53 protein-coding genes, 1 tRNA gene and 1 pseudogene (2 of these 55 running past the window's edge) are annotated in these 55,562 nt (G+C 65.8%); 34 read left to right on the forward strand and 21 right to left on the reverse strand.

Annotated elements, in window-relative coordinates; genetic code table 11:
* The 6 genes from ureE to IEJ03_RS06065 form a co-directional block, all read left to right on the forward strand.
* On the forward strand, positions 1-489 hold the 3' portion of the coding sequence (gene ureE, locus IEJ03_RS06040) for an urease accessory protein UreE (RefSeq protein WP_192036767.1). The gene continues 96 nt to the left of window position 1, outside the view; 489 of the gene's 585 nt are visible here — the last part of the coding sequence; its start codon lies beyond the left edge, outside the window; it ends in the stop codon at positions 487-489.
* On the forward strand, positions 479-1,192 hold the full coding sequence (locus tag IEJ03_RS06045) for an urease accessory UreF family protein (protein WP_192036768.1): 714 nt from the start codon (positions 479-481) through the stop codon (positions 1,190-1,192). Before ureE ends, IEJ03_RS06045 begins: the two co-directional genes overlap by 11 nt.
* A gap of 16 nt (positions 1,193-1,208) precedes the next feature.
* The gene (gene ureG / locus IEJ03_RS06050) at positions 1,209-1,874 is read left to right on the forward strand and encodes an urease accessory protein UreG (RefSeq protein WP_192036769.1); all 666 of its coding nucleotides are present in this window, start codon (positions 1,209-1,211) and stop codon (positions 1,872-1,874) included.
* Between the two features lie 47 nt (positions 1,875-1,921).
* Positions 1,922-2,512: a HupE/UreJ family protein gene (locus tag IEJ03_RS06055; protein WP_192036770.1), complete on the forward strand. Its 591-nt coding sequence runs from the start codon at positions 1,922-1,924 to the stop codon at positions 2,510-2,512.
* 311 nt (positions 2,513-2,823) lie between these two features.
* Positions 2,824-5,436, forward strand: coding sequence for an EAL domain-containing protein (locus IEJ03_RS06060; protein ID WP_192036771.1), 2,613 nt, complete (start codon positions 2,824-2,826; stop codon positions 5,434-5,436).
* Positions 5,437-5,691: 255 nt separating this feature from the next.
* Positions 5,692-6,009 carry a hypothetical protein gene (locus IEJ03_RS06065; protein WP_192036772.1) on the forward strand — a complete coding sequence of 106 codons (318 nt, stop codon included), beginning with the start codon at positions 5,692-5,694 and terminating at the stop codon, positions 6,007-6,009.
* A gap of 260 nt (positions 6,010-6,269) precedes the next feature.
* On the opposite strand, the gene IEJ03_RS06070 is transcribed toward IEJ03_RS06065, so the two are convergent.
* The 6 genes from IEJ03_RS06070 to bioB all read right to left on the reverse strand — a co-directional run bounded on the left by IEJ03_RS06070 (position 6,270) and on the right by bioB (position 10,931).
* Positions 6,270-6,354 (reverse strand) — tRNA-Leu (locus IEJ03_RS06070).
* 35 nt (positions 6,355-6,389) lie between these two features.
* Positions 6,390-7,079, reverse strand: coding sequence for a dethiobiotin synthase (gene bioD / locus IEJ03_RS06075; protein WP_192036773.1), 690 nt, complete (start codon positions 7,077-7,079; stop codon positions 6,390-6,392).
* Positions 7,080-7,104: 25 nt separating this feature from the next.
* On the reverse strand, positions 7,105-7,929 hold the full coding sequence (locus tag IEJ03_RS06080; protein ID WP_192036774.1) for a methyltransferase domain-containing protein: 825 nt from the start codon (positions 7,927-7,929) through the stop codon (positions 7,105-7,107).
* A complete protein-coding gene (locus tag IEJ03_RS06085) occupies positions 7,926-8,687 on the reverse strand; it encodes an alpha/beta fold hydrolase (RefSeq protein ID WP_192036775.1) in 762 nt (253 codons plus the stop codon). The genes IEJ03_RS06080 and IEJ03_RS06085 overlap by 4 nt, the downstream gene beginning before the upstream one ends.
* Entirely contained in the window at positions 8,684-9,874 is a 1,191-nt protein-coding gene (gene bioF / locus IEJ03_RS06090; RefSeq protein WP_242458062.1) for an 8-amino-7-oxononanoate synthase, read from the reverse strand. The genes IEJ03_RS06085 and bioF overlap by 4 nt, the downstream gene beginning before the upstream one ends.
* Positions 9,840-10,931 carry a biotin synthase BioB gene (bioB, locus tag IEJ03_RS06095; protein ID WP_192036776.1) on the reverse strand — a complete coding sequence of 364 codons (1,092 nt, stop codon included), beginning with the start codon at positions 10,929-10,931 and terminating at the stop codon, positions 9,840-9,842. Before bioB ends, bioF begins: the two co-directional genes overlap by 35 nt.
* Before the next feature lie 99 nt (positions 10,932-11,030).
* On the opposite strand from bioB, the gene IEJ03_RS06100 reads away from it, so the two are divergent.
* Positions 11,031-11,747 (forward strand): ComF family protein, encoded by a 717-nt coding sequence (locus IEJ03_RS06100; RefSeq protein WP_242458063.1) that lies wholly within the window; start codon positions 11,031-11,033, stop codon positions 11,745-11,747.
* 51 nt (positions 11,748-11,798) lie between these two features.
* A complete protein-coding gene (locus IEJ03_RS06105) occupies positions 11,799-12,818 on the forward strand; it encodes a serine/threonine protein kinase (protein WP_242458064.1) in 1,020 nt (339 codons plus the stop codon).
* Positions 12,819-13,047: 229 nt separating this feature from the next.
* Here the strand turns inward: IEJ03_RS06105 and IEJ03_RS06110 are convergent, their stop codons facing one another.
* Positions 13,048-13,590, reverse strand: a complete 543-nt coding sequence (locus tag IEJ03_RS06110) for a hypothetical protein (protein WP_192036777.1) — start codon at positions 13,588-13,590, stop codon at positions 13,048-13,050.
* Between the two features lie 250 nt (positions 13,591-13,840).
* On the opposite strand from IEJ03_RS06110, the gene folE reads away from it, so the two are divergent.
* The 4 genes from folE (at position 13,841) to IEJ03_RS06130 (ending at position 16,921) form a co-directional block, all read left to right on the forward strand.
* Positions 13,841-14,398 carry a GTP cyclohydrolase I FolE gene (gene folE, locus IEJ03_RS06115; protein ID WP_192036778.1) on the forward strand — a complete coding sequence of 186 codons (558 nt, stop codon included), beginning with the start codon at positions 13,841-13,843 and terminating at the stop codon, positions 14,396-14,398.
* A gap of 33 nt (positions 14,399-14,431) precedes the next feature.
* Entirely contained in the window at positions 14,432-14,842 is a 411-nt protein-coding gene (gene folX, locus IEJ03_RS06120; protein WP_192036779.1) for a dihydroneopterin triphosphate 2'-epimerase, read from the forward strand.
* A gap of 66 nt (positions 14,843-14,908) precedes the next feature.
* Positions 14,909-15,400, forward strand: coding sequence for a DUF4190 domain-containing protein (locus IEJ03_RS06125; protein ID WP_192036780.1), 492 nt, complete (start codon positions 14,909-14,911; stop codon positions 15,398-15,400).
* 60 nt (positions 15,401-15,460) lie between these two features.
* Positions 15,461-16,921 carry an NAD-dependent succinate-semialdehyde dehydrogenase gene (locus tag IEJ03_RS06130; RefSeq protein ID WP_192036781.1) on the forward strand — a complete coding sequence of 487 codons (1,461 nt, stop codon included), beginning with the start codon at positions 15,461-15,463 and terminating at the stop codon, positions 16,919-16,921.
* 137 nt (positions 16,922-17,058) lie between these two features.
* On the opposite strand, the gene purH is transcribed toward IEJ03_RS06130, so the two are convergent.
* The 7 genes from purH to dsbD all read right to left on the reverse strand — a co-directional run bounded on the left by purH (position 17,059) and on the right by dsbD (position 25,152).
* Complete coding sequence (gene purH / locus IEJ03_RS06135; protein WP_192036782.1) at positions 17,059-18,645, reverse strand: bifunctional phosphoribosylaminoimidazolecarboxamide formyltransferase/IMP cyclohydrolase; 1,587 nt, start codon at positions 18,643-18,645, stop codon at positions 17,059-17,061.
* Between the two features lie 74 nt (positions 18,646-18,719).
* Entirely contained in the window at positions 18,720-19,061 is a 342-nt protein-coding gene (gene fis / locus IEJ03_RS06140) for a DNA-binding transcriptional regulator Fis (RefSeq protein ID WP_242458065.1), read from the reverse strand.
* On the reverse strand, positions 19,058-20,092 hold the full coding sequence (gene dusB / locus IEJ03_RS06145) for a tRNA dihydrouridine synthase DusB (protein WP_192037211.1): 1,035 nt from the start codon (positions 20,090-20,092) through the stop codon (positions 19,058-19,060). The genes fis and dusB overlap by 4 nt, the downstream gene beginning before the upstream one ends.
* A gap of 97 nt (positions 20,093-20,189) precedes the next feature.
* The gene (gene prmA, locus IEJ03_RS06150) at positions 20,190-21,104 is read right to left on the reverse strand and encodes a 50S ribosomal protein L11 methyltransferase (RefSeq protein WP_192036783.1); all 915 of its coding nucleotides are present in this window, start codon (positions 21,102-21,104) and stop codon (positions 20,190-20,192) included.
* 121 nt (positions 21,105-21,225) lie between these two features.
* Positions 21,226-22,566, reverse strand: coding sequence for an acetyl-CoA carboxylase biotin carboxylase subunit (gene accC, locus IEJ03_RS06155; protein WP_192036784.1), 1,341 nt, complete (start codon positions 22,564-22,566; stop codon positions 21,226-21,228).
* Between the two features lie 46 nt (positions 22,567-22,612).
* Entirely contained in the window at positions 22,613-23,056 is a 444-nt protein-coding gene (gene accB / locus IEJ03_RS06160; protein ID WP_192036785.1) for an acetyl-CoA carboxylase biotin carboxyl carrier protein, read from the reverse strand.
* A 194-nt stretch (positions 23,057-23,250) separates the two neighbouring features.
* Positions 23,251-25,152 (reverse strand): protein-disulfide reductase DsbD, encoded by a 1,902-nt coding sequence (dsbD, locus tag IEJ03_RS06165; RefSeq protein ID WP_192036786.1) that lies wholly within the window; start codon positions 25,150-25,152, stop codon positions 23,251-23,253.
* A 220-nt stretch (positions 25,153-25,372) separates the two neighbouring features.
* Here dsbD and IEJ03_RS06170 point away from each other — a divergent pair, with 220 nt between their 5' ends.
* Positions 25,373-27,016: a DUF2333 family protein gene (locus IEJ03_RS06170; RefSeq protein WP_192036787.1), complete on the forward strand. Its 1,644-nt coding sequence runs from the start codon at positions 25,373-25,375 to the stop codon at positions 27,014-27,016.
* Positions 27,017-27,157: 141 nt separating this feature from the next.
* Here IEJ03_RS06170 and ppa read toward each other — a convergent pair whose 3' ends face one another.
* Entirely contained in the window at positions 27,158-27,688 is a 531-nt protein-coding gene (gene ppa, locus IEJ03_RS06175) for an inorganic diphosphatase (RefSeq protein ID WP_192036788.1), read from the reverse strand.
* A gap of 251 nt (positions 27,689-27,939) precedes the next feature.
* Here ppa and IEJ03_RS06180 point away from each other — a divergent pair, with 251 nt between their 5' ends.
* The 3 genes and pseudogenes from IEJ03_RS06180 to IEJ03_RS06190 all read left to right on the forward strand — a co-directional run bounded on the left by IEJ03_RS06180 (position 27,940) and on the right by IEJ03_RS06190 (position 31,773).
* Entirely contained in the window at positions 27,940-29,580 is a 1,641-nt protein-coding gene (locus tag IEJ03_RS06180) for a bifunctional protein-serine/threonine kinase/phosphatase (protein WP_192037212.1), read from the forward strand.
* Positions 29,581-29,640: 60 nt separating this feature from the next.
* Positions 29,641-30,391 (forward strand): annotated as a pseudogene (locus IEJ03_RS06185) (IS5 family transposase).
* A gap of 728 nt (positions 30,392-31,119) precedes the next feature.
* Positions 31,120-31,773: a hypothetical protein gene (locus IEJ03_RS06190; RefSeq protein WP_192036789.1), complete on the forward strand. Its 654-nt coding sequence runs from the start codon at positions 31,120-31,122 to the stop codon at positions 31,771-31,773.
* 499 nt (positions 31,774-32,272) lie between these two features.
* On the opposite strand, the gene IEJ03_RS06195 is transcribed toward IEJ03_RS06190, so the two are convergent.
* Positions 32,273-33,532, reverse strand: a complete 1,260-nt coding sequence (locus tag IEJ03_RS06195; protein ID WP_192036790.1) for a 6-phosphofructokinase — start codon at positions 33,530-33,532, stop codon at positions 32,273-32,275.
* A 169-nt stretch (positions 33,533-33,701) separates the two neighbouring features.
* Here IEJ03_RS06195 and mpl point away from each other — a divergent pair, with 169 nt between their 5' ends.
* The 3 genes from mpl to IEJ03_RS06210 are packed head-to-tail and all read left to right on the forward strand — an operon-like array spanning position 33,702 to position 36,356.
* Positions 33,702-35,078, forward strand: coding sequence for a UDP-N-acetylmuramate:L-alanyl-gamma-D-glutamyl-meso-diaminopimelate ligase (gene mpl, locus IEJ03_RS06200; RefSeq protein ID WP_192036791.1), 1,377 nt, complete (start codon positions 33,702-33,704; stop codon positions 35,076-35,078).
* Positions 35,079-35,085: 7 nt separating this feature from the next.
* Positions 35,086-35,736, forward strand: coding sequence for a flavin prenyltransferase UbiX (locus tag IEJ03_RS06205; RefSeq protein WP_192036792.1), 651 nt, complete (start codon positions 35,086-35,088; stop codon positions 35,734-35,736).
* Positions 35,733-36,356, forward strand: a complete 624-nt coding sequence (locus tag IEJ03_RS06210) for a LysE family translocator (RefSeq protein WP_192036793.1) — start codon at positions 35,733-35,735, stop codon at positions 36,354-36,356. Before IEJ03_RS06205 ends, IEJ03_RS06210 begins: the two co-directional genes overlap by 4 nt.
* A 194-nt stretch (positions 36,357-36,550) precedes the next feature.
* Here IEJ03_RS06210 and IEJ03_RS06215 read toward each other — a convergent pair whose 3' ends face one another.
* From IEJ03_RS06215 to IEJ03_RS06225, 3 genes are read right to left on the reverse strand one after another with little or no spacing between them, the layout of a single operon-like run.
* Positions 36,551-37,954 (reverse strand): bifunctional DedA family/phosphatase PAP2 family protein, encoded by a 1,404-nt coding sequence (locus IEJ03_RS06215; RefSeq protein ID WP_192036794.1) that lies wholly within the window; start codon positions 37,952-37,954, stop codon positions 36,551-36,553.
* A complete protein-coding gene (locus tag IEJ03_RS06220; protein WP_192036795.1) occupies positions 37,951-38,895 on the reverse strand; it encodes a diguanylate cyclase in 945 nt (314 codons plus the stop codon). The genes IEJ03_RS06215 and IEJ03_RS06220 overlap by 4 nt, the downstream gene beginning before the upstream one ends.
* Before the next feature lie 4 nt (positions 38,896-38,899).
* Entirely contained in the window at positions 38,900-39,760 is an 861-nt protein-coding gene (locus IEJ03_RS06225; RefSeq protein WP_192036796.1) for a hypothetical protein, read from the reverse strand.
* An 80-nt stretch (positions 39,761-39,840) separates the two neighbouring features.
* Here IEJ03_RS06225 and IEJ03_RS06230 point away from each other — a divergent pair, with 80 nt between their 5' ends.
* The 12 genes from IEJ03_RS06230 (at position 39,841) to lipA (ending at position 51,226) form a co-directional block, all read left to right on the forward strand.
* On the forward strand, positions 39,841-41,151 hold the full coding sequence (locus IEJ03_RS06230) for a glutamate-5-semialdehyde dehydrogenase (RefSeq protein WP_192036797.1): 1,311 nt from the start codon (positions 39,841-39,843) through the stop codon (positions 41,149-41,151).
* A complete protein-coding gene (gene nadD, locus IEJ03_RS06235; protein WP_192036798.1) occupies positions 41,138-41,827 on the forward strand; it encodes a nicotinate-nucleotide adenylyltransferase in 690 nt (229 codons plus the stop codon). Before IEJ03_RS06230 ends, nadD begins: the two co-directional genes overlap by 14 nt.
* Before the next feature lie 67 nt (positions 41,828-41,894).
* The gene (gene rsfS / locus IEJ03_RS06240; RefSeq protein WP_192036799.1) at positions 41,895-42,260 is read left to right on the forward strand and encodes a ribosome silencing factor; all 366 of its coding nucleotides are present in this window, start codon (positions 41,895-41,897) and stop codon (positions 42,258-42,260) included.
* Entirely contained in the window at positions 42,257-42,724 is a 468-nt protein-coding gene (gene rlmH, locus IEJ03_RS06245; protein WP_192036800.1) for a 23S rRNA (pseudouridine(1915)-N(3))-methyltransferase RlmH, read from the forward strand. Before rsfS ends, rlmH begins: the two co-directional genes overlap by 4 nt.
* Positions 42,725-42,801: 77 nt before the next feature.
* On the forward strand, positions 42,802-44,688 hold the full coding sequence (gene mrdA / locus IEJ03_RS06250) for a penicillin-binding protein 2 (RefSeq protein WP_192036801.1): 1,887 nt from the start codon (positions 42,802-42,804) through the stop codon (positions 44,686-44,688).
* A complete protein-coding gene (gene rodA / locus IEJ03_RS06255) occupies positions 44,688-45,848 on the forward strand; it encodes a rod shape-determining protein RodA (RefSeq protein WP_192036802.1) in 1,161 nt (386 codons plus the stop codon). Before mrdA ends, rodA begins: the two co-directional genes overlap by 1 nt.
* A gap of 29 nt (positions 45,849-45,877) precedes the next feature.
* On the forward strand, positions 45,878-46,909 hold the full coding sequence (mltB, locus tag IEJ03_RS06260) for a lytic murein transglycosylase B (RefSeq protein ID WP_242458066.1): 1,032 nt from the start codon (positions 45,878-45,880) through the stop codon (positions 46,907-46,909).
* A complete protein-coding gene (locus IEJ03_RS06265) occupies positions 46,906-47,829 on the forward strand; it encodes a septal ring lytic transglycosylase RlpA family protein (protein ID WP_192036804.1) in 924 nt (307 codons plus the stop codon). Before mltB ends, IEJ03_RS06265 begins: the two co-directional genes overlap by 4 nt.
* Positions 47,830-47,953: 124 nt before the next feature.
* On the forward strand, positions 47,954-49,090 hold the full coding sequence (locus IEJ03_RS06270) for a D-alanyl-D-alanine carboxypeptidase family protein (RefSeq protein ID WP_242458107.1): 1,137 nt from the start codon (positions 47,954-47,956) through the stop codon (positions 49,088-49,090).
* A gap of 109 nt (positions 49,091-49,199) precedes the next feature.
* Positions 49,200-49,511 carry a DUF493 domain-containing protein gene (locus tag IEJ03_RS06275; protein WP_192036806.1) on the forward strand — a complete coding sequence of 104 codons (312 nt, stop codon included), beginning with the start codon at positions 49,200-49,202 and terminating at the stop codon, positions 49,509-49,511.
* Positions 49,511-50,188, forward strand: coding sequence for a lipoyl(octanoyl) transferase LipB (gene lipB, locus IEJ03_RS06280; RefSeq protein ID WP_192036807.1), 678 nt, complete (start codon positions 49,511-49,513; stop codon positions 50,186-50,188). Before IEJ03_RS06275 ends, lipB begins: the two co-directional genes overlap by 1 nt.
* Before the next feature lie 27 nt (positions 50,189-50,215).
* Positions 50,216-51,226: a lipoyl synthase gene (gene lipA, locus IEJ03_RS06285; RefSeq protein ID WP_192036808.1), complete on the forward strand. Its 1,011-nt coding sequence runs from the start codon at positions 50,216-50,218 to the stop codon at positions 51,224-51,226.
* Between the two features lie 154 nt (positions 51,227-51,380).
* On the opposite strand, the gene purN is transcribed toward lipA, so the two are convergent.
* Positions 51,381-52,145, reverse strand: coding sequence for a phosphoribosylglycinamide formyltransferase (gene purN, locus IEJ03_RS06290; protein ID WP_192036809.1), 765 nt, complete (start codon positions 52,143-52,145; stop codon positions 51,381-51,383).
* Entirely contained in the window at positions 52,142-53,233 is a 1,092-nt protein-coding gene (purM, locus tag IEJ03_RS06295) for a phosphoribosylformylglycinamidine cyclo-ligase (RefSeq protein WP_192036810.1), read from the reverse strand. Before purM ends, purN begins: the two co-directional genes overlap by 4 nt.
* 111 nt (positions 53,234-53,344) lie before the next feature.
* On the opposite strand from purM, the gene IEJ03_RS06300 reads away from it, so the two are divergent.
* The 3 genes from IEJ03_RS06300 to IEJ03_RS06310 form a co-directional block, all read left to right on the forward strand.
* Positions 53,345-54,421: an AI-2E family transporter gene (locus tag IEJ03_RS06300; protein ID WP_192036811.1), complete on the forward strand. Its 1,077-nt coding sequence runs from the start codon at positions 53,345-53,347 to the stop codon at positions 54,419-54,421.
* Entirely contained in the window at positions 54,418-55,119 is a 702-nt protein-coding gene (gene hda, locus IEJ03_RS06305) for a DnaA regulatory inactivator Hda (RefSeq protein ID WP_192036812.1), read from the forward strand. The genes IEJ03_RS06300 and hda overlap by 4 nt, the downstream gene beginning before the upstream one ends.
* A 107-nt stretch (positions 55,120-55,226) precedes the next feature.
* Positions 55,227-55,562 carry the 5' portion of a YchJ family protein gene (locus tag IEJ03_RS06310; protein ID WP_192036813.1) on the forward strand. It continues 135 nt past the right edge of the window, so the window shows 336 of its 471 coding nt (coding positions 1-336); its start codon is at positions 55,227-55,229; its stop codon lies off the right edge, out of view.

The following is a 55,562-nucleotide window of genomic DNA, read 5'->3' on the forward strand; positions in this document are numbered from 1 at the left end:
AAGGCGCAGACCGATGGCGGCCAGGAGGTAGGCCTGTTTCTCGACCGCGGCCCGGTGTTACGCGAGGGAGAAGGCCTTGAGGCCGACAGCGGCGAGATCGTGCTTATCCGGGCCGCCGCCGAACCGGTGGTCACGGCACGGATCGATGCCGGCCTGGCCCTGGCGAGACTCTGCTATCACCTGGGCAATCGCCATGTGGCGCTGGCCATCGGCGCCGACGAGGCGGGTGGCTGGGTGCGCTTCCCGCCGGACCATGTCCTCGAGGAGCTGGCCGAGCGGCTGGGCGCTCGCCTGACGCATCACGACGCCCCCTTCGACCCCGAGCCCGGCGCCTATGCTCAGGCGGGCCATGCACATGGGCACTCGAATGGCCACTCACATGCTCACTCGCATGGCCACGGCCATTCCCATGATCATTCTCACAACCATTCCCATGGCAGTGAAGACGGCCATTGCCACGCGGCGGATCAGCATGACCATGTCCACTGATCCGCAGGCACCTGCCGCGGCCGTCGCGGGCCAGGGGGGGGACCTGGCCCTGCTGGGGCTTTTGCAGCTGGTCAGCCCGGCGCTGCCGATCGGCGCCTTCGCCTGGTCCCAGGGGCTGGAAAGCGCCTTCGAGCTCGACTGGGTGCGGGACGAGGAGAGCCTTCATGCCTGGCTCTCCGGCGTGCTGGAAGACGGGCTGTCACGCTGCGAACTGCCGGTGCTGGCTCGCCAGCATGCGGCCTTCCTGGCACAGGATGGCGAGGCGGTGGCGGGCTGGGATGCCTGGCTGGCGGCCAGCCGCGAAACCCGCGAGCTCGCCGAGGAGGATCGGCGGCTGGGCGCGGCCCTGAGGCGGTTGCTCGATAGCCTCGAGCTGCTGCCGGCCTCGTCCGTCCTGCCGGCCAGCGCCGGCTATGTGACCCTCTTCGCCTGGCTGGCCCAGGCACGAGGCGTGAGCCCCCGCCAGGCGCTGCTGGGTTTCGCCTGGGCCTGGCTCGAGAACCAGCTGGCGGTCGCCTGCAAGGCCCTGCCCCTCGGCCATACCGCCGCCCAGCGCCTCGTCGAGCGGCTGCGGCCCGAGCTGGTGGTGGCCGTGGATCGGGCGCTTGCTTTCACTGATGACGAGCTCGGCCCGCTGCTGCCGGGGCTGGCGCTCGCCAGCGCCCAGCACGAAACCCAATACTCACGATTGTTCAGAAGCTGAAGGAAAGGAGCACCTCATGAAGCATTGTTTGCGTGTCGGAGTCGGTGGTCCGGTCGGCTCCGGCAAGACCGCGCTCTTGAAGCAGTTGTGTCGTGCCCTGCGGGATCACTACGACATCGCCGTGGTCACCAACGATATCTACACCCGCGAGGACGCCGACTTCCTGCTGCGTCACGAGGCACTGCCTGCCGATCGCATCCTTGGCGTCGAGACCGGGGGCTGCCCGCATACCGCGATCCGCGAAGATGCCTCGATGAATCTCGCCGCCATCGACGATCTGCAGGCGCGCCACGAGGGCCTAGAGCTGGTGCTGGTGGAGTCCGGCGGCGACAACCTGTCGGCGACCTTCAGTCCGGAGCTCTCGGATCTGACCCTCTACGTGATCGACGTCTCCGCCGGGGACAAGATTCCCCGCAAGGGCGGGCCGGGCATCACCAAGTCCGATCTGTTGATCATCAACAAGATCGATATCGCCGATCAGGTGCATGCCTCCCTCGAAGTGATGGAGCGGGACTCGAAGATGATGCGCGGCGAGCGTCCCTTCGTGTTCGCCAATCTCTATGACGGCGTGGGCGTCGAGGAAATCATCCGCTTCATCCTCGATCGCGGCATGTTGCCGGAGCGTCGCCCCGGTACCGAAAAGCCCGTCGCCGACGCGCCGGCAGCGCGCCCGGCGCTCTGATCCCGACCGGTTCAATACCCCTTACCAGATAACGAAAGGACGTCATCATGATCCGTGATTCACGACGCATCGCTCTTGCCCTGGCGCCGCTGGCGCTGCTGTCTGCCGGTGCGGCCAGTGCCCATGCGGGCCACGAGCCCGGCGCGGGTGGCCTGCTGGCCGGCCTGCTGCATCCGCTGAGCGGAATGGATCATCTGCTGGCCCTGGTCGCCATCGGCCTGTGGAGTGTGCGCCAGTCACGCTCGCTTGGATGGGTCGTGCCCGGCCTGGCGGCGGGAGGCATGTTGCTGGGCGCCGGGCTTGCCTGGGGCGGGCTATTCCTGCCCGGGGTCGAGACCGGCATCGCCCTGTCGGTACTGCTCTCCGGCTTGCTGCTCGCCACCCTGGTGCGGTTGCCCGCACAGATCGGCGCGATGCTGGTGGTGACCTTCCTGGTCTTTCACGGTCAGGCCCATGCCGTCGAGATGCCGGTCGGCGCCTCGCTGCTGGCCTACCTGGCGGGCTTCCTGCTGGCGACGCTGGGCCTTGGTCAGCTGGGGCGCGCCTTCGGCCAGGCACTGGCGACGCGGGTGCCATATCTCGAGCGGATGGTCGGAGCCCTGGTGGCGCTGGCCGGCGGGATGCAGATCATGGGTTGACGAGCGGTGCTGCACATTCGTGCATCTCCCAAGCGCCCGGCCTCTCGCCGGGCGCTTGTTTTTTTGGCTTGGAATATCAAGAAAAACATGGCGTTGCCGATAGGTTCTGTAGAAGGAAGATTTTCGTCACCCGAAGGAAGGTGTCAGAGTAGAGGGATTTACGAGGCGCTCCGTGTCTGGAGTATGATATTTCTCAAGCTTTGGGACGAAAGCTTGAGTTGTATGCTTGAGGTTGAACCTAGTCGGGAGGACATCCGTCAATGGCGCCATCCTTAGCGTCGGAACAGGTATTTCGAGAATTGGCTGATGGATTGGCCCTAGACATCCCAACGGAGCACTTCTTCCCCGAGCTTGCCAACCGACTGGCCCGGGTTCTTCACGTCGATCATGTGATCGTCGCTGGCCTGGTGTCCGAGGATGCCGCTCTGGCGCGCACCCTGGGCCTGTGGTCGCATGGGCGCCTGCGGGACAACATCACCTACCCGCTGGCGGGTAGTCCCTGCGAGCGAGTGATTGGTCAGGAACCATGCCACATCCCCGAAGGGGTCTGTGGGGCCTTCCCCGATGATACGCTGCTGGCCGAGCTGGATGCCGAGTCTTATCTGGGCATGCCGGTTATCGGCCGCGAGGGGGAGGCACTGGGGCTGGTCGCGATTCTGCATTCACAGCCCCTGCACGTTCCCCAACTTGCCAGAGAGGTGCTGCGCATCGCTGCGATGCGCGCCGGGGCGGAACTGAATCGTCAACGCATCATAGCCACCGTCCAGGAGAGCGAGCGTCGCCTCGATACCTTGATGAGTCACCTGCCGGGGATGGCCTATCAGCGTCTGCACGACGAGGCGGGCCGTCTCAAGTTCGTGAGCCGTGGCGCCAAGGACCTGATTGGCCTCGAGGCGGCGCAGTTGACCGCCGGAGCGGGGTGCTCCTTCATGGAGCTGGTGCATCAGGACGATCGCCAGCGCATCCAGCGCCAGATCCTGAAAGACATCGAGGCATGTCGGCCCTATCAGCTGAGCTATCGACTGCATACGGCTAGCGGTCAGGTGTGCTGGGTCTCAGAACAGGGGCAGGCGGTGCTGGATGCCGATGGCAAGCTCGCCTGGCTGGAGGGGTTCATCTTCGATAACACGCGACATCACGAGTCCAGGCGGATTCAGCAGGCGGTCACCCAGATCGCTTCGTCGGTCACGGCGCGGGGCGGCGAGCCCTTCTTCGACCAATTGGTTGATCACCTGACCCGGGCCCTGGATGCCGATGCCGGCGTCATCTCGACCCTCGAGGGTGGGCCGGCGGCTGGCCGAGTGGCGACGCTGGCGGCGGTGATCGATGGGCGTAAGGTCGATAACTTCTGTTATGCGCTCGAGGCGACACCCTGCGCCGAGGTGATGAGGCGGGGGACATCCGTCATCCCCGACAATGTCGCCAGCATGCTGCCGCCCGAAACCGACAACCAGCTCGCCTGGGCGCGAGGCCATGTCGGTCTGCGCCTGGACCATAGCAATGGGGATGCGCTGGGGGTGCTGGTGGTCCTGTTCCGTGAGCCCATCGAGGATCCGGATTTCATCACCACGGTAATGAGGATCTTCGCCGCCAATGCAGCAGCCGAGCTAGAGCGCCAGCATAGTGACGACCACATCAATCGCCTGGCCTTCTCCGACGCCGAGACCGGCTTGCCCAACCGTGCCTACTTCATGTCACGAGTCGGCGATGCTCTGATGGCCGCCAAGGCGACCCGGTCATCCTTGGGGCTCTTGTTGATGGACCTCCGGCGCTTCAAGGAGATCAATGACACCTTCGGTCACAGTGTCGGCGACCGGGTGCTGGCGGCTGCAGGGCACCGTTTTCAGGGGGTGCAGGTCAAGGGCATCGAGCTGCTGGCGCGACTAGGGGGCGACGAGTTCGCGGTGCTGATCGAGGCGCCCAGTCCGGCAAGCCTGGCCGAGCGCATGCAGTGTTATCAGCAGAGTCTCGAGGCACCGTTGGAGGTCGATGAGCGCTGGTTCGCTCTGGATGTGAGCATCGGTGGCGCGCTGTATCCCGAGCATGGCGATTCTCCCGGCGAGCTCTTCCAGCATGCCAGCCTGGCGGCTCACCATGCCAAGCGACAGGGGCAGGGACGCTGGCTTTATGACGAGCAGCTGGGCACCGCCATCGTGCGCCGTCAGCAGCTCCTCGACGAGTTCATCGCCGCGCTGCGCGGCGAGGGTCTCCAGCTCTATTATCAGCCGCAGGTGGATCTTGCCACGGGGCGTCTGTCTGGCGCCGAGGTGCTATGCCGCTGGTGCGATCCCGTGCGTGGCTGGGTCAGCCCGGGAGAATTCATCCCCCTCGCCGAAGAGCGGGGGCTGATGAAGGAGCTCGGTGCCTGGGTGCTCAAGACCGCCAGCGCACAGCTGCGGGACTGGCTCCAGGACGGGCGGACGGGCCTGCCTCGCTTGTCGGTGAATGTCTCCGCCCAGCAGTTGGAGGATGCGCACTTCTGTGAGGAGGTTGGGCGCCATACCGCCGGGGTCAGCCCCATGCAGATCGGTCTGGAGCTCACCGAGAGCGGTTTCATGCGCGACCCGGAACAGGCCCTGCGCCTGATGCAGGTTCTGAAGGCGCAGGGCTTTGGCCTCGCCATCGACGACTTCGGCACCGGCTACTCCTCCCTGGCATACCTCAAGCGCTTCTCCTCGGATACCCTCAAGATCGATATATCCTTCGTGCGTGACATGCTCTCGTCGAGTCATGACTACACCATCGTCACGACCATCATCGCCATGGCGCGCAGCATGGGGATGAAGACCGTCGCCGAAGGTGTGGAAACGTCGGCACAGGCGCGGGCCTTGGCCGAGCTTGGCTGCGATCAGGGGCAGGGCTTCTATTTTGCTCGACCGATGAGCGCCGAGGACTTCGACAACCAGTGGCTGGGTCGACAATAGCGTCGAACGAATCACGCATCGGCGCAGTGAGCCGGGGTGGCGATTTTGTCGGTCGGGAGAGGGTCCATGTATCCGACCGAGTCGCCCGAGGGCTGCCGGCATAGCGAAAGGACTAGACCAAACGGGAGCCGCTTTCCCCGATCTTGACGAGCCGTCGGCCCGGTCTAGCCTGAAGACATGCTAGGAGCTGGCATGGCTGTATTGGACCGACCGGCATGAGGCTCGTCGGCATGCACCAGCTCATGAGGAGTGGGCATGAAACGGATGTGTGTGTCCTGGCTTGTCTTGATCGGGCTGATGGCATCAATGTTGGCCTATGGACAGGATGTTTCACCGCTGGAGGGTGGCCAGGGTAGCGATACCACGCCGCTGGCTCAGGCATCGGGCGGGCAGGGCCAGGGGGGTGCCGGCGGTCTTGCCCCGGGCGGAGCGGCGGGAGGGGCCGCCGCCGGCATGTCCTCGGCTTCCATCGCTGGCATCGTGCTTGGCTCGGCGATTGCCATCGGGGTGGTGGCCGCCTCCGTCGGGGGAGGCGGTGGTGGTTCCTCCGGCGCGACGGGCACCACTGAGTAGTGCTTACGCACAAGACCTCGTGTCGGACTGTATCACCAGGTCGCCTTCTGGCGATTAGGATGTGTGCTGGTTGCGAGCATGAGACCACCTAGCCTTGCTACGCCATAATGGCAAGTCATGGCCCCAGTAGTCGCGGCTTGCCGTGACAGTGTCACGTTAGTTGTCTCGCCACGAATCCCGCACAAGTCAGAATGAGTCCTTAAGACGGCAGAAAGCCCCGCAGAGCGCATCATACGGGGCTTTCAGCGATGTCATGTTCTTGGTGCGGATGGGGAGACTCGAACTCCCACGCGCTGAGGCACTAGAACCTAAATCTAGCGTGTCTACCAATTCCACCACATCCGCAACGCTGCAGTATTTTAGAGATGACAGCCTCTAAGTCAAGGTATATCAGGAAGTTTCAGGTACCTGGCGGCCTGCTCTGGCAGCGTGTCGGTCGAACGTTGTGTCAGGTGAGGGACGCGGCCCAAGCAGGGCGCCGGCAGGTGATGGGTCAGGGTCGCTAGGTTGTCATCCGCCTCTTCGAAGTCGGTCGTGACGCCATTGGCGACCCAGCCCGCAAGCCGCAGCCCCTGTGCCCGGATCGCCTCGGCGGTGAGCCGGGCATGGTTGATGCATCCAAGGCGCAGGCCGACGACGAGAATCACCGGCAGCTGCAATGCGCCGGCCAGGTCGCTCAGGTCCTCGTCCTCATTGAGCGGTACCCGCCAACCACCGGCGCCCTCGATCAGGGTCAGGTCGCGCTCCGCGGCGAGCGGGGATGCCATGGCTTGAGTCAGGTCGGCCAGGCGCAGGGTATCGCCCACCTGACGGGCCGCCAGATGAGGCGCGATGGCCGGGGCATAGGCGAAGGGGTTGATGGTCGCGTAGTCGACCTCGGGATGGCTGTGAGCCTTCAGGGCGAGGGCATCCTCGTTGCGGAGCCCCTCGGGATACCGTTGACACCCCGAGGCCACCGGTTTGAGGCCGAGGGTCGTCAGCCCATGATGTCGCGCCAAGGCCAGCAGGCCTGCGGTGATGAGCGTCTTGCCGGCGTCGGTGTCGGTTCCGGTGATGAAATAGGCAGCCATGCTGTATCCGGTAGTGTTCCAGGGGTCAGGTCTTGAGGAGATCAAGCGTCAGGCGTTGATAGGTGACAGGCAGTCCCTCGCTGTCGCGCAGCTGCTCGTAGCGTTCCCGGGCACCCGCGACATCACGTCGGGTCAGGGTGCTCGCGGGCCGGGAGAGTTGCGCGCCTACGCCCTTGATCGAGGCCATCACGGCCGGGAGGTCCGGGTAATGAAAGCGCTCTCCGACCTGCTCGAGATCCACGGCATCGAAGCCCGCTTGGTGCGCGGACTGCTCGAGTACCTGGGGAGGAAGGAAAGTGAGCAGGGCACCGGGCCGCGACCAGGCCCAGCCGACCTCCGCGAGGGTGCCGGGCCCGAGGGTGTTGAGCAGCGCCCGGCCGCCGGGCCGCAAAACCCGCTGGAGTTCCTGCAGGACCGCGTCCAGGTCCGGGCACCACTGGATAGCCAGGTTGGAAAACACCAGATCCAGGCTGGCATCGGCCAGTGGCAGCTGGGCGGCATCGCCACATAGCCAGCCGAGTCGCTGACCATGCTGTTCGCGGGCCTGGGCCAGCATTCCCGGGGCCAGATCGAGCCCGACCACCCGGGTCGAGGCGTCGGTCTTCGAATAGTGGTGGGCGAGGCGTGCCGTCCAGTGGCCGGGGCCGCAGCCCAGATCAAGCACGCGCGTGGCGTGATCGGGCAGCCGTTGCCAAAGCGCTTCTCCCATGGCCTGTTGCGCGGTGGCCAGTTCGCCATAGCGGGGCGCGGCACGGCTAAAGGCATGGGCGACACGACGGCGCCAGTCGCTGGAAGCGGCCGCCACCTGCTCCTCTGGGGTCGCGTTCGAGGGGGCCGTCGCCAGAGTCATGCAGGGCACCCGGCGCGCATCAGGGCGGCGTCGTCATGCGCCCTGGCCAGTGCGGCCAGCCGGCCGGCCAGGACTTCAGGCTGGGAGAGCTGCGGGCAATGGCCGGCCAGGTCGATCGGCCGTGACAGATTCGGCGCCATGTCATCGTGGGCGGTGGGAGTCAGCGGGTCCCGCTCGCCGGTCAGCGTGAATATCGAGCAGGGAGGCGCGGTGAAGATATCGCTATTATCGAGCCTTGCCAGCCAGTCGAGGCCAATCGCCAGGCTGGAGAGTGTGGCGGGAGGCGTATCGCCGATAAGCGCCTGAAGCTGGCGGTGGACGAGGCGCGGCCGGGGCTCACCGCCCAGCTGCCAGCGCAGGAAGTGTCGCCAGGTCGCCAGCGGGTCCTGGTCGAAGGCATCCTGGAAGGCGGCCAGGGCAGCCGGCGTCACGCCGTCCTGCGCTTCTTGCTGGCTGGTCGTGAAGCGCGCGTGCATGCCCAGGCTCAACAGCGCCCGGGGGGGCGGCAGGTGCTCCAGTAGTGACGTGGCTAGCAGGCCGCCTAGCGACCAGCCGACCCAGACCGCATCCGGTGGCAGGGCATCGGCCATGGCCTCGGCCAGCGTCGCGAGGTCCTCGGGCATTATCTCCTCGCGCCGATCGCCGTAGCCGGGCCAGTCCGGCGTGGTCACGTCGAGATCGGCGGGTAGCGATGCGATCAGCGGCTGCCAGATACGGGCGTCGATGCCCCAGCCGGAGAGCAGGACGAGCCGGGTCATGACGCCTGGGCCTCCCGGTACCTGAGTTCGGCCAGCACGTCGAGCAATGCCTGGATGTCCGTCCACTCCTGCTGGGCATTGAGCACGATGCGTAAGCGCGCCATCCCGCGGGGGACGGTCGGGTGGCGAATCGCGCCGACCATGAAGCCGGCCTCTCGCAGGGCTTGATTCCAGCGCAGGACGCGCTGATTGCTGCCGAGCAGGATCGGCTGGATGGGGGTAATGGAGTCCATTAGTGGCAGTCCCAGTGTCTCGGCCACCTGGCGGAATCGCGCGATGTGAGCATGCAGTCGTTCTCGGCGCTCGGGTTCCTGCTCGCTGATGTCCAGGGCGCGCAGCGTCGCCCGGGCAACGCCGGGGGGTTGGGCGGTGGTGTAGATGTAGGGCCTTGCGAATTGGGTCAGGGCCTCGATCAGCACATCATCGCCGGCCACGAAGGCGCCGAAGCTGCCGAGGGCCTTGCCCAGGGTGCCGACCAGTACCGGTACCTGGTGGGTCGAGAAGCGTTGCCCGACCAGGCCGGCACCGTTCTCGCCCAGCACGCCGACGCCATGGGCATCGTCTATCATCAGCCAGGCACCGTGTCGCTGGCAGGTGGCGGCGAGGCCTTCTACATCGGCCATATCGCCGTCCATGCTGAAGACACCATCGCTGGCCACCAGCCTGGCCTGGTCCCGGGGTGCCCGGCTCATCAGACGATCAAGATCTGTCATGTCACGGTGATGAAAGCGCCGCGAGGGAGCGTTGGCCAGGCGTGCGCCGTCGATCAGCGAGGCGTGATTGAGACGGTCCTGGAAGACTCGGGTGTCGCCACTACACAGGGTCTGCAGCACGCCGAGGTTGGCCATGTAGCCGGTGGAGAAAAGCAGTGCCCGAGGTCGCCCGGTGAGCTCGGCCAGTCGTTCCTCCAAGGCATGATGGGCCGGCAGATGACCGTTGACCAGATGTGAGGCACCCGCCCCGGCCCCCTCCTGACGTGCGCCTTCTGCCTGGGCCTCGGCGACCCGAGGGTCGCGAGCCAGGCCCAGATAGTCGTTGCTGGCGAAGTCCCGCAGCGGGGCGCGCGGGTTGGGCGACATGATCAGCCGCTCGCGCCACAGGTCGTCTTCCCGCTGCTGCGCCAGTCGTGACTCGAGGCGTTGCTTGAGCATGTCAGGCGAGGTGGACGGATTCGGCGGTGGCGTCATAGAAGAGCTCCTGTGGGGCCTGACGTTCCATGACCTGGCGGCGCATCGAAGCATCCAGGGCCGCTTCCTGTTCCCTCTCGTCGTGGCAGGTCCGATTTTCCTCGGGGTGCAGGCCAAGCTTGTCGAACAGGGCTCGGTCACGCAGCACATCGGGATTCTCGGTGGTCAGTAACTTGTCACCATAGAAAATCGAGTTGGCCCCGGCGAGAAAGGTCAAGGCCTGGGTGGACTCGTCCATCAGCTCGCGTCCGGCGGACAGCCGTACATGACTCTTCGGCATCATGATGCGTGCCACGGCGATGGCTCGCACGAAATCGATCGGGTCCAGGTCGTCGACATTCTCAAGCGGGGTGCCCTCGACCTTGACCAACATGTTGATCGGTACCGATTCCGGGTGCGGGGACAGGCTGGCCAGCTGCTGCAGCAGGGCGGCGCGGTCGCTAAGTGCCTCGCCCATGCCGATGATGCCGCCGGAGCAGATCTTCATGCCGGCCTCGCGAACATTGGACAGCGTATCGAGTCGCTCGTCGTAGCTGCGCGTGGTGATGATCTCGCCGTAGTACTCCGGTGAGGTATCCAGGTTGTGGTTGTAGTAGTCGAGGCCGGCGGTGGAGAGCTGCCGGGCCTGATCATCGTCGAGCATGCCTAGCGTCATGCAGGTCTCGAGGCCCAGCGACTTGACCTGGCGGACCATCTCCAGCACCACGTCCAGGTCCTTCTGGCGCGGGCTGCGCCAGGCCGCGCCCATGCAGAAGCGGCTGGCGCCGGCCGCCTTGGCATCGCGTGCCTGGGCGACCACCTTCTCGATCTCGAGCAGCTTCTCCTTGCCAAGACCGGTGTTGTAGTGCCCAGATTGCGGGCAGTACTTGCAGTCCTCGGGGCAGGCGCCGGTCTTGATCGACAGCAGGGTCGAGACCTGAACGGCGTTGGGATCGAAGTGCTGGCGGTGCACCTGCTGCGCCTGAAACAGCAGGTCATTGAAGGGCAGGGCGAACAGTGCCTCGATCTCGGCGAGACGCCAGTCATGGCGGATGGCGGCAGGGCTGACTAAGGTCATAGGCAGGAGGCACTCATGGTCGTTGGTTAACTTTTCCATCGCTTGGAGTTAACAGAGATGATAGAGGCTCTCGCTCTTCTGTCAACCAGATACCTCGCAGTGGTTGACCAGTTGGCGCAACGGGCCTTGCCCGGGCATTGCGCCTTCTGTCTGGGCGAGACGCTACCTGAGACGCCATGGTGCCTCGCCTGCGAAGTGGCGCTGCCCTGGAATGAGCATGCCTGCCCCGGCTGCGCCGAACCGCTGCCCGGCCAGGCCTTGGTCGAGGAGGGGCCGCGGCGCTGTGGTCGCTGCCTGATTCGGCCACCGGCCTTCGATATGGCGCGGGCGCCGCTGCGCTACGAGGCCGAGGTGGCGCGCCTGGTGCAGGCGTTCAAGTTCTCGGCCTCGCCCCGTGCCGGCACCCTGCTGCTGACGCTGCTTGAGGCCGGGCACGAGGTGCCGGTCACGAGCGGAGCGGGCAGCTCGCGGCCCGAGGCGCTGATCCCGGTGCCGTTGCATCCCCGCCGTGCCCGGGAACGGGGTTTCGATCAGGCCGACTGGCTGGGCCGTCGCCTCGCCCGGCGACTGGACCTGCCGTACATGATGGCGCGGCGGGTGCGCATGACACCGACCCAGCGCGGCCTCGCGCGCCCGTCGCGGCTTGCCAACCTCAAGGATGCGTTTCTTGTCGAGCGGCCGCTGCCGGCGCATGTCGTGCTGCTCGATGATGTGATGACCACCGGCGCCACCTTCGAAGCCCTGGCTCGGGTCTGCCGGACGGCGGGCGCCAAGTACATCGAGGCCTGGGCGGTGGCGCGCACGCCCAGGCGTTGATCGCTGGAGGAGAGCTGTGCGATCTCGGGTGAGAGGGCGAACTCTGCTAGCATGACCGTCTATTCGCCGATTCAGGATCACGCCGTGGCCGTTGCCCCCCATCCCTTCGAACAGCTGAGCCCCGCCCGCATCGTCGATGCCGTGGAGTCGCTGGGCTTCTGGTTGCCCGGCGAGCCCTTCGCGCTTAACAGCTACGAGAATCGGGTCTTCCTGTTTCATGATGACGAACGGCTTCGCTGGGTGGTCAAGTTCTATCGTCCCCACCGCTGGAGCGATGCCCAGATTCAGGAGGAGCATGACTTCCTGGCCGAGCTTGATGAAGCGGACGTCCCGGTGGCGGCGCCCTGGCGAGATGCGGAGGGGCGCAGCCTGCACCATTTCGATGACTTTCGCTTTGCGCTCTTTCCCCAGGTCAGCGGACAGGCCCCGGAGCTCGAGAACCCGGTACACCTGTTCGCGTTGGGGGATCTGATCGGGCAACTACATGCGGTCGCGCGTCGCCGCACCTTCGTTCATCGGCAGCGGCTGGACGTCACCGGTATGGTGGAAGAAAGCCGCGAGCAGGTGCTGACGGCGCCCTGGATGACCCGCCAGCAGCGCCAGGCCTACGAGCGCATCAGCGAGAAGCTGGGCGAGCAGCTCAAGGCCCGGGCCTGGCCGGCCGAGTCACTGATCCGCACCCATGGCGACTGCCATCTGGGGAACATCCTGGGGCGGGACGAGCACTTCGCGCTGGTCGACTTCGATGATTGCCTGATGGCGCCGGCGGTTCAGGATCTGTGGATGATGCTGACTGCCCAGCACGATCAGGAGGCGCAGATGCAGCTTTCCGAGTTGCTCGAGGGCTATGAGCAACACCTGGACTTCCCCCGCGCCGAACTCGCCTGGATCGAGCCGCTGCGAGGTCTTCGCCTGATGCGCTATGCCGCTTGGCTGGTGACGCGCTGGTCAGATCCGGCGTTCCCCAGGGCCTTTCCCTGGGTCGCCGACGAGGGCTACTGGGATCAGCACCTGCGAACCCTGGAGCAGCAGCGCCAGTTGCTTGAGGAGTCGCCGCGCTGGTTGACCTGAGTCCTGGCGGGCGGGGTGGCAGAGGTGAAGCGGCTTGTAGGAGGAAAGGGCAGACGGGAGGCGTCGGCCACACGATGGCCGACATGAGCTTCATCTTCCGGCCGAGGTTGGCTGAAGAGCCGGGGCAGGACGGATGCGAAAGCCGAGCGAAGCGGCGCCTGCAGGGGCCGGATAGAGGCGCGTGCAAGCAGGCCGCCTCCCCGGGAAACCGGCGCTTGCAGGCAACCGGTCAATCCGCGTCGGCACCGTTATCCGCCGTAGCGGCCTGGCGCCGCTGCTCGTTGAGGCGCGCCGAGGGGTTGTCCTGGGCCTCGATCGAAAGCGCTTGGCCCAGTTCCAGCTGGAACGCGTGCGCGGGGCGAAGTTCGGCCCGTTGACAGCCGCGCTCATCGCTTGCGGTGCAGGTGGCGTTGACGCCGAAGTCGCCGTTGGCATCAAAGGCGGCCGCCGACAGTTCGCCACTGAAGATCTCACGGGTGTCGCCCATGACCTCGATACAGGTCAGGGTGTTGGCGGAGAGCCGCATGCGATCCTCGACCAGGCGTGCATCGGCGGTGATCAGACAGTGCGCCGGCAGCGGCGGTGGATCATCCTGACGGACCACCGGCTTGAGCAGCACATTGGCTCGATCCGGGGAGGTGCGGTCGAGTTCGAGGGTATCGACCACCTGAACGTCGATGCGCGCTTCCGAGGGGAGGCGCAGGGTGTCGCCCATGGCCAAGTTCGGCAGGATCAGGCCGACCGCCAGCAGGTAAGCGTAGCGTTTCATCATGGGGCATCTCACTGTCTAACGGCCCCGTCCGGGGGATGCCAATCACTCTACCATAGGGTATGCGACGGCCCCAGCCAGTGGCCGAGCGTCCTGCGTGGCACAATGTCACGTCGTCTGCCTGTATTCGCGTGAGACAGCGCTGCAGGGTGGCGCCGGGTAGGCTAAAATCGGGGCTTTTACGGCATCTTTTTATTGTACATAAAAAGAAATCTGTATACCTTTTGTATATCATTAGCGTAAAGGCCCAATCATGACCGACCAACTCGCCGACCACTTTCGTCAGATCCTCACTGGCCTGGGCGAAGACCCCGAGCGCGAGGGCCTGCGCGATACCCCGAAGCGGGCCGCCAAGGCCATGCAGTTCCTGACCCGCGGCTACGATCAGTCGCTGGAATCGCTGATCAACGGCGCCGTCTTCGAGTCCGAGACCGACGAGATGGTGCTGGTCAAGGATATCGAGCTCTATTCGATGTGCGAGCATCACATGCTGCCCTTCATCGGCAAGTGCCATATCGCCTACCTGCCCAGTGGCAAGGTGCTGGGACTTTCTAAGTTCGCCCGCATCGTCGACATGTATGCCCGTCGGCTGCAGATTCAGGAGAACCTGACTCGCCAGATCGCCGAGGCGGTCCAGCAGGTCACCGATGCCCGTGGGGTCGCCGTGGTCATCGAGGCCAAGCATCTGTGCATGATGATGCGCGGCGTCGAGAAGCAGAATTCCAGCATGAGCAGTTCGGTCATGCTGGGCGCCTTCCGCAACAATCAGGCGACTCGCCAGGAGTTCCTGACCCTGGTCAACGGACGCTGAGCCGCTTACCCGCTCACACGAAGGGAGTTCGTCATGCCGCTGCACGCCTTGAACGACCAGCATCTCGATCATGATCTCGCCACCATTCGCATCAAGAACCTGAGATTGCGGACCTTTATCGGCATCAAGGAAGAAGAGATCCGTAACCGCCAGGACGTGGTGATCAATGCGGTGATCCGCTATCGGGCGGATCGTGCGGTGCAGTTCAACCACATCGATCAGGCATTGAACTATCGCACCATTACCAAGCACGTCATCGCCCATGTGGAAGAGAATCGCTTTCTGCTGCTCGAACGCATGACCCGTGAGGTGCTCGATATCATCATGTCCTATGAGCAGGTGCTGACCGCCCAGGTCGAGATCGACAAGCCTCATGCCCTGCGCTTCTCGGATTCGGTATCGATTACCCTCTCCGATTCACGGGAAGTGGCCTCCGATGCCTGAATGACTTGGTGACGGCGGCCACTTCGGCTTAGCATGGAAGCCAGAGTCGATGGACAGGAGATTCCCTTGGACGGCGACATTCTCGCCTTCGACGACGATACCCAGCAGGGTGTCGTCGAGGCCCATGACGGTCAGCGCTATACCTTCGAGTTGTCGGACTGGCGCGGCCGGGGCTTGCCCGCTTCCCAGGTGGCGGTCCGCTTCACCCCGCGGGGAAGCCGGGCCGAACAGCTGATCAATCGACCGGAAGCCCAACGCAAGGCCAGGGCCAGCCGGCCGCTGCCTCCTCATGATGATGCCGGAGAGGCCCCTGTGCGGCGGTATTCCGGCCTTGCCGTTGCGGCCATCAGTCTGGCCTTTCTGGCCCTGTTCTTCGACGGCCAGGCGCCTCTGCTGGGACTCGGCGCCGCCGTGCTCGGCGTGCTCGGGCTGAGACAGATTCGTCAAGCGCCGCGACGCTTCTCGGGACGCTTGTTCTGCTGGGGGGCGATCGGCCTGGCGCTGCTGGTGGCCGTGCTGTCGGTGTTGGTGGACCCGACGATTCGGCCGCTTCCCTGAGTTGGCTACAACGACATGCGGCCCGGGGTATCCCGCCGCTTCACAGGAAGGAGATATTCCATGGAAGCCCTGCAAGAGAACCCGTTGTTTCGCCCCTTCGCCTATATCGACGGCAGCTGGGTCGCCGCCGACAGTGGTGAGCAGATCGAGGTGCACAATCCGGCCACCGGCGAGGTGATCGGCAAAGTGCCGCGCCTGGGGCGGGGCGAGACCGAGCGGGCCATCGCCGCCGCCGAGTCGGCCTTTCCCGCCTGGCGGGCGCTGACGGCGCTCGAGCGCGCCGATATCCTCATGAAGTGGCATGACCTGATGCATGAGCATCAGCAGGAACTCGCCCAGATCATGACCCTCGAGCAGGGCAAGCCGCTCAAGGAGGCGGCCGGGGAAATCGCCTATGCGGCGAGCTTCCTGCGCTGGTTCGCCGAACAGGCCCGGCGAGTCTATGGCGAGACCATCCCGGCAGCCAACGCCAACCAGCGCGTCGTGGTCACCAAGGCGCCTATCGGCGTGGTCGGGGCCATCACGCCCTGGAACTTCCCGGCGGCGATGATCACCCGCAAGGCCGGTGCGGCGCTGGCCGCCGGCTGTCCGATCGTGGTCAAACCGGCCAGCCAGACGCCGTTCTCGGCCACCGCCATGGCGCTGCTGGCCGAGCGTGCCGGTGTGCCCCGCGGCATCTTCAACGTGGTACCGGGCCAGGCCAGCGCCATTGCCTCGGCACTGACCGAATCGCCGGTGGTGCGCAAGATCACCTTCACCGGCTCCACCGAGGTCGGTCGCCAGCTGATGGCGCAGGCTGCCCAGAACATCCAGAAGCTGTCGCTGGAACTCGGGGGCAACGCGCCGTTCATCGTCTTCGAGGGCGCCGACCTGGACGCGGCCGTCGACGGTGCCATGGCCGCCAAGTTCCGCAACGCCGGCCAGACCTGCGTGTGCACCAACCGCTTCCTGGTGCAGTCCAGCGTGGTCAACGCCTTCTGCGAGAAGCTGGCGGCCGCCATGAATAGCGAGCTGCATGTCGGCGACGGCACCGAGGAGGGCGTCAACATCGGCCCGCTGATCGACGAGAAGGCCGTGGCCAAGGTCAGCGAGCATGTGCAGGATGCGGTCGACCGTGGTGCCCATGTGCTGTTGGGTGGTCATCCGCACCCGCTGGGAGGCAGCTTCTTCACCCCGACTCTGGTCAACGGGGTGAGCCCCGATATGCGCGTGGCCAAGGAGGAGACCTTCGGCCCCCTGGCCGCAGTCTTCTCCTTCGATGATGAGGAGGATGCCGTGCGCATGGCCAATGACACCGAGTTTGGTCTCGCCGCCTATTTCTACAGCCGTGATCTGGGGCAGGTATGGCGCGTCTCGGAGGCGCTCGAATACGGCATGGTGGGCATCAACACCGGGGCGATCTCCAATGCCGCCACGCCCTTCGGTGGCGTCAAGGCCTCCGGGCTTGGCCGCGAGGGCGGACATCAGGGCATCGAGGAGTTCCTCGAGACCAAGTACCTGTGCATCGATCTGGGCAATTAAGCCGGAAGAGCGCCACGTCTAGCCGGACGCTGAAAGCAGAACACCCCGCCGAGCACGCTCGGCGGGGTGTTTTTATTGGGAAGCTCAAGATAACGGCTGGACGACGCATGGCCGAGGTCCAGCGTTATTCCGTCTGCTTAATGGCGGAAGTGGCGCATGCCGGTGAACACCATGGCGATGCCGGCCTCGTTGGCCGCCTCGATCACCTCGGCGTCACGCATGGAGCCGCCGGGCTGGATCACGGCGGTGATGCCGGCGGCGGCGGCGGCATCGATGCCGTCGCGGAACGGGAAGAAGGCGTCGCTCGCCATCACCGAGCCGGGCACCGAGAGACCCTCGTCGGACGCCTTGATGCCGGCGATCTTCGCCGAGTAGACGCGGCTCATCTGGCCGGCGCCCACGCCGATGGTCTGGCCCTGCTGGGCGTAGACGATGGCGTTCGACTTGACGTATTTGGCGACCTTCCAGGCAAACGCCAGGTCGCGCAGCTCCTGCTCACTGGGCGCGCGTTCGGTAACCACCTTGAGCTCATCGCGTCCGACCATGCCGAGATCACGATCCTGCACCAGCAGGCCACCGGTGACGCGCTTGAAATCGTGAGCCGGGCGGCGCTCGCCGGGCCAGTGGGCGCCCACGTCGAGCAGGCGCACATTCTTCTTCTCGGCGACGATGGCCACGGCCTCGTCGCTGACCCCCGGGGCGATGATCACTTCGACGAACTGACGATCGATGATGGCGCGGGCAGTCTCGGCGTCCAGCGGCACATTGAAGGCGATGATGCCGCCGAAGGCGCTGGTCGGGTCGGTGGCGAAGGCCTTCTCGTAGGCCTCGAGCGCTGTCTCGCCGAGGGCCACGCCGCAGGGGTTGGCGTGCTTGACGATCACGCAGGCGGTGTCGGTGTAGGCCTTGACGCACTCGAAGGCGGCATCGGTGTCGGCGACGTTGTTGAACGACAGCGCCTTGCCCTGCAGCGACGTGGCGGTGGCGACGCTGGCCTCACTGGCGTCGTCCTCGACGTAGAAGGCGGCCTGCTGGTGCGGGTTCTCCCCATAGCGCATGTCCTGCTTCTTGACGAACTGGGTGTTGTAGGTGCGCGGCAGGCCGTCGGTGCCGCCCTCGACCTTGGTGCCCAGGTAGTTGGCGATGGCGCCGTCGTAGCGAGCGGTATGCTCGAAGGCCTTGACCGCCAGGTCGAAGCGGGTGGCATCGCTCACGGCGCCGTCCTGCTCGGCCATCTCGGCGAGCACCCGCGGATAGTCCCCGGCGTCGACCACGATGCTGGTGTGGGCGTGGTTCTTGGCGCAGGCACGCACCATGGTCGGGCCGCCGATATCGATGTTCTCGATGGCGTCCTCGAGGGTGCAGTCCGGACGGGCCACGGTCTGGGCGAACGGGTAGAGGTTGACCACCACCATGTCGATCGGCGCGATCTCGTGTTCGGCCATCACCGCGTCGTCCTGGCCGCGGCGACCGAGGATGCCGCCGTGGATCTTGGGATGCAGGGTCTTGACCCGGCCGTCCATGATCTCCGGGAAGCCGGTGTGCTCGGACACCTCGGTGACGGCGACGCCCTGCTCCTTGAGCAGGCGGAAGGTGCCACCGGTGGAGAGCAGCTCGACGCCATGGGCGACGAGGCCCTTGGCAAAGTCGACGATGCCGGTCTTGTCGGAGACGCTGATCAGGGCGCGGCGTACCGGCAGCGAGGAAGAGGCGTGATTGGCCATGGGCGGACTACCATTCGTTGCGTTGGGGGAGGGAAAACGGCCAAGGGCGCCGCGAGGGCGCCCTTGAGGGGAAATCAGATCAGTTCATACTGCTTGAGCTTCTTACGCAGGGTGCCCCGGTTGAGGCCGAGCATCTCGGCGGCACGGGTCTGGTTGCCCTTGGCATGCTCCATCACCGTCGCGAGCAGGGGCGCCTCGACCTCGGCCATGACCATGGCGTAGAGGTCGGTGACGACGCCACCGTCCAGGTGATCGAAGTAGCGGCGCATGGCGGCATCGACCGCCTCGCGCAGGGGCTGTTCCTGATGATGGGGGGCGCTAGCCAGGGCGGTACCGCGCTCGATGGCGCTGAGGCTCAAGGCCTCTTGGCCGCTGGCCATGAGATCGTCGGGCGTTGTCGCTTGCCTACTGGTCATGCTGCACTGGTTCCATCTGTCGTCAGGGTCCGTGGCGAGCCTTCGGCGCCGTGACAAAACAGTTCGTCCACGAAATGAAGTTGATCCCGGGCGCTCTCCAGGACATTGAAACGGGCCCGGTGGGCCTTGAGTTCGTCGGCCGGGCAGTGCCGGGCCAGGTACCATCCCAAATGCTTGCGCGCGATGCGCACGCCCATGTGCTCCCCGTAGAAGCCGTGCAGGGCGTCGAGGTGACCGTGCATCACCCGTCGGCGCTCGTCGCGTGAGGGGGCCGGCAAGGCACGTCCGTGGCGCAGATAATGGTCGATCTCCCGGAAGATCCAGGGGTTGCCCTGGGCACCGCGGCCGATCATCACCGCATCCGCCCCAGTATAGTCGAGGACGGCAGCCGCCTTGGCCGGGGAATCGATATCGCCGTTGGCGAATACCGGCAGCGAGACGCTGTTCTTGATCGCGGCGATGGTGTCGTACTCGGCATGGCCGCTGTAGCGCTGCTCGCGGTGGCGGCCGTGCACGGCGAGGGCCTTTATGCCGGCCTCTTCGGCGAGTCTGGCGATGCGCACGCCGTTGTTGCTGTCGGCGCACCAGCCGGTGCGAATCTTCAGCGTCACCGGGATGTCCACGGCGGCCACCACGGCCTCAAGAATCTCGGCGACCAGGGCCTCGTCGCGCAAAAGGGCCGAGCCGGCGGCCTTGTTGCAGACCTTCTTGGCCGGACAGCCCATGTTGATATCGATGATCTCGGCGCCCTGGTCGGCGTTGAGGCGTGCCGCCTCGGCGAGCATCGTTGCATCACCACCGGCGATCTGTACGCTGCGCGGGCCCGGCTCGCCGGCATGATCCAGTCGCAGACGCGACTTGCGCGTATGCCACAGGGCCGGGTCGGCGGTAACCATCTCGGACACCACCAGGCCAGCGCCCAGCCGCCGGCAGAGCTGGCGAAAGGGACGGTCGGTGACGCCGGCCATGGGGGCCAGGATCACACGATTGGACAGGCGGTGCCGGCCGATGGCGGGCAGGCTAGCGGGCATGGGCGTCACGGGGTTGCTCGATCAGGGGGGCATATCATACCCATCGGCCGGCGTCGGGTGAAGGCGAAAATGTCCTTTGACCGCGCCGGCCGGGGTGTCAGGCGCCGGGGCGGTGGCCTTCCAGCCGCACCCAGCCCTCGCGTTCCTCGGGCTCGGCCATCTGGAGTCCCTGGGCGAGATAGGCCGTGAGCACCTCGTCGGCCTGGTGGGCGAGGATGCCCGACAGGGCCAGGCGACCGCCCGGAGCGACGTGCCCGGCGATGGTCGGCGCCAGTTCGATCAGGGGGCCGGCGAGGATGTTGGCCAGCACGATCGGGTAGTGACCCTCGCTGAGCTGCTCGGGGTAGTGGAGGCTGAGTCGGTCGGCCTCGACGTCGTTGCGCTCGGCGTTGTCGCGGCTGGCGGTCAGCGCTTGGGGGTCGATGTCACTGCCGGTGGCGCGGGAGGCGCCGAGCTTCAAGGCGGCGATGGCCAGGATGCCCGAGCCGCAGCCGACGTCGAGCACCTCGCGGTCCTCGAGCTCACCGGAGACCGCCAGGCCATCGAGCCATTCCAGGCACAGGGCGGTGGTGGGGTGGGTGCCGGTACCGAAGGCCAGGCCCGGGTCGAGGCGCAGATTCACGGCGTCCTCGTCGGGCGCGTCCTGCCAACTCGGCACGATCCACAGGCGGCTGCCCATCTTCAGCGGCGCGAAGCCGTCCATCCACTCCCGCTCCCAGTCCCGGTCGGCCAGCAGCTCGTATTCGATCTCCGGGCAGGGCTCGCCGGGCATCTCGGCGGCCCAGGCCGCGCGGACCTGCTCCAGCATAGCCTCGATGCCCTCCAGGTCGTCGTAGAGCCCGGTGAGGACCGTCTCGTCCCATAGCGGGGTGGTGCCGCGATCGGGCTCGAAGACCGGATCGTCGTGGGCATCCTGCAGGGTGATGGCGTTGGCGCCCTCGGCGAGCAGCAGCTCCTCGAGCAGCTCGGCCTGGGCCGGGGCGATACGCGCCTTGAGTTGTAGCCAGGGCATGACGTGAACCTCTCGAAAACCGTGGTGAAAAACGCCAGCGGGGCGGCCTGGGCCGCCCCGCTGGGGGAGAGTCGCTCGATTCCTCGGATGAGGCCTCGGGGCGCAGGACGCCCCTCTGGGCTCAGGCCTCGAGCTTCTTCTCCAGGTAGTGGATGTTGACCCCGCCCTGCTGGAAATAGCCGTCGCGGACCAGATCCTTCTGCAGGTCGATGTTGGTCTTGATGCCTTCCACCAGCAGTTCGTCGAGCGCGTTGCGCATGCGGGTCAACGCGGTCTCGCGGCTCTTGCCCCAGGTGATCAGCTTGCCGATCAGGGAGTCATAGTGGGGCGGCACCGAGTAGCCGGTGTAGAGGTGCGAGTCCATGCGCACGCCGAGGCCACCCGGGGCATGATAGAGGGTGATCTTGCCCGGTGAGGGCACGAAGGTGCGCGCATCCTCGGCGTTGATGCGGCACTCGAAGGCGTGGCCATTGAGGACGACATCCTCCTGACGGATCGACAGCGGCTGGCCGGAGGCGATGAGCAGCTGCTCCTTGACGATGTCGACCCCGGTGACCATCTCGGTGACCGGATGCTCGACCTGCACGCGGGTATTCATTTCGATGAAGAAGAACTGACCCTTCTCGTACAGGAATTCGAAGGTGCCGGCGCCCCGATAGCCGATCTCGACGCAGGCATCGGTGCAGGCCTTGAGCACCTGGGCGCGGGCGTCCGGGTCCAGCTGAGGTGCCGGCGCTTCTTCGAGCACCTTCTGGTGACGGCGCTGCAGCGAGCAGTCCCGGTCATAGAGATGCACCGCATTGCCCTGGCCGTCGGCCAGCACCTGGACCTCGACGTGACGGGGCTGCTCGAGGAACTTCTCCATGTATACCGTGCCATCGCCGAAGGCCGCATTGGCCTCGTTCTGGGTCACGCTGATCGAGGAGAGCAGGTGCGCCTCGCTGTGCACCACGCGCATGCCGCGTCCGCCGCCGCCCGCGGCGGCCTTGATGATCACCGGATAGCCGATGCGGCGCGCCACCGCCATCGCTTCCTCGGGCTCCTCGGGCACCGGGCCATCGGAGCCTGGTACCGTGGGCACGCCGGCCTTCTTCATCGCCTCGATGGCGCTGACCTTGTCGCCCATCAGGCGAATGGTATCGGCCCTGGGGCCGATGAAGGCGAAGCCGGAACGCTCGACCTGCTCGGCGAAGTTGGCGTTCTCGGAGAGGAAGCCGTAGCCCGGGTGAATGGCATCCGCATCGGTGACCTCCGCGGCGCTGATCAGCGCCGGGATGTTCAGGTAGGACTTCGCCGAGGGGGCCGGGCCAATGCAGACCGCTTCATCGGCGAGCCGCACATGCATCAGTTCCCGGTCGGCCTGGGAATGCACCGCCACGGTCTTGATGCCCAGCTCCTTGCAGGCACGCAGGATGCGCAGGGCGATCTCGCCACGATTGGCGATGAGTACCTTGTCCAACATCTTGTATCCGCCCAGATTGGAATGGAAAGAGGGGGTGAGAGCGGCCTTAGCCGATGACCAGCATGGGCTGATCGTATTCCACCGGTTCGCCGTCTTCGACCAGGATGGCTTCGATGACGCCGTCCTTGTCCGCTTCGATCTGGTTCATCATCTTCATGGCCTCGACGATGCAGATCGTCTCCCCCTTCTTGACGCTCTGGCCGACTTCGACGAACGCCTTGGCGCCCGGCGCCGAGGCGCGGTAGAAGGTGCCGACCATCGGCGAGTTCACGGTATGGCCGGTGGGCGCAGCCGGAGCAGCCGGTTCTGCCGATGCCGCGGGCGCCGCCGGTGCGGCGGCGGGGGCCGGCGCGGCGGGCGCGGGCTGGTAGGCCACGCCGTTGGGGTGGCGGCTGATGCGAACCGACTCTTCGCCTTCCTGAATCTCGATTTCGCTGATGTTGGATTCTTCCAGCAGCTCGATCAGCTTCTTGACCTTGCGGATATCCATGAGTCTGTCTCGATCGGGTGATTTAGGTGGAACGTACCGGCAGGCTGACGGGGCCGGAGGCGCTGTCAACCTGCTCAAACTTGGTCTAGATCACGGCATGATGCTGCACGATGCCGCTGATAGGCGCCTCTATGCGGCGTGTCGGCGGAGTGTGCCGAAAAAAACAAGGCATGTCCAGTGACGGCCGGTGACCGTCAGGCCGAGCGTTCGTCTGCTGTCGGGCGCTCCCCCAACCACTGTAGCAGGGCACTCAGATGCGCGTTCAGGGGAGCCGCCGTGACTTCGCCCTGGATGCGCGCCTCGCGGATCTCCTCGCCTCCGGCGAAGAACAGCAGGCTCGGGGGCCCGAACAGCTCGAAATGCTTGAGGAGGGCGCGGCTATCGGCGTTGGTCTCGGTCACGTCGACCCGGATGCGATGAAAGTCGTCGAGGCGCGCCGCCACCTGGGGCGCGGGAAAGACATCGCGTTCCATGATCTTGCAGGAGATGCACCAGTCGGCGCTGACATCGACAAAGGCAGGCTGGCCGGCTCGAGCGGCGCGCTCGAGTTCCGCCTTCAGCTGTGCGAGTCGGGTCACGGTGGTGAACTGCGGGGCCGCCTGCTGGGGCCGGCTGTACGTGGAGGCGGCTCCCGGTGACCCGCTTAGCGGGCGCAGCGGGTCATCGCCGCCGCCGGCCGCCCCGATGACGAGCGCGAGACCCCAGGTCAGCAGGAGCAGCCCCGCCGCCTGCCGCAGTTGAGCCTGGCCGCGTGGGTAATCGAAGCGCAGGGCGCCCAGCGCCAGGGCGCTGCCAACGGCCAGCGCGCCCCACAGCAGCAGCGCGACCGGTCCGGGCAGCAGGCGCTCGATCAGCCAGATCGCCACCCCCAGCAGCAGCACCCCGAACGCCGACTTGATGCCCTGCATCCAGGCTCCGCCGCGAGGAAGCAACGTGGCGCCGAAGGTGCCCACCAGCAGCAGCGGCACGCCCATGCCCAGCGCCAGGGCGAGCAGGCCAAGGCCGCCCATCGTGGCATCGCCGGTGGAGGAGATGAACACCAGGGCGCCGGCCAGCGGCGCCGAGACGCAGGGCGAGACCACCAGCACCGAGAGAGCGCCGGCAAGCGCCAGGCCCAGCGGGCCGCTTCGCTGTGCGCGTGCCTGCCAGGCGTCGAGCCGCTGGGCGAACCCGCCCGGCAGGCGGAGATGAAAGACGCCGAACATGGCCAGGGCGAATAGCGCGAAGAGGACGGCGAAGGGAATCAGTACCGTCGGGGCCTGCAGGCGTGCCTGGAGGTTGAGGCCCGCCCCGAACAGTCCCATCAGCACGCCGACGCCGGCATAGGTCAGCGCCATGCCGGTCACGTAACTGCCGGACAGGGCGAAGGCGCGCAGCCGCGAGGGGCGTTGGCCGACGATGATCGAGGCGAGGATCGGCATCATCGGCAGCACGCAGGGGGTGAAGGTCAGCCCGAGGCCGGCGAGGAAGAACAAGCCCAGTATCAGCGCGGGCGACGCCTCGCCGAGCAGGTTGCGGAAGTGGCCGTCCTCGCTTGTCAGCGACGATGGGGTGGTGGCGATGGATGACGGGGACGAGGCGAGGCGGTCGGGTGATCCGACGGTCCCGGCCTGGTCCGTGGGCGATGTCGAGGCGAAGGCGGCCGGCGGGGAGCCTGGCAGGGCGGTCAGTTCGATCTGTTCGGGGGGGTAGCAGAGGCCGGCCTCGGCACAGCCCTGGTAGTCCAGGGTCAGGGTGATCGCACCGGCATCGCCTGCCCCCTCGACAGGCGTCGGGAAGACCACGCGGTCATGAAAGACGTAGACCTCGCCGAGAAACTCGTCCTGCTTGAAGGTGCCGGCGGGCAGGGTCGGCTCGCCGAGTGACACCCCGGGCGTGGCGCTCTCGACGCCCAGGCGGTGACGATAGAGGTAGTACCCGTCGGCGGCCTCGATCCCCACCATGACCCGGTCATCGTCGATCCAGGCGTGGGGGATGAAGGCCTCTTCTACCGGAAGGAAATCTCCCTGGCCGCCGCCCGAGGAGAACAGCTGCGCCTGCAGGGGCAGAGGGAAGGCCAATAGCAGGCCGAGAGCCAGAAACATGAGCCGTGACATCAACGAAAACATCCTTGCGGGTCTTGAGGGCTTGAGCGCGGGAGAAGGGGCCGGCACTGCTCGGCGCCTGTCTGCGACCGGGACGCGCGGCGGGAGTTCCGCGGTCGTGGAAACTCCTCATGCATTCATTTGCTAGGATAACTCATGCGACCTGTCGCCTTCATGCTAGATAGGAGCGACAGGATCGCCGGAATTTTCTCAACCGCCAAGGACGTTGACGATGCCATTGTTTGGATCACGCAGGGCCCGCCCCGCTCGGCCCACCGATATTCTCGAGCGCCCGGACTATGGCTGGATATGGAAGCCGCTGCTGGGGTTGTTCGCCCTCTATCTGGTCGTGACCCTGGCCCTGGGGGGCTGGTGGAGCCTCACCCCCGCGAGCTTCGATGTGCAGCGCGCCAGCGCCGAGCAGCGTGGCCGGCTCTCGTCCGAGCGTCCGGCGAGAAACGGAAATGTCGAGAGCACAGGCCATGCAGAGAGCGTTGACACTAGCGGCTCGGCCGACGAGGCAGTGGCGAGTGACGAGGCCAGCACCCCGCCGCTGGATACCAGTCCGGCCGGCCGCGGGGCGGTGATCGCCGCGACCCAGATGACGCTGCTCGATACGCTGCTCGACAAGTCGGGTGGCTACCTCCGCAACGACATGCTGCCGCCGGGACTGTGGCTCGATAACATGCCCGCCTGGGAGTTGGGGGTGCTCCGTCAGGCCCGAGGCCTGGCGCATGCCCTGGTGGAAAAGGGGGCCGTGGAGGAGGGTGCGCTGATGGAAGCCCGGGAGCGGCTCGACGGTGATAGCCAGGATTGGCTCTACCCCTCGACGGAGCACCGCTTGGCCAAGGCCCGCGATGCTTATGCGGGGGTGCTCGCTGGATTCAACGATCAGCGACTGGCGCTGCCCGCCGAAGGCGATGTGCCGGCCTATTGGCTGTCCCGGGTGGCGCGGCGACTGGATGAGCTGACCTATCGCCTGTCGGCCAGCGTCGCCGACCCCGAGGCCCTGCGCGAGCTTGAGGTGGACGTCGACCAGCTGCCGGGGCGCACCCCTTGGTATCGCGTCGATGACATCTTCTTCGAGGCCCGTGGTCAGGCGTGGGCCCTTGAGCATCTGCTGGCGGCCATGGTGGCCGACTACGGCGATGTGGTGGCGGCCGCCGATGCCGAAGGGCTGGTGGAGCGCTTAAGTGCCGAGCTCGAGCAGGCCCAGCGGCGGCTGTGGAGCCCCGTAGTGCTCAATGGCACGGGGTTCGGCGTCTTCGCCAACCACTCGCTGATGATGGCCGCCTATACCCAGCGCGCCGCGCAGCTGGTTGAAGCGCTCTCGGGTCGCCTGGCTGGGGTCAGTGCGCCGGACGCGCCGTCTGATCCGTCCGCGCAGCAGCCCACGGCCGCCGAGGCAGCCACCCAGACAGAAACTCAGACAGAAACTCAGACAGAAACTCAGACAGAAACTCAGACAGAAACTCAGACAGAAACTCAGACAGAAACTCAGACAGAACCCCGGCCGGAAGCCCGGCCGGAAGCCCAGGCGCCGGCAGCCGGTGAGGCGTCGTCGGATGGGCAGGCCCAGGTGTCCGTCGAGAACGAGCAGGGCGCCGAGGCCGTCGACGCCACGTCCGATGCGGCTGTGTCCTCGACAGGCGAAAGCACTGATGACAGTGCAGGTGCCGAGAGCGCCGATCATGAAGCCGGTGCCGGCGAGCAGGCAGGGGCTGATGCTGCTGGGGCCGATGGAGCGACTGAGAGCGCCGGTCAAGTAAGCCCCTCGGCATCGGCCGCTTCATCGTCTGGCAGTGCTGAGGCGAGTGGCAGTGAGCCGTCGGCTGAATCGACAGATGACGAGGTGGCGACCCAGGGGGAAGGCTGAACGTCGTCCAGTCGCGAGGAAGACAGCACGAAGAAGGGGCGCTCAATGAGCGCCCCTTCTTCCTTTTTCTACTCTGTTTCGGGCATCGCGCCTTCAGCCTTGACGACTTACCTCGCGATGTCCGCGAAAGGCAAGCTCGGTTCAGGCCTTCTCATAGGCGGCGGCGGCCTTCTCGATGGCCTTGCGGGCGGCATCGGCGCCGTCCCAGGACTCGACCTTGACCCACTTGCCCTTCTCGAGATCCTTGTAGTTCTCGAAGAAGTGGGCGATCTGCTGGCGCAGCAGCTCGGGCAGGTCGGTCACTTCCTGGATGTCGTCGTACAGGGCGGTGAGCTTCTGGTGCGGCACGCAGACCAGCTTGGCGTCTTCGCCGGCTTCGTCGGTCATGTTCAGGATGCCGACCGGACGGGCACGAATCACGCTGCCCGGCTGCACCGGGTAGGGAGTGACCACCAGTGCATCCAGGGCATCGCCGTCGTCGGCCAGGGTGTTCGGGATGTAGCCGTAGTTGGCCGGATAGAACATCGGCGTGGCCATGAAGCGGTCGACCAGCAGCGCGTCCAGGTCCTTGTCGATCTCGTACTTGATCGGTGCGTGGTTGGCGGGGATCTCGATGGCGACATAGACGTCGTTGGGGAGATCTTTGCCGGCGGGGATCTTGTCGAAGCTCATCGTGGCGTCCTTGGGTGGGCAGTAATCGTTGCCTGTTTAGTCCGGCGAATTATACGAACTGCGTGGCGTGATTACCAATGCGACCAAGGCCGCCAGCCCCTGAGGCGCCTTCGAGCGTGTATGATAGGCCTGCCCTTCGTCGGGAGGGCGTGTGGCCGCCGGATCAAGGAGAAAAGCAGGTGGATTCCGAGTTAGCGCTGAGCGTGGGGCAAGCCTTCGTGGCCCCCGAACGGCGACATCACCGCAGTTCGATGTCGGTGCGCATACCCGAGTCTCGATTGTTGGCGCTGAAGGGCGCCTGCGCACTGATCAGCGACTCGAGCTCCCGCAATGCTATTGCCAAGCAGGCCGGCGAACTCAGCGTGCGCGGCTTTCTGGCCGACTATATCTCGACTCCCGAGCACTGGGACATCAAGACCTCGGCCACCCGAGTGCTGCGGGCGCTCAATGGCTGGTGTCACAGCCAGAGCGGCCATGTCTCCGGGGGCAGCTACGTCTGCTCGCTGTCGGCGATGATCTATCGGGGCCGCGAGGCGCACCTCTTTCACATGGGCGACACTCTGATCTTTCGCCTGCGTGGCGCCGAGTTCGAACAGCTCTCCCGGGATCATGTCACTGACCTCGGCGGCTATCGCTACCCGTCCCGGGCGCTGGGCATGGACGCCAACCTGGACATCGATTATGTCACGCTGCCCCTGAAGCAGGGCGATATCTTCCTGTTCACCACCCAGGCGGTGCGCGGCACTCTGATGCCCTCCGATTACGTGCAGCTGATTCGAAAGGACGCCAGCGATCTGGATGCCGCCTGCGAGCGACTGGCCGCCACTGCCTTGGAGCGGGCACAGGAGCGAGGCTACGGGGGGGAGCAGTTCTGTTTCCAGCTGGTGCGCCTCGACCGGCTCCCGGAAGAAGTCGCCGAAGTGCCGGAGCGGCTCTATGGCGATCTCCCCGTGCCGCCGGAGCTGAGCCCGGGGCAGCGGCTCGATGGCCTGGAGGTTCGGGACGTCCTGTCCCGCACGGCCCAGTCACGGGTCTATCGAGTGCTCGATCCGCGCAGCGGCCGCGAGATGGTCATGAAGGCGCCGAGTCCCGAGCTTTCCAACCGCAACGCCTACCTGGAGCACTTCCTGCTGCAGCAGTGGGTCGTCGAGAGGGTCAGGTCGCCCTTCGTGGCTCGAGTCGTGGAGCCCGCGCGCCCGCGCACCCATCTCTACTACCTGATGAACCTGGTGGAGGGCGAGCGGCTGTCCGACTGGGCCCAGCGTCATCCCCGGGCGACCCTGGCCCAGCGGCTGGATATTGCCCGCCAGCTGGCCAAGGCGGTGCAGGCCCTGCATCGTCGTGACCTGCTGCATCAGCAGATCCATCCCGACAATATTCTGGTGGATACCCATGGTCAGGTGGTGCTGGCCGACTTCAGTGCCTGCCGGCTGCGTGAGGGCGACGGGCACAAGCAGTCGCGGGAGCTGGCTCGTCAGCTGGGTCTCACCGAACACAGTGCGCCGGAGTATGCCCTGGACGACGATGTAGGACGACGCAGCGATCAGTACGCCCTGGCGTCGACGATCTACTGGTTGCTGACCGGCGGTTTGCCCTACGATGTGCCGCCGCATCAGTTGAGAAGCCATACCGACCTGGAGCGGCTGAGCTACCGAAGCGCGTCCCTGCAGAACCCGGAGGTGCCTCAGGCACTGGACGAGGCCCTGAGGCGCGCCCTGGACCCGCAGCGGGCGCTGCGTTTCCGCCGCCTCTCGGAGCTTCTGGTGGCGCTGCGCGAACCGCGCCGTGAGGGGGAGCTCGCCAAGGCATCGACCTCGGCCCCCGGCCGTTTCTGGCCGGGGGTGGCGGGGCTGCTGCTGGCGCTGCTGGTGGTGTCCTGGCTGCTGCGCTAGATTTTGTCCGAAAAGTCTAATTTGCTAATGCTTTCCATGCCTCAACTCCATAGGTTACGCATGGCAGGACGCTACGAACTCTCCGACGCAAGCCAAGCTAGCAGGTGTTCTGATACACCGTCTCACCACCTTAGACAATGGGTCGCCCGCGCAGGGATGGCCGCCAAATGCTGAACGGGATCTTTTGGATCTTGTGCTCCGGCGCCAAATGGCGTGATCTCCCGGAGAGGTATGGTTCCTGGAAGACGATGTGTGACCGCTCCCGGCAATGGCGAGACGATGGCACTTTCGAGGCGGTTCTAGATCGGCTCCACCTCAAGCTGTGTGAGGATGGGCTGATGGATCCCGGCACGTGGGTGATCGACTCGACATCGATCCGCGCTCCCCGAACAGCCTCTGGAGGCGGCAAAAAGGAGTTAGCAAGACCCCGTAGACCATGCCTTGGGACGGAGTCGAGGCGGTCTGACGACCAAGATTCACATGGTCTGTGATCGGCAGGGATGGCCGCTGACCTTCACTCTGTCGGCCAGGACAGGACTCAGAGACATGGCACTTTATTTCCACCATGGAGCGCGTTCAACTGCCTGCCCCCTCCGCCACGATGAAGCGAAAACCGCGTCCTGGTGCTCCGTGGGACTTCGATAAGCCTCGCTATCGAGAGCGAAACATCATTGAGCGTTGTTTCGGCTGGATCAAGGAACTGTGCCGGGCCTGCACCCGTTACGACAAGTTGGTCAGCAGTTTCGGGGCAATGATATGCCTTGCTTGCATAGACCGTTGCTTGCGTGCCGACTTTTCAGACAGAACCTAGTAGAAATTATGGCATTCGGCAGGTTAGTCATAAAAAACAGCCCTAAGGTGGTAACTACTGTTTTCTTGAGCAGCTTAGCGATCAACTGGAGATGGTGCTTCGTCGACATCAGTATGCTCAGCCGACTGAGGCTGGCCGCGCTGTTTAATGCTGCGTACAGCCTAAGCGGGAAGCACATCCAATATTGGCCGCATGCGCGTACCAAGGCGCTGCGTTGTCGCCAAGATTTTCCTGATCGGCATTCTGGTAGCGCGGAATCTGCATGGGGCTAAATCAACATGAGGAGACGAAGAAACTCATTTATCAGATTTTGATACCAGGCGATAATTTATATAGATTAACATATACAAATATAATGTATCAGTAACAGCGACGCCACACGCTAGGTGAAGGCTTGAGACGGGTACGACAGCGGTACTGATGCGAGACAGCCACCATAATCTGCAGACGTCGCTGCTCCATTCTTCCTCGGTAGCAGCAATAAAAACATGGTCGACCTATCAGTCTGAACTGTTGCGGCAGCTGTTTTTCTCGCGGCATCCCCATGCACCTTGGGTCTGCCTGGCCATAGCAGGCATGGATCATGCTGCCGGCGAGGATGCCGCGATGGGGCTCTAAATGGCGCTTATCGCTTCTTGATTGGTGCGCTCGGCTCTTGAAACGCACCGAGTCGGCAACACCCTCGCAGGCGGATACGCCTGCCATTCAACACCCAAAGGAGAAGAAATTTGAAACGCATCACATTGCTTTCCGTGCTGCTGCTCAGTGGCTGTACCACTGTGAAGTACAACGGCTCACCCCTGTCGGTAGACGAGGTGAACTATCCGCCCGTCGGGAAGGAAGTGACCGCCTACGTGGGCGATCACATGGTGGACAAAGGCATCCTGATGGAAGAGCAGGTGCTGGTCGTGAAACAGCCGACAGGCGGCGCGCTCTACGATATTCCCAAGGGGACTTATCCTCAGATCGGCTACGACGAGATGCAGGATTTCTTTTCGCCGGACGGTGTAGCTAGAAACCCCATGATAGCTGGCCTTCCACTAGCAGTCGTCGTCAAGAAAGGCTCGGACAACGATATATGCGTTAGGAATGGAGGGGCGCAGGATGCCTGCTATCCAGGCGAGTATGAGCGAACAACCCAAGTGTCCGAGTCGAGCAAGAACTTCCAGCAAACCTTGATCTATAGCGGACGCATTGGTGACAAGATCAACATCGGCTACCGCGAGTTCAGCAATAACGCCGCGCGCCCCGCATTCAATAACGAAGTTGAGTACGACCTCAGCGAGTCGCGGCGGATTGGCTACAAGGGCGCGGTACTCGAGGTGATCGATGCGAACAATAGCAGCATCACCTACAGGTTAATCAAGAACTTCCCCGATTAAGTCTCTATGGTCCTTGATAGGTCCCCCCCAAAGAAGGCTCGCGCCCAGTGGCCGAGCCTTCTGCTTTGCTCCTTCAGCCCCTAGATGAAGGCTGAAGGCAAAGTAGCGCATGCCGGTATCGGAGGGTTCCCACTAATCCAGCGTTAGAGGCGCATCGTCGAGGCCCTCCACTATGTGCTCAACGAGACGAAAGTGGTCGACACCTTGCCCCCTTGCGCGTCTTCCATGCGAGCCTTGAGCGTGCCCGCGCTTGTCGAAGTCGAGGATAAACGAGGTGTAGATGATCCTCGCCATGCCTTGCTGCACGGCGGTCGTCAGAATTGCGAGGATCAGCTGAGCATCATGCCTGATGATCATCCCGTAGGTCGGACCATAGCTAGGCTCATCTACTCTCTAGGCACGCACCCCGAACGACGATGCCCCGGGCAAGCCGGGGCCTTGGCGTTTCAATGCGCTGTGCCACCGCCGGGCAGTCGCCCGGCGACAGCATCGCTGTCGTTCAGAGAGTAAAGGTCGGCAGCTTGCGCTCGACGCGGGCCAGCTTCAAGTGCGCCACCCGGGGCAGGCCGTTGTCGAAGGGCGGGAAATCTTCGCCTTGGATCAGCGGCGACAGATAGCGGCGGCAGGCCTCGGTGATGCCGAAACCGTCCTCGCGGATGAAGTCCTTGGGCATGAACTTCTCCTGGTTGGCGATCTCGCTCAGGGGTGCGGCCCCGATCTCCCAGGCATAGGGCGACTCGCTGACGCGGTCGATGGTTGGCATCATGGCGTTCTCGCCGGCCACCGCCAGCTCCACCGCCTTCTCGCCGACGGCATAGGCCTGGTCGACGTCGGTCTTGGAGGCCAGGTGGCGGGCGGCGCGCTGCAGGTAGTCGGCGACCGCCCAGTGGTACTTGTAGCCCAGGTCCTGCTTGACCATGCCGGCCAGTGTCGGCGCCACGCCGCCCAGCTGGCGGTGACCGAAGGCGTCGGTGTTGCCGGAGTCGGCCAGGAATGTGCCGTCCTCGTAGCGGGCGCCCTCGGACACCACGATCACGCAGTAGCCATAGTTCTTGACCGCCTCGTCGACCCGGGCCATCACCGCCTTTCGATCGAAGGCGACCTCGGGGAAGATCACCAGATGCGGCGGCTGGCCCTCGCCTTCGCCAGCCAGGGCGCCGGCCGCGGCGATCCAGCCGGCATGGCGGCCCATCACCTCGAGCACGAAGACCTTGGTCGAGGTGGCACACATGGAAGCGATGTCCAGCGAGGCCTCAAGGGTCGAGGTGGCAATGTACTTGGCCACGCTGCCGAAGCCCGGGGAGTTGTCGGTGATCGGCAGGTCGTTGTCGACGGTCTTGGGCACGTGAATGGCGGTCAGCGGGTAGCCCATCTTCTCGGACAGCTGGGAGACCTTGAGGCAGGTGTCGGCGCTGTCGCCGCCGCCGTTATAGAAGAAGTAACGGATGTCGTGCGCCTTGAAGACCTCGATCAAGCGTTCGTACTGGGCGCGATGGGTCTCGATGTCCTTGAGCTTGTAGCGGCAGGAGCCGAAGGCGCCGCCTGGGGTGTGGCGCAGCGCCGCGATGGTCTCGTCGGACTCCTGGGAGACGTCGATCAGATCCTCGGTCAGGGCGCCGATGATGCCGTTGTGGCCGGCGTAGACCTTGCCGATCTTGTCGTCGTGGCGACGGCACGCTTCGATCACGCCGCAGGCGCTGGCATTGATGACGGCGGTGACGCCACCGGACTGGGCATAGAAGGCGTTGTGCTGGGCCATGGGGCGGCTGAGCTCCTGGTAAGCGGGTCATCGAAAAGGGCGAAAAATCAGGGGCCATGTTAGCCCAAAGCGCGTCGACCTGCACCCGCCGACGATGCCGGTCGGCACCAGGATGGAGGCCGCGGGGGCGCCATGCTAGTCTGCCTGCCATCTCGGCAGGAGGCACTCGATGCACGTACATATTCTTGGAATCTGCGGCACCTTCATGGGCAGCCTGGCGCTGCTGGCTCGCGAGCTGGGCCATCGGGTCAGCGGGTCGGATGCCAATGTCTATCCGCCGATGAGCACCCAGCTCGAGGCCGCGGGGATCACCCTGCAGGACGGCTACGAGGGAGGCAATCTCGCGCCGCGCCCGGATCTGGTGATCATCGGCAACGCCCTGTCCCGGGGTAACCCGGAGGTCGAGGAAGTGCTCAAGGCACGCCTGCCCTATGTATCCGGTCCCCAGTGGCTCGCCGAGCATGTGTTGCCCGGGCGACGGGTGATCGCCGTGGCCGGCACTCACGGCAAGACCACCACGGCGAGCCTCACCGCCTGGCTGCTCGAGGCTGCGGGCCTCGCGCCCGGCTTCCTGATCGGCGGGGTGCCGCGCAACTTCGGCGTCTCGGCGCGCTTGGGGGCGCCTGATGCGCCCTTCGTGGTCGAGGCCGACGAGTACGACACCGCCTTCTTCGACAAGCGTTCCAAGTTCGTGCACTACCGTCCCGAGATCGCGGTGCTCAACAATCTCGAGTTCGACCACGCCGATATCTTCCCCGACCTCGCCGCCATCGAGCGTCAGTTCCACCACCTGGTGCGCACCGTGCCGGGCGACGGCGCGCTGCTGGTAGCCGACGGTGAGCCGGCCCTCGAGCGCGTGCTGGAGCAGGGAGCCTGGACGCCGATCAGTCGTTTCGGTGCCGCCGATGACAGCGACTGGCGACTCATCCTCGAGGCCCCCGATGCCAGCCGTTTCAGGGTGCAGCATGTCGATGAGAGGGGCGGCGAGGAAGCGACCGTGCACTGGGCGCTGAGCGGCGAGTACAACGCCCGCAACGCACTGGCCGCGCTGGCGGCCGCCCATGCTCTCGGCGTCGGTCTCGAGACGGGCGCGGCGGCGCTGTCGCGCTTCGAGAGCCCGAGGCGGCGCCAGGAGCTGCGCGGCGAGGTCGCCGGCATTCGAGTCATCGACGACTTCGCCCATCACCCCACCGCCATCTCAGCGACGCTTGACGGCCTGAAGGCTGGCGGCGACGGACGCCTGCTGGCGGTGATCGAACCGCGCTCCAACACCATGCGGCTGGGCACCCTGCGCGCGCGGCTGGCCGAGAGCGTGGCCGCGGCCGATGCGGTCTGGTGGTATCAGCCCGCGGGGCTCGACTGGTCGCTGGATGAGGTGGTCGCGACGAGTGCCTCACCGTCGCAGGTGATTGACGATATCGATGCGCTGGTGGCCGCGGTGGTCGCCGAGGCTTGCCCCGGCGATCGCATCGTGGCGATGTCCAATGGCGGCTTCGGCGGCATCCACGAGCGGCTGCTTGCCGCCCTGGAGGTGGCCCATGGCTGAGCCGCAGATGACAAAGACTGACGACTTCGCCTTCCCGGTCACGGTAGCGCTGACCGGTGCCTCCGGAGCCCAGTACGGCCTGCGCCTGATCGAGGCCCTGGTGGCGGCCAATCATGAAGTCTGGGTGATGATCTCCAAGGCCGCGCACCTGGTGATCGCCACCGAGACCGACATCAAGCTTCCGGCCCAGCCCGAACGCCTGGCCGAGGCGCTGGTTGCGCGCAGCGGGGCGGCGGCGGGGCAGATACGCTGCTTCGCCCGGGAAGACTGGATGGCGCCGGTGGCCTCGGGCTCCGGGGCGCCCAGCGCAATGGTGGTCTGTCCGTGCTCCACCGGCTCGCTGTCGGCGATCGCCTGTGGTGCCAGCAACAACTTGATCGAGCGGGCCGCGGACGTGGCCCTCAAGGAACGTCGCACCCTGGTGCTGGTGCCCAGGGAAACGCCGTTCTCGGCGATCCATCTCGAGCACATGCTGAGCCTGACCAGGATGGGGGCGGTGATTCTGCCGGCGGCGCCGGGCTTCTATCATCAGCCCGGTAGCATCGATGATCTGATCGACTTCATCGTCGCAAGGATTCTCAATCAGCTGGGCATCGAGCACCGGCTGATGCCCCGCTGGGGCGAGCCGACGGGACGCGACGACGGGGAGGCGCCATGATCATGCCGGTGGCGCTGTCGGTCTTCGTGCCGACCTTCTTCCTGGTCTCGCTGACGCCGGGCATGTGCATGACCCTGGCGATGGTGCTGGGCATGACACAGGGGGTGCGGCGAGCGCTGTGGATGATGGTCGGTGAGCTCACCGGTGTGGCCCTGGTGGCGGTGGCCGCCGGGGCCGGGGTGGCGACCCTGATGCTGGCTCAACCCGCGCTGTTCACCGCCTTCAAGTGGCTCGGCGGTGCCTATCTGGCGTATCTCGGCGTGATGATGTGGCGCGAGCGAGGACGCATGGCGATCCCCGAGCTCACAGGCGAGCAGGCAACCGTCGGGCGTCGGGCGCTGATGGTTCAGGGCTTCGTGACTGCAGTCGCCAATCCCAAGGGCTGGGCCTTCTTCGTGGCGCTGTTGCCGCCGTTTCTCGATGCCAGCCGGCCCTTGGTCGCGCAACTGGCGGTGCTGGTAGCGATGATCCTGGCCATCGAGTTCGTCTGCCTGCTGCTGTATGCCGCGGGTGGGCGCGGCGCCGGGCGCCTGCTCGGCAGTGCCGGCCGCGTGCGGTTGCTCAATCGTCTCGCCGGAACCCTGATGATGGGCGTCGGTGCCTGGCTGGCGCTGGGGTAGGAGGCCTCTGAGACATGCCTGCACTCTACCGGGTCGCCTTCTCCATCCGCTTGTGGCGAGCCCGGTCAACCTGCGCATTCTCCCTGCGTGAATACCGCCTCTCCTCGGCTTGCTGTCTTGACGGATCTTCGCTCACCGATGTTTTTGATCGCCCCTGATTGTGCCGAGTAGGGGACGTGGTCTCCGGGCGTCGCCTAGAGCGGAGGCAGCCACAGGAGCCTGAGCGCCAGCAACGCCAATGATGCCAGGGCCAGGCGTCGCCAGGGGGCCTCGTTCAGGGAGCGGTGAGGGAAGCGGTGGTAGCTGATATTGATCAGCGCGCAGCCGGTCAGCCCCAGCAGTACTCCGCCGACAAGGTCACTGGCCCAGTGCACATCCAGCACCAGGCGCGATAGCGCCATCGGCAGACAGGCCAGGATCGCCAGCCAGTAGGTCAGGTGGCGCCGATGCGAGGAGACCTCCAGGGAGAAGAAGGCGGCCGCGAGGCCGAACAGCAGCACCGTCGTCGAGGTATGGGCGCTGGGGTAGGCCGCGGAGTCGACCAGATAGGCCGGCGCCTCGGGACGCACCCGACCGATCAGATGCTTGAGTAGGGTATTGGCCATGGCCATGCCGCCGAGACCGACGGCGAGGTGCAGGAAGGTCGCCGTGTGGTGTCTTGCCAGCAGCCAGGCTCCCCAGGGCAGGCAGAGCGCCAGGAGGCCGGCGGCATCGCCGACCTCGGCCAGGCCCGCGGCCAATCGGGTCAGAATGGGGTGCTGGAGGGCATGGGCCAGGGCGCGCACCTGCTCGTCCATGATCAGCGGCCCGTCTTTCTCCAGCACGGCCAGGGTCCACAGGCAGAAGGCGGTAGAGGCCAGCACCAGCAGGCTCAGCGAGGCCAGGGGAATCTCGCCGTGGGAGGTGGAGCGCAGCCGGTGCCAGAGACGTCGCCGCCATGGTCGTGCTCGTGCCAGTACCGCCAGACGACGATACAGCCAGCTTTCCCGGGCGAGCTGGTGGCGCAGCCAGGAGAAGGCCAGGGCCAGCACGATGATGGCGACCGCGAGCAGGATCAGCCATTTATCACTGCCCGCGGGCAGGGTCAGCAGCTGTTTCCAGGTGCGGCCCAGCAGGTAGCCGGGCAGCACATAGGCGGGCGCCCAGACCAGCGCCGAGCCGATGTTGGCCCAGGCGAAGGTGAAGGGGCGCATGTGCAGCATGCCGGCGATCAGGGGCACGATCGGCCGTACCGGGCCGGCGAAGCGGCCGAACACCACCGATAGGGTGCCATGGCGGCGGAAGAAGCGTGCTCCGTGGGCGAGCCACTCCGGGTGGCGCGAGAAGGGCCAGAGCCCGGGGACGCGGGCGCGCTGGGTGTAGCCCAGCGCGAAGCTCAGGGTGTCTCCTGCCACGGCACCCAGGAAGGCCGCCATCAGCACCAGAGGGATCGCCAGCTGCTGATGGCCTGCGAGCGACGCCGCCGCCGTGATCAGCACCACGCCGGGCACGATCAGCCCAATGACGGCCAGGCTCTCCACGAGCGAGATGGCGGCAATGATCAGCAGCAGTAACGTCGGTGAGGGCGTGAGCTGGTAGAGCCAATCGACTAGAGTCATGGGGTGCTATCCATCAGTGCCTGTTCCTTGATCCGCATGCGCTGCCGGAAGGCGGCCAGGCTTTCCCCGTGATGCAGGGTGCAGGCGATCACCTGGGCGCTCAGGTGTCCCGTCTCGTCGACCGAGGTGCCATCCAGGTAGGTCAGCAGGCGATTGCGGGTCATCAGGGCATCATGTTCGTTGGTACCAGGCAGCAGCATCCACAGCAGGGAATCTCCGGCACGGCCCAGGGTGTCGTCCAGTCGGCAGCAGTGGCGCGCCGCCTGGCAGAAGCGCTGCAGGAGTTCCCGCCTGAGTCCGGCACCGAACTGCTCGTTCGCCATCTCGAGCTGAGGCAGGTGAATCACCAGCACGCTGAGCCGGCGATCCAGCAGATGGGCGCGCTGATATTCCTGATGCAGACATTCGGCGATGGTGTCGCGGGACAGGGCGTCGCATTCAGGGTCATGAGGGGACGTGAGTCGGTCCAGCGTCAGCTGACGGGCGATCTCCCAGCGCGCCAAGGCGCCGGTCAGGGTGATCGCCAGGTAGGCGAGGACGGGCCCCAGCGGCGGCCAGCCGCCCTTGAGCAGCCACAGCCAGGCCGGCGCCAGCGCCAGGTTGAGCACCAGGGCGCGGCCCGGGGGCAGCAGCAGTGTCGACAGTACCGGGGGCGCGCCCAGCCACAGCAGGGCATGTCGGTCACTGTGGAGCAGTATGTCGGCGATCAGCAGGTAGCTTGCGAGCAGGGTGATGAGGGCGGCGGCCCGCCATGAGGCATAGGGCGCCAGGCTCATCAGGGTGGCGACCAGCAGCGCCACCCCCAGTGCGGCCGGCAGGAGAATACGGTCGAACGCCCCCATCTGGTAGTGCCAGAGAGCCGTGCCGACGGCCAGCAGGGTGATCCAGGCGTAAAAGAGCGTGTAGAGGCCCGTCTGAGGCAGGCGGTCGTGTTCGTCCATGCGTCTAGGCCTCATCGATGATGACCAGGGATTGGCGCTGGTCCCGCAGGGCCTGGTATTCGCTGGCCAGGGTCAAGGGTCGCGCCAGGGTGACGATGCGTCCACGCAGGGGGGTAGGCAGCCCCTCGAGCAGGGTCTGACGCCGCTGGCGTGCCTGCTCGAGATCGCGGCTGATCATCAGGGTGGCCAGGGTATGCGTGTCGAGCCTGTAGCAGGCCTCGAAGTCGTTCAGGTGCTGGCCGAGAGGGTGCATCAAAGACCAGAAATGCCGTCGTGGGGTGCGCAGGAGGACCAGCTCGGCATGAGAGCCCTCGCGTCCGCTGCGCAGGACCTCACGAGGCAGGTCTTCTCCCAGCTGGTGGGCGGACCAGAGGCGAGCGCCGGGCACCAGCCGTCTGCGATGCCCGATTCTCTGCCTGGCGGCCTTCACTCCCCGCGCCTGGGCGATACCCAGGGCCATCAGGCCAAGCAGCAGCAGGCCCGACATCAGGATCTGTCCCGGGGCGAGGTCGGGGTGCATCAGCCACAGGCTCACGGCGGCCAGCAGCCCATGCAGGGGCACCAACCAGCGCGGCTGAGGCAGCATCATCAGCAAGGCGAAGGACCAGAGCCAGGCGGACTGGTGCCCGGCATCGGTGGCGATCAGGCCGAACAGCAGAAGGCTGGGCAGCAGCTGCCAGGGGATGCCGGTTGGCCAGCGCACGCTGCGTGCCAGGGTCAGTGCCGAGCCCGCCAGCCACAGAGCGGCCAGCCCGAAGAGCAGCCCACCCGATATCCCGGGGGCCGACAGGGCGAGTGAAGCGAACAGCAGTGCGCCTCCCAGCATCGCCACTTGCAGTGAGCCGACTTTGTACTTGCTTTCCATGGGCCTTATATTGTTTCCCCTGCGCAATCCCGCATGATGATACCGGCCCTAGAGCCGCCTATGAGGAGTCCTTGTACCGCATGTCACGACACCACTCAGAGGCCGGCGCCGACGACAGCCACATGGCGCCGATCGTCGATGTCGACGCCTATATGACACAGCTGGGCCAGCAGGCCCATGACGCTGCCGCCATGATGCGGCGTTGCACCACGGCCCGCAAGAATGCAGCGCTGCTGGCGATGGCCCGGCACCTGGACGAGGCGCGTGACGAGGTGCTCACGGCCAATCGCCAGGACCTGGCTCGCGGTCGGGACGCGGGCCTGGATGATGCCCTGCTGGATCGCCTGGCCCTGGACGATGCCCGCGTCGACGCCATGATCAGCGGGCTTGAGCAGGTCGCCGGCCTGCCCGACCCGGTCGGCGAGATCGATGGGCTGCGCTCGCGCCCCAGCGGCATCCAGGTCGGTCAGATGCGCGTGCCATTGGGCGTCATCGGCATCATCTACGAGTCGCGCCCCAACGTCACCCTGGAGGCCGCCAGCCTGTGCCTCAAGTCCGGCAATGCCTGCATCCTGCGGGGCGGCTCCGAGGCCCGTGACAGCAACGCGGCCCTGGCGCGCTGCATCGCCGCGGGCCTCGCCGACGCCGAGCTGCCGGCGGCGGCCGTGCAGGTGGTGGCGACCACCGATCGTGCCGCGGTGGGGCGACTGATCGCCATGCCCGATTACGTCGACGTGATCATTCCCCGCGGTGGCAAGTCGCTGATCGAGCGCATCACTCGGGAGGCGCGGGTACCCGTCATCAAGCATCTGGACGGTATCTGTCATGTCTACGTCGACGCCACCGCCGACCTGGACAAGGCGCTGGCCATCGCGGTCAATGCCAAGACCCAGCGCTATGGTACCTGCAACACCATGGAAACCCTGCTGCTGGATGCGCCGATCGCCGAGGCGCTGCTGCCAAGGCTCGCTGCCGCCTATGCCGAGCACGGCGTCGAGCTGCGCGGCTGTCCGCGCACCCAGGCCCTGTTGCCGGGCGTGGTGCCGGCCGAGGAGGCCGATTGGCATGCCGAGTACCTGGCGCCGGTCCTGGCCATTCGGGTGGTCGACGGCATCGAGGCGGCGATGGAGCACATCGACCGCTTCGGCTCACACCATACCGACGCCATCGTCACCGAGCATTACGGGCTGGCGCGCCGTTTCCTGGCCGAGGTCGATTCCAGCTCTGTGATCGTCAATGCGTCGACCCGCTTCGCGGATGGCGTCGAGTATGGCCTGGGCGCCGAGATCGGCATCTCCACCGACAAGCTGCATGCGCGCGGCCCGGTCGGCCTCGAGGGGCTGACGACGCGCAAGTACGTGGTGATGGGCGATGGCCATGTGCGTGGTTGAACACGCGGACCCGGCGGTCGGGGCGACGCGTCGGCCCCGGGTGGCGATGCTTGGTGGCACCTTCGACCCGGTCCATCTGGGGCACCTGCGCAGCGCCGTCGAGCTGCGCATGGTGCTTGGGCTGGATCGCGTGCATATGATACCCGCCCATGTGCCGCCGCACCGGGCGGCACCCGGGGTCTCCAGCGCCGAGCGGCTGGCGATGCTGCGTGCCGGCATCGGCGACACCCCGGGGCTCCATGCCGACGATCGCGAACTCCGTCGTGAGGGGCCCTCCTATTCCGCCGACACCCTTAAAAGTCTGCGTGAGGAGTATGGCGCCGAGGCGCGGCTGGTGATGGTGGTGGGGCATGATGCCTTCCTGAAGCTCGCCGACTGGCATGCCCCCGAGGCGCTCTTCGATCACGCCCATGTGGTGGTGATCGCGAGGCCCGATCATGCGGCCCCCTTGCCGCCCGCGCTCGAGGAGCTGATCGCCGGACGCGAGGTCTCGACCCCCGAGGCACTGTTCGAAACCCCGAGAGGGCGTCTGCTGCAGCTGGCGCTGCCCAGCCGATTGGCGGTATCGGCCACCGCCATTCGCCGCTGGCTTCAGCAGGGGGAGTCCGTGCGCTACCTGCTGCCCGAGGCGGTGTTGTCCCACATCGTTCGCGGCGAGCTGTACCGGAGTGGATGAAGCGATGTCGCCTGGGGCGCAAACGGGTAGAATAGGCGTTGAACCATGCATTCATGAATGAGGCGATATGCACATCGACGTTTTGAAACCCCTGGTCATCGATGCCCTGGAGTCACTCAAGGGCCAGGACATCACCATCCTCGACGTATCCGAACTGACCGACGTGACCGATCAGATGGTGATCGTCAGCGGTACCTCCAGCCGTCATGTGGCGGCCTTGGCCAATACGGTGGTCGAGACCGCCAAGGAGCAAGGTGTGATGCCGCTGGGCGTCGAGGGACACAGCGGCGCTGATTGGGTACTGGTCGACCTAGGGGACCTGGTGGTGCATGTGATGCTGCCCGAAGCCCGTGAGCTCTATGATCTCGAGCGGCTGTGGACCGAACTGCCCCGCGATGGTGCCGTCGAGCGCCAAGGCGGAGGCCTGGCGTGAAGCTGCGCGTGCTGGCGGTCGGCACGCGCATGCCGGACTGGGTAGAGAAGGGCGTCGAGGAGTATCGCAAGCGCCTGCCCCGGGACTTCGCCCTGGAGATTCACGAGATCGCTCCCGGGGCTCGGGGCAAGAACGCCGACACCGCACGCGCCATCGCCTTGGAGGGCGAGCGCATGCGCGACAAGCTACGGGGCGGCGAACACCTCGTGGCCCTCGAGGTGGGCGGCAAGCCCTGGAGCACCGAGCAGCTGGCGCGCGAGGCCGACCATTGGCGCCTGGAGGGGCGTGACGTGGCGCTGCTGATCGGTGGCCCCGAGGGGCTCGAGCCGCGTCTGTCGGCGAGTGCCCACCAGCGCTGGTCCCTGTCCCCGCTGACCTTGCCGCATCCGCTGGTGCGCATCCTGCTGGCCGAGCAGCTGTACCGCGCCTGGACGCTGCTGGTCGGCCATCCTTATCACCGTTGAGTCGTCGAAGGCCAAGAGCCTGTCGCTCCCGTCGAGAGTGGGCGTTGTGATGTTGCCGGAATCCGCGAGTGCCTCCCATGCGTAAGCATCGCCAGGCGCTGAAGAATGCGCGTCAGGAAATGCATACCTTCCGCGTCCGCTCGCTGGTCGCGGTCTGCCTGGTGATCCTGCTCACCGGTGCCCTGATGGCGCGCCTCGTCTATCTGCAGGTGGTGCAGCACGAGGTCTATATCACGCGCTCGGAAAACAACCGGGTCCGCGTCGAGCCGCTGCCCCCCACCCGCGGGCTGATCTTCGATCGTAACGGCGAGCTCCTGGCCGAGAACCGACCGACCTACAATCTGACCCTGGTGCGGGAGCGGGTCGAGGACATCGACGCCACCCTGACGCTTTTGATCGACCTGCTCGATCTGCCCGAGGCCGAGATCGAGGCCTTTCGCGAACGCTCCCGCCAGCGCCAGCGGCCCTACCAGCCGGCACTGCTGATGAGCGATCTCAGTGAGGAGCAGATCGCCAGGCTTGCCATCAACCGCTATCGGCTGCCAGGCGTCGAGGTCGAGGCTCAGCTTCTGCGTTATTACCCGGATGCCGAGATCATGTCCCATGCGCTGGGGTTCGTCGGCCGCATCAATGCCGAGGAACTCAAGGAGCTGGATTCGGGCAACTACGCGGGCACCCACTTCATCGGCAAGACCGGCATCGAGCGGTACTACGAGAAGGAGCTTCACGGCCAGGCGGGGCTGCGCAAGGTCGAGACCAATGCCCGTGGGCGGGTGCTTCGGGAGCTGGGGCGCACCGACCCGGTGCCCGGGCAGAACCTCACCCTGACCCTCGACAAGGACCTGCAGTCACTGGCGGTGGATCTGATGGACGGGCGACGCGGCTCGATCGTGGCCATCGCCCCCCAGACCGGCGAGATCCTCGCCATGGTCTCGACGCCCGGCTTTAACAGCAACCAGTTCGTGACCGGGATCGACGTGGCGTCCTATAGGGCGCTGCAGAACAATATCGACCTGCCGCTCTTCAATCGGGCCACCCGGGGCCACTATCCGGCGGGGTCCACGGTCAAACCCTTCATGGCGCTGTCCGGGCTGATCGAAGGGGAAATCACGCCTTCCGAGACCATCTATGACCCGGGGTACTTCCAGCTGCCTAACGACTCGCGTCGTTATCGCAACTGGCTGCGCTGGGGACATGGCAAGGTCGACATGGAGCGTGCGATCACGGTATCCAACAACACCTATTTCTATAGCCTGGCCCATGAGCTCGGCATCGATGCCATCAACGAGCACATGCATCAGTTCGGCTTCGGCGAGCGCGTCACCCAGGATGTCTACGGCGAGAGTACCGGGCTGATGCCGTCTCGGGAATGGAAACGGGCCCGTTTCAATCAGCCCTGGTATCCCGGCGAGACCCTGTCGGTGGGGATCGGTCAGGGCTATCTGCAGGTCACGCCGCTGCAGCTGGCGACCGCCACCGCGGTACTGGCCAATCGCGGCCACTGGGTGAAGCCGCGGCTCGCCAAGCGGATCGGCGACGCGCCGGTGCCGGTGAACCTTCCTGGCACCAAGGACGATATCACCATCGAAAAGCCCCAGTGGTGGCAGGACATCTATGCGGGCATGGAGAACGTGCTCTCGGGTCGCGAAGGCACGGCGCGCCGCGCCGGCCAGGGGCTCGAATACCGCATGGGAGGCAAGTCCGGTACCGCCCAGGTCTTCTCGCTGGGCCAGGACGAGAAATACAACGCCGAGGAGCTCGCCGAGCGGTTGCGGGATCACGCCCTGTTCGTGGCCTTCGCCCCGGTCGACGATCCGCAGATCGCCATCTCGGTAGTGGTCGAGAATGCCGGCGGCGGCAGTAGCCACGCCTCCTACCTGGCCCGGGACATGGCCGATGCCTGGCTGCTCGGCGATGAAGGGGACGAGCCGGCTAGCGACGAGAGCCAGGGAGGGGACGCCTGATGGCGCTGAATGATCTGACCTACTCGCTGCGCGGCCGGCCCGTGCGGCCGCCCGAGAGCGGCATGTCGCGCCGCAAGAGCCTGTGGGCACGGATTCACCTGGATCCCTGGCTGCTGCTGTTGCTGCTGGTGCTGATGGGGGCGGGGCTTCTGGTGCTCTACAGTGCCAGTGGCCAGAACATGGCCGTGGTGCAGGCGCAGGCCACCCGGCTGGGCGTGGCCCTGGTGGGGATGCTGATCCTGGCCCAGTTCTCGCCCGCCACCTTGATGCGCTGGACGCCGCTGGCCTATGGCGGCACCCTGCTGATGCTGATCGCGGTGGAGGTCATGGGTGACGTGGGCATGGGGGCCCAGCGCTGGCTGGTGATCCCCGGTGTGATGCGTTTCCAGCCCTCGGAACTGATGAAGCTGGCCATGCCGATGATGGTGGCGGCCTACCTGGGGCGCCGCCAGCTGCCGCCGCGGCTGCCTGATTTGATGGTCTGCGGGGTGATCCTCGCCGTGCCGGTTGGCCTGATCGCCCGCCAGCCCGATCTCGGCACCTCGCTGCTGGTGGCCTCGGCGGCGGTGTTCGTGGTGCTGCTGGCCGGGCTGTCCTGGCGTTTCATCGTCTTCTTCGCGGCGCTGATCGCCTCGGCTCTGCCCCTGCTATGGATGAACATGCACGCCTATCAGCGACAGCGGGTGCTGACCTTCCTGAACCCGGAGAGCGATCCGCTGGGCGCGGGCTGGAACATCATCCAGTCGACCACCGCTATCGGCAGCGGCGGGGTGTTCGGCAAGGGCTGGCTGGAGGGCACGCAATCTCAGCTCGAGTTCCTACCCGAGCGTCACACCGACTTTATCGTCGCCGTGCTCGGCGAGGAGTTCGGCCTGGTGGGCATGCTGCTGGTGCTCTGCCTGTACCTGCTGATCGTCGGGCGTGGCCTGTGGCTCGCCAATGGCGCCCAGGACAGTTTCGGCCGCCTGCTGGCAGGCAGTATCATCCTGACCTTCTTCATCTATGTCTTCGTCAACGTGGGCATGGTCAGCGGCATCCTGCCGGTGGTGGGAGTGCCGCTGCCGCTGGTCAGTTACGGCGGGACCTCCAGCGTGACCTTGATGGCCGGTTTCGGTATTCTCATGGCCATCCATTCCCATCGGCGGCTGCTGCCCCGTTAGGGCCCATTGACATCGGAGAGCCCTGATCGATGATCGCAGGACGAATGACAAGGACGCTGTTGCCTCTCATCGCCGGGCTGGGCTTGGGCGTGTGTGCCCAGGCCAGTGCCGCCGAGCCGTTGACCGGCAAGACCTTTGACCCTGACACCCATTCCGAGGCCGCTGCCCTGGTCGAGGAACTGGTCGGCGAAGGCCTCGAGCGGGCCTGGCTTTTGGAGGCGCTGCGCGACGCCCATTACCGCCAGGGCGTGCTGGACGCCATGGCCGGTGCCGCCGAGCGGCATCTGCGCTGGGATCAGTACCGCGCCATCTTTTTGAAGCCCGCACGCATTCGGCGCGGCGCGGCCTTCATTGCCGAGCATCGCGAGGCCTTCGCCCGGGCCGAGGCAACGTATGGCGTGCCGCCTGAGGTGATCGCCGCCATCATCGGCGTCGAGACCGACTATGGGCGCGTGACCGGCAGTCACCGGGTGCTGGATTCGCTGGCCACGCTGGCGTTTCATCATCCCCGCCGCGGCGACTTCTTCCGCGGCGAGCTTGAGGCCTTCCTGGAGATCACCCATCAGGCCGGCGTGGCGCCGGGCAGCCTCGAGGGCTCCTATGCCGGGGCCATGGGCTATCCCCAGTTCATTCCCACCAGCTATCGTGCCTATGCTGTCGATTTCGATGGAGATGGCGTGCGCGACCTGTGGCACAACCCGGTCGATGCCATCGGCAGCGTCGCCAACTATTTCGCCGAACATGGCTGGCGCCCCGGGGGCGATCTCTATGTCGAGGCCGAGGGTCCCGCGACGCCGCCGGCCGCTATCGAGTTCAACCAGACCCGGCCTCCCTATGTCGGCCTCGCCACCCTGGCAGAAGCGGGCGTGATCGCCGATGATGACGGCCTGGCGACCGACGGCGAGGTGATTCCCCTGGCGCTGGATCTCGCCGGCGGCGCCTATCGTTACCGCCTTGGCTTGCATAACTTCTACGTCATCACCCGCTACAACCATAGTCACCTGTACGCCATGGCCGTGACCGAGCTGGCCGAGGCGATCGCGCGCGAGGAGTCGGCATGAAGCGTTGGATGCTGTTGGCCGCCGTGTCGCTGCTGGCGGGCTGCGCCGCCGGTGGGGGCGGGCAGACCGAGCAAAGGACCCCGCCGGCGCCTGCCACCGCCGATGGCCGCTATGCCATGTCGAGCGATGCCTACCCCGAGACGCCGCCGAACGTGGCCGAGGTGCCCGATGCGGTGCCGCGCCCCGAGCCGCGGGCTCGCGGGGGCAATCGCTCGACCTATGAGGTATGGGGCAAGACCTACCACGTGCTCGATGACCCGCGGGGCTATCGCCAGGAGGGCATCGCCTCCTGGTACGGCGAGAAATTCCACGGCTATGCCACAGCCAGCGGCGACATCTACGACATGTACGAGATGTCGGCGGCGCATCGTTCCCTGCCGCTGCCGAGCTATGTGCGGGTGACCAATCTGGATAACGGTCGTCGGGTGATCGTGCGGGTCAACGATCGCGGCCCCTTCCATGAGAATCGCGAGATCGATCTGTCCTATGCGGCGGCGGCCCGGCTCGATATCCTCGGCCAAGGGACCGGCCAGGTCAGGGTCGAGGTGATCGATCCGGTGGCCTGGCAGGCGCGTCATGGCGATGGCGCTACCGCGTCTGCCGGTGACGTGTCGGCGACGGCCCGCGACGCGGCCGTCAGCCCCGCTGCGCCAACGCGCCCGGCGACGTCGGGTCGCGCCGCCGCCGCCAGCGGTGCCGTCTTTCTCCAGGTCGCGGCCCTGGGGTCACGGGGTAGCGCCCATGCGCTCGAGGCTCGGCTCGAGGACGAACTCGGCCAACCGGTTCGTGTGGAAAGCGATGCTCGCCTGCACCGGGTGCAGGTCGGCCCGTTGGCCGCGGGCGGCGACCTGGACGCCGTTCGCGAGGCCCTGCGACGTGCAGGCTTCGACCAGGCCCTGACGATTCGTGATGGCACCTGAGACGCGTGCCCGCTGTCCCATTAACTTCCCTTCGCTCAACGCCACGAGAAATGTTGTCATGAGAGTCTCACTGTTCCGCGCCGGCCTCGGCCAACGCCTGATGTCCGCACTCCTGCTATGCCTGATGTGTCTTGCCCTGCCGCTCCAGGCGCAGGAGGTCGACAGTCCCCGGCCACAAACCATGATTCCGTCGCCGCCGAGCCTCGCGGCGTCCTCCTGGCTTTTGATGGATGCCGATACCGGCGAGGTGCTGGTCAGTCATAACGCCGACGAGCGTCTGCCGCCGGCCAGCCTGACCAAGCTGATGACGGCCTACCTGGTCGAGCACGAGCTGGATCGCGGGGGTATCGATCGGGAGGATCAGGTGCTGGTCAGCGAGAAGGCCTGGCGCACCGGGGGCTCGCGGATGTTCATCCAGGAGGGGTCCCAGGTCAGTGTCGAGCAGTTGCTCAAGGGCGTCATCATCCAGTCCGGCAACGATGCCAGCGTGGCGCTGGCCGAGCATATCGCCGGCGGCGAATCGGCCTTCGCCGACCTGATGAATCAGCAGGCGGATCGCATGGGCATGGTCAATACCCATTTCGCCAATGCCACCGGCCTCCCGGATGACAGTCATTATTCCTCGGCCCATGATCTGGGGCTGCTGGCGCGGCACATCATCAATGACTACCCCGAGCAGTACAAGCTCTATGCCGAGAAGGAGTACACCTACAACGGCATTCGTCAGCCCAACCGCAACCGCCTGCTGTGGCGCGATTCCAGCGTCGATGGCCTGAAGACCGGCCACACCGAGGCGGCGGGTTACTGCCTGGTGGCCTCGGCCAAGCGCGACGACATGCGCCTGATCTCGGTGGTGATGGGCACCGACTCTGACGAGGCGCGCGCCCAAGAGTCCCAGAAGCTGTTGAGCTACGGCTTCCGCTTCTTCGAGACCATGGAGCTCTACCCGCAGGGTGCCGTGCTGTCCACGCCGCGCATCTGGGGGGGAGAGAAGAATGACCTGCGCCTGGGCGTCGATCGCGAGGTTCGCATGACGGTGCCCCGTGGTCGTGGTGAGGAGCTGACCGCACGCCTGAACCTGCCGGCGTCCATCGATGCCCCGGTCGCGGCCGGGGAGCGCCTGGGCACCCTGGAAATCAAGCTCGGTGACGAGGTGATCGGCGAACGCCCACTGGTGGCGCTGGAAAGCGTCGAGCAGGGCGGAATCTTCAAGCGCCTGCTGGACACCGTGAGGCGCTTCATCAGCGGCCTGTTCGCCTGAGCCTTTGGCCCCTGATCGAACTGGCGGGCGGCCCGGCGGGCCGCCCGCTCTTGGTTGAGGCAACGAGGTTGAGTAGAATACTGGGACATATCATCCGTCGAGTACGCACATGACCGACAAGTCCCTGCGGGACATGCGCCTGGCCGGCGCTCCCGCGTCAGCTCATGCCACCGAGCTGGAATACCCCTGCGACTACTCCCTGAAGATCGTCGGCGACGCCGTCGAAGGGTTTCGCGAGCTGGTGATCGAGATCGTCGAACGGCACGATGGCGTCTTCGATCGCGAGACCGTACGCCTGGTGGACAGCCGGAATGGCAAGTTCCAGTCGGTGCGCTTGACCATCACCGCCACTGGCCCCGAGCAGATTGCCGCCTTGCATGCCGATCTCAAGGCCTCCGGCCGCGTGCACATGGTGATCTGATGGCCGAGCTCGAGGTCTACCGGCTCGGTCGGCAGCCCTATCTGCCGGTCTGGCAGGCCATGCGGGATCTGACCGATCACCGCCAGGCCGATCAGCCCGACCAGCTGTGGCTGGTCCAGCACGACCCGGTCTTCACCCAGGGGCAGGCGGGGCGGCCCGAACACCTGCTGATGCCCGGCGACATCCCGGTGGTCGATACCGATCGAGGCGGTCAGGTGACCTATCATGGTCCCGGCCAGCTGGTGATCTATCCGCTGCTCGACGTCAAGCGTGCCAAGCTGGGCGTGCGTACCCTGGTCACCGCCCTGGAAGAGGCCGTGATCGATGCCCTGGCCGAGCACGGTATCGACGCCCGGGCTCGGCCGGATGCACCGGGAGTCTACGTGGGTGATGCCAAGATCGCCTCGCTTGGGCTGCGCATCCGCCGCGGCTGCAGCTTCCACGGCATCGCCGTGAACCTGGCCATGGATCTGTCGCCGTTCGGGCGCATCAATCCCTGCGGCTATGCCGGCATGGCGATGACCCAGCTGGCTGAGCTGATCGATACCGTTCCCGACCTCGAGACCGAAACCCATCGCCTGGTCCGTTGCCTGGCCGCTCGGCTCGGCAACATGCAACTCACCGACAAGCCCGGCATGCCGCCTTCTCTGGTCCTTGACCAGAGCGCGAGTGCCTAACGTTTACGAGCGCAGGATACCCTGATCATGACCGAGAGCACCGCTACCCCCGTGACCCCGCCCAATGCCGCTGCGGCCGCCGCCAAGAAGAAGGCCCGGGCCGAGCGCGGCGTCAAGCTGCGCGGCGCCGAGAAGGTCGCCCGCATCCCGGTCAAGGTGATTCCCACCGAGACCGTGCCGCGCAAGCCCGACTGGCTGAAGGTACGCATGCCGATCTCCCAGGAGGTCACGCGCATCAAGCAGACCCTGCGCAAGCATGGGCTGCATACCGTCTGTGAAGAGGCCTCCTGCCCCAACCTGGGCGAGTGCTTCAACGGCGGCACCGCGACCTTCATGATCCTCGGCGACATCTGTACCCGCCGCTGCCCGTTCTGCGACGTGGCTCACGGCCGCCCCAACGCGGTCAACGAGAAGGAGCCGCGGGAGCTCGCCGAGGCGATCGCCGAGATGCGCCTGAACTACGTGGTGGTGACCTCGGTGGACCGCGACGACCTGCGCGACGGCGGCTCGCAGCACTTCGCCGACTGCATCCGCGAGATCCGCAACGACAGCCCGGAGATCGAGATCGAGGTGCTGGTGCCGGACTTCCGTGGCCGCATGGAAGTGGCGCTGGATATCCTCGAGCAGACTCCGCCGGATGTCTTCAACCATAACCTGGAGACCGTGCCGTCGCTGTACCGCAAGGTACGCCCGGGGGCCGACTATCAGTGGTCGCTGGACCTGCTCAAGGGCTACAAGGCGCGTCGGCCGGACGTGATGACCAAGTCCGGGCTGATGCTCGGCGTCGGCGAGACCGACGAGCAGGTCATCGAGGTGATGCGCGATCTGCGTGCCCATGGTGTCGACATGCTGACGCTTGGCCAGTACATGCAGCCGTCCAAGAACCACCTGCCGATCGATCGCTGGGTGCACCCGGAGACCTTCGACTGGTTCGCCGAGCAGGGCAAGGCGATGGGGTTCAAGCACGTCGCTTCCGGCCCGCTGGTGCGCTCCTCCTACCATGCCGATCAACAGGCTCACGGCATCGAGGTCAAGTAAGCGACCCTGAGTCTCGCCTGGCGGCGACCCGCCCGGCCTCGAAGCTAAGCGAGACGCTCAGATACAAGAAGGCCGCGCCCCGAGGGGCGCGGCCTTCTTGTGTGCTGACTGCCTGACGCCGGTCGGCGATATCGAAGCCGACCGGCGTTGAGCGTCAGGCGTTACGGTCGTCGTGCCCGTCTTCGGCTTCTTCGGCGAGGTCCTCGTCGAGCTCCTCGGCGGCATCGGCATGGGACAGACGCAGGCCCTGGGGCGGCAGCGGGGTGCCGTCCAGGGTCGGGCCCTTGGCGCTCAGGCTGAGTCGGCCTTCGAGGAACCAGCGCACCGCGATCGGGTAGATCAGGTGCTCACGGCTCTGGACCTTGTCCTTGAGGCTGTCCTCGGTGTCCTCGGCGGTGACATCGACCGCCGCCTGAACCACCACCGGGCCACCGTCCAGCTCTTCGCTGACGAAATGCACGCTGACACCATGCTCGGCGACGCCGTCGGCTAGTGCTCGGGCGTGGGTGTGCAGGCCCTGATAGGCGGGCAGCAGCGAGGGATGGATGTTGAGCATCCGGCCGTAGAAGCGCTGCACGAACCGCGGTGTGAGGATGCGCATGAAGCCTGCCAGTACCACCAGGTCCGGCTCATGACGCTCGATCACCTTGATCAGGGCGCCATCGAAGGCCTCGCGGCTGTCGTACTCGCGATGGGGCAGGGCGACCGCCTCGATGCCGGCATCCCGGGCGCGCTTGAGGCCATAGGCATCGGCCTTGTTGGAGATCACGGCGACGATTTCGCCACCCAGCTCGTCATAGGACTGAGCGTCGATCAGCGCCTGAAGGTTGCTGCCACTGCCGGAGATCAGCACCACCACCCGGGGCGTGCTGGCCTGCTCGGCCTCGAAGCCATTGAGGGTGTCGGTTGCCTCGCTCATGCCTTGAGGTTCTCCAGAATGACCTGTTCTTCTTCGCCTTCGCGAGCGACGATCTCACCGAGGCGGTAAACGGTCTCGCCCTGGGTTTCCAGGTGAGCCTTTGCCTGCTCGGCGTCGGCGGCGGAGACGGCGATGACCATGCCGACGCCACAGTTCAGCACGCGGTGCATCTCGTGCTCATCGACGTTGCCCTGGGTCTGGAGCCAGTCGAAGACCGCCGGGCGCGTCCAGGCATTGACGTCGATGCGTGCACTGAGCGACTCGGGCAGCACCCGCGGGATGTTCTCGGACAGGCCGCCACCGGTGATGTGCGACAGCGCATGCACCGATACACCGCTGTCCTTGATCAGGGACAGCAGCGACTTGACGTAGATGCGGGTCGGGGCGATCAGCGCCTCGCGCAGCGGCACGCCGTCGATGTCGGTATCGAGATCCGCGCCGCTGACCTCGAGGATCTTGCGGATCAGCGAATAGCCGTTGGAATGGGGGCCGGAGGAGGCCAGGCCGAGCAGCACGTCGCCTTCAGCGACCTGGCTGCCATCGAGGATCTCGTCCTTCTCGACCACACCGACGCAGAAGCCGGCCAGGTCGTAGTCGCTGCCTTCGTACATGCCGGGCATCTCGGCGGTCTCGCCCCCCACCAGGGCACAGCCGGACTGGGCACAGCCCTCGCCGATGCCGGTCACCACGTCGGCGGCGATGTCCACGTCGAGCTTGCCCGTGGCATAGTAGTCGAGGAAGAACAGCGGCTCAGCGCCGGCGACCACCAGATCATTGACGCACATGGCGACCAGGTCGATGCCGATGGTGTCGTGCTTGCCAAGATCCATGGCGAGGCGCAGCTTGGTGCCGACGCCGTCGGTGCCGGAGACCAGCACCGGCTGCCGGTAGCCGGCGGGCAGCTCGCAGAGCGCGCCGAAACCGCCAAGGCCACCCATCACCTCGGGGCGAGTGGTACGCTTGGCGACGCCCTTGATGCGATCGACCAGGGCGTTACCGGCGTCGATGTCCACGCCGGCGTCCTTGTAGCTCAGCGAGGCGGAATCGGCGGAAGAAGGGGAAGAGGAGTCCGACGGGCTGCGGGTCATGGGTTTTCCTGTCGCAATACGATCATCAAGTGGGGCAAAAGTGGAGTCGAATTGTAGCATCGTGAAGGCCGCGCCGCACCGTGGAGACACACGCGAACAGGGAGAGAGGCAATGCGCAGACAGTGGTGGCTAGTGCTTGGCCTGGCGGGATTGGTATGGCTGTTCATCAGCCTGCAGCCGATCTTGACGCCATTTTTCGTCAGCATGATCCTCGCGTACCTGGGAGATCCGCTGGCCGACCGCCTGGAAGCCCGTGGACTATCCAGGCGGCTATCGGTGTCGCTGGTCTTCCTGCTGCTCAGCGTGCTCCTGCTCCTGGCCTTGCTGTTGCTGGTGCCGGGGCTCGGTCGCCAGCTTGGCCAGTTGGTCGAATCCGTGCCCGCCGTGCTCAACTGGCTGCAGGCCACCCTGGTGCCCTGGATCCAGTCGCTGACCGGTCAGGATCTGTCCACGGATATCGATGCCCTGCGTCAGGCGCTGATGGCCAACTGGAAGGAGACCGGCACCTTCGCCGCCACCCTGTTGGCGCAGGTCTCTCGCTCGGGGCTGGCGCTGGCCGGCTGGGCCGGCAATCTGGCGCTGATTCCGGTGGTGACCTTTTATCTGCTGCTCGACTGGGATCGCCTTACCGCCAAGCTGCATGGCTCGCTGCCGCGCCAGTGGGAGCCGGCGGCGGTGCGTCTGGCGCGGGAATGCGACGAGGTGCTGTCGGCCTTCCTGCGCGGCCAGCTGATCGTGATGCTGTGCCTGGGCATCATCTATGCGTTGGGCTTGACCCTGCTGGGCCTGCGATTTGGGCTACTGATCGGTCTTGTGTCTGGACTGGTCAGCATCGTGCCGTATCTCGGCGTCATCGTGGGCATCTCGGTGGCCGGCGTGGTGGCCATCTTCCAGTTCGATAGCTGGCTGCCGCTGCTCGGGGTAGCGGCGGTGTTCGCCACCGGCCAGCTGGTCGAGAGCCTGGTGCTGCAGCCCAAGCTCCTGGGCGACAAGATCGGCCTGCACCCGGTGGCGGTGATCTTCGCCGTGCTGGCCGGAGGACAGCTATTTGGCTTTACCGGCGTGCTGTTGGCACTGCCGGTGGCGGCGGTGATCATGGTATTGTTGCGCTATCTCCATGAACACTATAAAAACAGTACCTTATATGATGCTCATGGCATCAAGGGCCAGGACGAGGAGGCTTCATGAAGCCCGGTGCAGCGCAGCTCCCGCTCAGTGTGGGCATGCGCGACGATGCGACCTTTGCCAACTTTCAGCCTAGCGGCAACGAGACGCTGGTCGGCACCCTGCGTGCCCAGCTCGATGCCTCGGGCGAGCCCTTCCTGTTCCTGTGGGGCGGGGAGGGGGTCGGCTGCAGTCATCTATTGCAGGCGGCCTGTCACGAGGCCAGCGATCGCGACAAGCGTGCGCTCTATCTGCCTCTGGACGAGCTTGGCCACTTTCCGCCGCATATGCTCGAGGACAGCGAGCGTCTCGATCTGGTCGCCATCGACGATCTTCACCGGGTGCTGGGGCGCAAGCGCTGGGAAGAAGCGCTGTTCCACTGCTTCAATCGTCTGCGTGATGCGGGCAAGCGGCTGGTGATTGCAGCTCCTGCGGCGCCTCGCCAGCTCGACATCGAGTTGCCGGATCTGGCCTCGCGGCTGACCTGGGGCATGACCTTCCACGTCAAGCCGCTGGATGACGCTGGTCGCTTCGAGGCTCTCAAGCTTCGCGCGCGGGTGCGTGGCATGCAGCTGCCGGATGAAGTCGCTCGCTACATCCTTCATCGGGGGCCGCGGCGTCTGGGAGATCTCTTTGGGTCTCTGGAGACGCTCGATCAGGCGTCACTGTCCGCCCAGCGCAAGTTGACCATTCCCTTCGTCAAGCAGGCGCTGGACTGGTAAGCCAGCGCGGCGCCCGCTCGCTGGCCTATCGCCAGTTTCATCCTCCCGAAGACGAGCCATTCAGTCCCATGAGCACCACCTCAACGTCCGCGATGCCCGACCCCTCCATGGCCCTTTCGACTACGGCGGTGTGCCCCTGTGGCAGTGGAGAAACCTACGGCGAATGTTGCGCTCCGCTGCATCAGGGAGTGGCCGCCGAGACCGTCGTGTCGCTGATGCGCTCACGCTACAGCGCCTTCGTGCTGCGCCTTGAAGGCTATTTGCGCAAGAGCTGGCATCCTGACACCTGTCCCGCCGAGATGGGGCTCTCGGGCGCGACGCACTGGAAGCGCCTCGAGGTGCTGGAGCATGACCAGCAGGATGGAGAGCAGGAGCAGCGAGGCTGGGTGCACTTTCGTGCGACGTTTCAGGAGCATGGCCGCTGGCAGCAGCTGGAGGAGGCC

This window comes from Halomonas sp. YLGW01 (genome assembly GCF_014840935.1).
In the GTDB taxonomy this organism is placed as follows: Bacteria; Pseudomonadota; Gammaproteobacteria; order Pseudomonadales; family Halomonadaceae; genus Onishia.

What these genes read in the sequence shown, in the direction of transcription:
- IEJ03_RS06045 (WP_192036768.1), top strand. Translation starts at nt 479, where the DNA reads ATGTCCACTGATCCGCAGGCACCTGCCGCGGCCGTCGCGGGCCAGGGG.
- ureG (WP_192036769.1), top strand. Translation starts at nt 1,209, where the DNA reads ATGAAGCATTGTTTGCGTGTCGGAGTCGGTGGTCCGGTCGGCTCCGGC.
- IEJ03_RS06055 (WP_192036770.1), top strand. Translation starts at nt 1,922, where the DNA reads ATGATCCGTGATTCACGACGCATCGCTCTTGCCCTGGCGCCGCTGGCG.
- IEJ03_RS06065 (WP_192036772.1), top strand. Translation starts at nt 5,692, where the DNA reads ATGAAACGGATGTGTGTGTCCTGGCTTGTCTTGATCGGGCTGATGGCA.
- bioD (WP_192036773.1), bottom strand. Translation starts at nt 7,079, where the DNA reads ATGGCTGCCTATTTCATCACCGGAACCGACACCGACGCCGGCAAGACG.
- IEJ03_RS06080 (WP_192036774.1), bottom strand. Translation starts at nt 7,929, where the DNA reads ATGACTCTGGCGACGGCCCCCTCGAACGCGACCCCAGAGGAGCAGGTG.
- IEJ03_RS06085 (WP_192036775.1), bottom strand. Translation starts at nt 8,687, where the DNA reads ATGACCCGGCTCGTCCTGCTCTCCGGCTGGGGCATCGACGCCCGTATC.
- bioF (WP_242458062.1), bottom strand. Translation starts at nt 9,874, where the DNA reads ATGACGCCACCGCCGAATCCGTCCACCTCGCCTGACATGCTCAAGCAA.
- bioB (WP_192036776.1), bottom strand. Translation starts at nt 10,931, where the DNA reads ATGACCTTAGTCAGCCCTGCCGCCATCCGCCATGACTGGCGTCTCGCC.
- IEJ03_RS06105 (WP_242458064.1), top strand. Translation starts at nt 11,799, where the DNA reads ATGACCGTCTATTCGCCGATTCAGGATCACGCCGTGGCCGTTGCCCCC.
- IEJ03_RS06110 (WP_192036777.1), bottom strand. Translation starts at nt 13,590, where the DNA reads ATGATGAAACGCTACGCTTACCTGCTGGCGGTCGGCCTGATCCTGCCG.
- folE (WP_192036778.1), top strand. Translation starts at nt 13,841, where the DNA reads ATGACCGACCAACTCGCCGACCACTTTCGTCAGATCCTCACTGGCCTG.
- folX (WP_192036779.1), top strand. Translation starts at nt 14,432, where the DNA reads ATGCCGCTGCACGCCTTGAACGACCAGCATCTCGATCATGATCTCGCC.
- IEJ03_RS06130 (WP_192036781.1), top strand. Translation starts at nt 15,461, where the DNA reads ATGGAAGCCCTGCAAGAGAACCCGTTGTTTCGCCCCTTCGCCTATATC.
- purH (WP_192036782.1), bottom strand. Translation starts at nt 18,645, where the DNA reads ATGGCCAATCACGCCTCTTCCTCGCTGCCGGTACGCCGCGCCCTGATC.
- fis (WP_242458065.1), bottom strand. Translation starts at nt 19,061, where the DNA reads ATGACCAGTAGGCAAGCGACAACGCCCGACGATCTCATGGCCAGCGGC.
- dusB (WP_192037211.1), bottom strand. Translation starts at nt 20,092, where the DNA reads ATGCCCGCTAGCCTGCCCGCCATCGGCCGGCACCGCCTGTCCAATCGT.
- prmA (WP_192036783.1), bottom strand. Translation starts at nt 21,104, where the DNA reads ATGCCCTGGCTACAACTCAAGGCGCGTATCGCCCCGGCCCAGGCCGAG.
- accC (WP_192036784.1), bottom strand. Translation starts at nt 22,566, where the DNA reads ATGTTGGACAAGGTACTCATCGCCAATCGTGGCGAGATCGCCCTGCGC.
- accB (WP_192036785.1), bottom strand. Translation starts at nt 23,056, where the DNA reads ATGGATATCCGCAAGGTCAAGAAGCTGATCGAGCTGCTGGAAGAATCC.
- dsbD (WP_192036786.1), bottom strand. Translation starts at nt 25,152, where the DNA reads ATGTCACGGCTCATGTTTCTGGCTCTCGGCCTGCTATTGGCCTTCCCT.
- IEJ03_RS06170 (WP_192036787.1), top strand. Translation starts at nt 25,373, where the DNA reads ATGCCATTGTTTGGATCACGCAGGGCCCGCCCCGCTCGGCCCACCGAT.
- ppa (WP_192036788.1), bottom strand. Translation starts at nt 27,688, where the DNA reads ATGAGCTTCGACAAGATCCCCGCCGGCAAAGATCTCCCCAACGACGTC.
- IEJ03_RS06180 (WP_192037212.1), top strand. Translation starts at nt 27,940, where the DNA reads ATGTCGGTGCGCATACCCGAGTCTCGATTGTTGGCGCTGAAGGGCGCC.
- IEJ03_RS06195 (WP_192036790.1), bottom strand. Translation starts at nt 33,532, where the DNA reads ATGGCCCAGCACAACGCCTTCTATGCCCAGTCCGGTGGCGTCACCGCC.
- mpl (WP_192036791.1), top strand. Translation starts at nt 33,702, where the DNA reads ATGCACGTACATATTCTTGGAATCTGCGGCACCTTCATGGGCAGCCTG.
- IEJ03_RS06205 (WP_192036792.1), top strand. Translation starts at nt 35,086, where the DNA reads ATGACAAAGACTGACGACTTCGCCTTCCCGGTCACGGTAGCGCTGACC.
- IEJ03_RS06210 (WP_192036793.1), top strand. Translation starts at nt 35,733, where the DNA reads ATGATCATGCCGGTGGCGCTGTCGGTCTTCGTGCCGACCTTCTTCCTG.
- IEJ03_RS06215 (WP_192036794.1), bottom strand. Translation starts at nt 37,954, where the DNA reads ATGACTCTAGTCGATTGGCTCTACCAGCTCACGCCCTCACCGACGTTA.
- IEJ03_RS06220 (WP_192036795.1), bottom strand. Translation starts at nt 38,895, where the DNA reads ATGGACGAACACGACCGCCTGCCTCAGACGGGCCTCTACACGCTCTTT.
- IEJ03_RS06225 (WP_192036796.1), bottom strand. Translation starts at nt 39,760, where the DNA reads ATGGAAAGCAAGTACAAAGTCGGCTCACTGCAAGTGGCGATGCTGGGA.
- IEJ03_RS06230 (WP_192036797.1), top strand. Translation starts at nt 39,841, where the DNA reads ATGTCACGACACCACTCAGAGGCCGGCGCCGACGACAGCCACATGGCG.
- nadD (WP_192036798.1), top strand. Translation starts at nt 41,138, where the DNA reads ATGTGCGTGGTTGAACACGCGGACCCGGCGGTCGGGGCGACGCGTCGG.
- rsfS (WP_192036799.1), top strand. Translation starts at nt 41,895, where the DNA reads ATGCACATCGACGTTTTGAAACCCCTGGTCATCGATGCCCTGGAGTCA.
- mrdA (WP_192036801.1), top strand. Translation starts at nt 42,802, where the DNA reads ATGCGTAAGCATCGCCAGGCGCTGAAGAATGCGCGTCAGGAAATGCAT.
- rodA (WP_192036802.1), top strand. Translation starts at nt 44,688, where the DNA reads ATGGCGCTGAATGATCTGACCTACTCGCTGCGCGGCCGGCCCGTGCGG.
- mltB (WP_242458066.1), top strand. Translation starts at nt 45,878, where the DNA reads ATGATCGCAGGACGAATGACAAGGACGCTGTTGCCTCTCATCGCCGGG.
- IEJ03_RS06265 (WP_192036804.1), top strand. Translation starts at nt 46,906, where the DNA reads ATGAAGCGTTGGATGCTGTTGGCCGCCGTGTCGCTGCTGGCGGGCTGC.
- IEJ03_RS06270 (WP_242458107.1), top strand. Translation starts at nt 47,954, where the DNA reads ATGTGTCTTGCCCTGCCGCTCCAGGCGCAGGAGGTCGACAGTCCCCGG.
- IEJ03_RS06275 (WP_192036806.1), top strand. Translation starts at nt 49,200, where the DNA reads ATGACCGACAAGTCCCTGCGGGACATGCGCCTGGCCGGCGCTCCCGCG.
- lipB (WP_192036807.1), top strand. Translation starts at nt 49,511, where the DNA reads ATGGCCGAGCTCGAGGTCTACCGGCTCGGTCGGCAGCCCTATCTGCCG.
- lipA (WP_192036808.1), top strand. Translation starts at nt 50,216, where the DNA reads ATGACCGAGAGCACCGCTACCCCCGTGACCCCGCCCAATGCCGCTGCG.
- purN (WP_192036809.1), bottom strand. Translation starts at nt 52,145, where the DNA reads ATGAGCGAGGCAACCGACACCCTCAATGGCTTCGAGGCCGAGCAGGCC.
- purM (WP_192036810.1), bottom strand. Translation starts at nt 53,233, where the DNA reads ATGACCCGCAGCCCGTCGGACTCCTCTTCCCCTTCTTCCGCCGATTCC.
- IEJ03_RS06300 (WP_192036811.1), top strand. Translation starts at nt 53,345, where the DNA reads ATGCGCAGACAGTGGTGGCTAGTGCTTGGCCTGGCGGGATTGGTATGG.
- hda (WP_192036812.1), top strand. Translation starts at nt 54,418, where the DNA reads ATGAAGCCCGGTGCAGCGCAGCTCCCGCTCAGTGTGGGCATGCGCGAC.